The following is a 54,828-nucleotide window of genomic DNA, read 5'->3' on the forward strand; positions in this document are numbered from 1 at the left end:
GGTCACCGGGACACCGGCGGGAAGACCCTCCAGCGTCGCGACCAGCGCGGGACCGTGCGACTCTCCGGCTGTCAGCCAGCGCAACCTGCTCAACGATGCTCCTCATGCTCGCGCCTGGAACTGCTGTGGCGCGGCCGGGTGCGCGGCCCTGGCCCGCCACCCCCGATCCTCCCACGTCCGGGGGCCGAACCCGGCCGTCGGTCCAGCCATCGGACGCGAAGAACGTCAGATCGCTTGGGTCACAGGTTCAGGCCGGGGAGCGCGAGGTGCGAACGGCGCGCCACAGCCGACGCCCGCCCTCCACCACGAGGAAGGTCAGTCCGAGGGCGGCGACGGTGTTCTCCGCCCACTCGGGCAGCAGGTTCACGATCAGCTTGAACAGCGAACCGGCCCAGTCGGCGGCAAGCGTCTGCGGGCCGTTCACGAGGCGGCCAGGGCCCTCTCACCGGCGGCACGCATGGCGGCCAGCGGGGCCTCGGGGACGCCCGTCATCTGCTCGACCTGGAGGACGGCTTGGTGGACGAGGAGGTCGAGGCCGCCGAGGACCGCGCCCCCGCCCTTCGACCACGCGGCGGCGAGGGGCGTCGGCCAGGGGTGGTACAGCACGTCGAAGAGGGTGCCGGGTGCGCCGGGGACCTCCGCCGCGAGCGCGTCGGTGGTGCCGGCCGGGGTGGTCGCGACGACGAGCGGGGCGGCGAAGGCCCGGTCCGCGTTCGCCCAGTCGGCGGTGCGCACGTCCACACCCAGCCGCTCGCCCCAGCCGCGCATCTCCTCGGCCCTGGCCTCGCTCCGTACGTACGCCGTGACCGGGCCGGTGCAGATCCGCGCGAGGGCCGCGAGGGCGGAGGAGGCTGTGGCACCGGCCCCGAGGATCGCCGCGGACTCGACCTTGTCGACGCCCCGCTCCCGCAGGGCGGCGATCAGGCCGGGGATGTCCGTGTTGTCGCCGACCCGGCGGCCGTCCTCGGTGAAGACGACCGTGTTGACGGCCTCGACCGAGGCGGCCGTGTCGCTGATCTCGTCGAGCAGCGGGATGATCGCCCGCTTCAGCGGCATGGTCAGGGAGAGACCGGCCCAGGACTCGTCCAGTCCGGCGACGAAGCCGGGAAGCCCGGCCTCGTCCATCTCGAACCGGTCGTACGACCAGGCGTCGAGGCCCAGCGCGGCGTAGGCCGCCCGGTGCAGGACCGGGGAGAGCGAGTGCGCGATCGGCGAACCCAGGACGGCCGCGCGCCGCGGTGACGGCATCAGTTCTTCCTCGACTTGTTGAACTCGTTGACGAGCTTCTGGTGGTCGGCGTTCGTCTTGGTGAACTGGGACGTCTTGCCGTCGAGGGAGATGAAGTAGTACCAGCCCTCGTCCGTCGGGTTCACCACGCCCTTCAGCGCCTCGTTGCCCGGGTTCCCGATCGGACCGGGCGGCAGGCCCTTGTAGAAGTACGTGTTGTAGACGTTGTCGTACTTTCGCAGCTCTTCGAGGCTGAGGTCGATCTTGCTCTGGTTCTTGATGTAGTTGTACGTCGAGTCGAACTCGAGCTTGCCGTAGGTCTGCGGGTTGCTGGGCTTGAGCCGGTTGTAGACGACCTCGGCCATCTTGCGGAAGTCGTCGTGCGACGTGCCCTCGGCCTGGACGAGGCTCGCGATGGTGATGAGCTGCCAGGGGCTCTCGACCCCGAGCTGCTTCGCCTTGGCCTCCAGGTCGTACTTCGCGTACTCCGCGTTGGAGCGGGCGACCATCTTGCGCAGCACGTCCTCGGGCTTGTTGCCCTTGGCCACCGGGTAGCTCGCCGGGAAGAGGAAGCCTTCCAGCGGATCCTTCAGGTCCTCGTGGTTCTTCGCCCACTCCGGAAGGCCCAGGTCCTCCGCCTTCGCCTTGGCGACACCCTGGGTGGTGCCCGCCTTGAGCTCGAGCTTCTTGTCGATCTGCTCGTAGACCCAGACGTTCCGCCGGCCTTCGGGGATCACGAAGTTCGCCTGGCTCGCCGGGTCGAGCATCATCGTGACGGCGCTCTCCGCCGACATCTCCTTCTTCAGCGTGTAGACGCCCGCCTGGATGGAGAGGCCCTTGGGGTTCTTCCCCTGCGCGGCGACGAAGGCGTCCACGCTCTTGACGACGCCGGCCTTCTTGAGGATGTTGCCGATCTCGTAGCCGCCGGAGTCCTTGGGGATCTCGACCTGGACCGAGCCGCTGCCGGCGCCCGTGAAGTCGGGTGCCTCTCCGAACTGGCCCTGCCAGAACTGGTAGCCGAAGTAGCCGATGCCACCGACGCCGCCCGCGAGGACGAGCGCGACGACCAGGCACGCGACGCCGTTCCTGCTCTTCTTGCCCTTGCCGCCCCTGCGGTCGCGCCCGCCCCGCGACGACCGCCTGTCGCCGGGCTCGTCGTCGTACTCGTCGTCATCGGTGCCGTCCTCACCGGTGAAGAAGGGGTGCCGCTCCTCTTCCTCGGCCTCGGCCGCCGCCTCCGCCTCCCATTCGGTGACGGGCTCCGGCGGCGCCTGCCGCCGGCCCGGGGGCTGCGGCGGCGGGTAGGCCTCGGGGGTGCCGTAGAGGTCGGGGTTCTGACCGCCGTAGGGGTCGGCGGGCGTCGCGCCGTACGGCATGGCCGCCTGGCCCGTCTCCCACGTGGGGTCGTACTGCTGTACGGGATACCCGGACGTGTCGTAGCCCTGGGCCTGCTGGCCCTGGTATCCGCCGTACGTCGCGGGATCCACGTACTGCTGGGGGTGCTGCGCCTGCTGCTGGTACTGCCCCTGCTGCTGAGCATGCTGCTGCTGGTACTGCTGAGCGTGCTCGTGCTGCTGAGGGTGGTGCGGCTGCTGATAGTGGGGGTCGTAGCCCTGCCCCTGGCCCTGGCCGTACGCGTCCTGGTGACCGTACTGCTGCTGCGCCTGCTGCGGGTACTGCGGCTGGCCTCCCCATCCCTGGTCCCCGTACAACGGGTCCTCGGGATGCCACGGTTCGGAGCCGGGGCCCCGGCCATACTCAGTCATCGATCCCCAAACAGCCGCGAGGCTTCCGGACGGTCCGCCTCTACGTAGTGCGGCAGCTGTTCGAACACGCCGCATCGCGCGGAACGTTACCGTATCGCGATCAGATGACCACTTCGACGCCCTCGCCGGGAGGATTACCCGATACCCGTTCGGACTCAAGAGCATTCTGAAGGATGATCACAGCGGCGGCCTGATCGATGACGGACCGCCCCTTCTTCGACTTCACTCCCGAGGCCCTGAGCCCCTGGGTCGCCGTCACGGTCGTCATCCGCTCGTCGACCAGGCGGACCGGCACCGGGGCGATGCCCTTCGCCAGCTCACCCGCGAAGCGCCGGACCTTGGCCGCGGCCGGGCCCTCGCCCCCGGAGAGGGAGCGAGGGAGCCCGACCACGACCTCGATCGGCTCGTACTCCTCGACGATGCTCCGGAGCCGCCGGTGGGCGGCCGGGACGTCACGTCCCGGCACGGTCTCCACCGGGGTGGCGAGGACCCCGTCGGGGTCGCACGAGGCGACCCCGATCCGGGCGTCCCCGACGTCGATCGCGAGACGACGACCACGACGCATCGTCACGCGGTCTCCACCACGAGACGCTCGACGGCGTCGATGGCCTCGGCGACGGCCTCCGGGTTCTGGCCGCCGCCCTGGGCGACGTCCGGCTTGCCGCCACCGCCGCCACCGAGGGTCTTGGCGGCGGTACGGACCAGCTCACCGGCCTTGAGACCGCGCTCGCGGGCGGCCTCGTTGGTGGCGATGACCGTCAGCGGGCGGCCGTTGGCCGTGGTGAACAGGGCCACGACGGCCGGGCGGTCCGACGGGATGCGGCCGCGGACGTCGAGGACCAGCTTGCGCAGGTCGTCGGCGGACGTGCCGTCCTGGACCTGGCCGGTGACGAGCGCGACACCACGGACGTCCTTGGCGGTCTCGACCAGGCCGGCGGCGGCCTGGAGGACCTTCTCGGCGCGGAACTTCTCGATCTCCTTCTCGGCGTCCTTCAGCTTGCCGAGCATGGAGGAGATCTTCTCCGGAAGCTCCTCGGGGCGGCCCTTGACCAGCTCCTGGAGCTGGGCGACGACCGTGTGCTCACGGGCGAGGAAGTTGTAGGCGTCGACGCCGACGAGGGCCTCGACACGGCGCACGCCACTGCCGATCGACGACTCGCCGAGCAGCTTGACCAGGCCGAGCGCGGCGGTGTTCTTGACGTGCGTACCGCCGCACAGCTCCTTGGAGAAGTCGCCGATGGTGACGACGCGCACCTTCTCGCCGTACTTCTCGCCGAACTCGGCGATGGCGCCCTGCCGCTTGGCCTCGTCGATCGGCATGACCTCGGCGTGGACGTCGAGCTCGCGGGAGAGGACCTCGTTGATCTTCTGCTCGACGTCCATGAGGACCGTGCCGGGAACGGCGTTCGGCGAACCGAAGTCGAAGCGGAAGCGGCCGGGCGAGTTCTCGGAACCGGCCTGGGCGGCGGTGGGGCCGAGAGCGTCACGCAGGGCCTGGTGCGTCAGGTGCGTGGCGGAGTGGGCACGGGCGATGGACCGGCGGCGGCGGACGTCGATGGCGGCGTAGGCGGTGGAGCCGACCGTCACCTCACCGACCTGGACCGAGCCCTTGTGCACCGAGACACCGGGGACCGGCTGCTGGACGTCACGGATCTCGATGACGGCACCGCTGTGGAGGCGGATCCGGCCCTGGTCGGCGAGCTGGCCGCCGCCCTCGGCGTAGAACGGGGTGCGGTCGAGGACGACCTCGACCTCGTCGCCCTCGGAGGCGGCCGGCGACGGGACGCCGTTGACCAGCAGACCGACGACCGTGGACTCGCCCTCGGTGTTGGTGTAGCCGGTGAACTCGGTGGCGCCGTTGCCGTCGGCGATCTCACGGTAGGCGGCGACGTCGGCATGGCCGGTCTTCTTGGCCTTGGCGTCGGCCTTGGCCTTGTCCCGCTGCTCCTGCATGAGGCGGCGGAAGCCGGCCTCGTCCACGGAGAGCCCCTGCTCGGCGGCGATCTCCAGGGTGAGGTCGATCGGGAAGCCCCAGGTGTCGTGGAGCAGGAAGGCCTTGTCGCCGGAGAGGACGGTGCCGCCGGCGGCCCTGGTCTCGGTCACGGCGCCGTCGAGGACGTTCGAGCCGGCGTTGAGCGTCTTGAGGAAGCGGGCCTCTTCGGCGAGGGCGACGGTCTCGATCCGCTTGCGGTCGGTGATCAGCTCGGGGTACTGCTCGCCCATGGTGTCGATGACCACGTCGACGAGGTCCTGGACGACGACGCCCGTGGCGCCGAGCAGACGCATGTTGCGGATGGCACGGCGCATGATGCGGCGCAGCACGTAGCCGCGGCCCTCGTTGCCGGGGGTGACACCGTCGCCGATGAGCATGACGGACGTACGCATGTGGTCGGCGACGACGCGGAGCGAGACGTCGCTCTCGTGGGCCTTGCCGTAGGCGACGCCGGTGAGTTCGGTGGCCTTGTCGATGACGACCTGGAGGGTGTCGGTCTCGTACATGTTCTGTACGCCCTGCAGGATCATCGCGAGGCGCTCGAGGCCGAGGCCCGTGTCGATGTTCTTCGACGGCAGCTCGCCGAGGATCGGGAAGTCCTCCTTGCCGGAGCCCTCACCGCGCTCGTACTGCATGAAGACCAGGTTCCAGATCTCCACGTACCGCTCGTCGTTGACGGCCGGGCCGCCCTCGACGCCGAACTCGGGGCCGCGGTCGTAGTTGATCTCGGAGCACGGGCCGCAGGGACCGGGGACGCCCATCGACCAGTAGTTGTCCTTCTTGCCGAGGCGCTGGATGCGCTCGGCGGGGACACCGACGACGTCGCGCCAGATCTGCTCGGCCTCGTCGTCCTCCTGGTAGACGGTGATCCAGAGTTTCTCCGGCTCCAGCCCGTAGCCACCATGCTCCACCGAGCTGGTCAGCAGCTCCCAGGCGAGCTTGATGGCGCCTTCCTTGAAGTAGTCGCCGAAGGAGAAGTTGCCGCACATCTGGAAGAACGTGCCGTGGCGGGTGGTCTTGCCGACCTCTTCGATGTCGGGCGTACGCACGCACTTCTGCACGCTGGAGGCGCGCGCGAACGGCGGCTTGACCTCACCGAGGAAGTACGGCTTGAAGGGAACCATGCCGGCGGGGACCAGAAGCAGAGTCGGGTCGTCCGCGATGAGCGACGCCGAAGGCACGACGGTGTGCCCGCGCTCCTCGAAGAAGCTCAGCCAGCGGCGGCGGATTTCAGCCGACTCCATCAGTGGTCCTCATTCCGGTTGTACGAGATCGTTCGGTACGAATGCGTGGTGGTCGTGTTCGGGGTGGCATCGAGCGATGCCCTGCGGCGCGGCCCGGGGAGCTCGCGCTCGGCCGATGCGTCCGGGGAGGCCTCGATACCGAGCGCCTCGCCCAGTTCGGCTTCGCGCTGGACCATGCCCGCCCTGACGTCGAGGGCGAAGTCCTTGAGCCGGTGGCCGGTCTCGATCGCCTTGTTCGCCGCCTGCGCGGCGAGGCTCTCCGGGGTCAACTGCCTGAGCTTGCGGTTGACCTTGGTGGTGGCCCACACGCCGGCGGCTGCGCCTGCGGTGAACCAGAAGGTACGGCGGAACATCGCGGGTCAGCCTTTCTGCTTCCGGCGCCGCGCGGAGGGCACGGTGCGACCGACGACGGTGCGGGGGGCGGGCGCGGGCGGTGCCTGGTCCCGGCCGCGGCCGAGGGCCCTGCGCACTCCGTAGCCGAAGGCCGCGACCTTGACCAGCGGTCCGCCGAAGGTGGAGGCGACGGTCGTGGAGAGCGCCGAGGCGTTGGAGGTGACCTCCTGGACGTCCGAGGCGATGGCGTCCACGCGGTCGAGCTGGGTCTGCGCCGACCGCACGGTGGCGGAGGCGTCGCTGAGCAGCGGGACCGCCTGTTCGGTCACGTCCGCCACGAGCTTGGTGGTCGCCTTGAGCGTCTGCGCCAGTCTCACCAGAACCACGGCGAGGAAGGAGACGAGAATCGCCCAGAACACGGCCACCAGGATCCCGGCAACCTCTCCACCGGTCACTCCGCACCGCTCTCTGCTGTCGTTGGGCCCTTGCGAAAAGTCGTCCTCCGACCCTATCGCGCCCGGGGTCTTTCCCCGTACCGCATTACGGGCGGTACGAGGGCTCCCGAGAAGGGAATCGGCCGACCCGATTGTACGGAGTGCGCGTGGATGAGTACGCTCCGTGTCCCATGCGAAGGACCAACCTCCCGGCAGAGCTGAACGTCTTCGTCGGACGGGCCGCGGAAGAGGACCGGCTGACCCGGCTCCTGGTGGCGTCGCGCCTGGTCACCGTCGTCGGGGTGGGCGGCGTCGGGAAGACCCGGCTCGCCCTGACGGCCGCCAGGGCGGTGGAGAAACGCTACGCCGACGGCGTGTGGCTCGCCGACCTGGCGGTGCTGCCCGACCCGGAGCTCGTCGCCTTCGCCCTCGCCGAGGCGCTGGGGCTGACCGATCACACGCTGCGCACCCCGGTCGAGTCGCTGATCGACCATCTCGCGGAGCGCCGGCTGCTGCTCGTGGTGGACGGTTTCGAGCATCTCGTCGAGGAGTGCGCACCCTTGGTGCGGCAGCTTCTCGCGCATGCCCCGGGTCTCACCGTCCTCGCGGTGGGCCGCCGTCCGCTGCGCGTCGACGGGGAGGCCGTGTTCACGCTGCCGCCGATGGACGAGGACGACGCGGAGGCGCTGTTCGTCGAGCGGGCGACCGCCTCGGCCGGATCGCGCCCGGCGGCCGGGTCCGTGCGCGAACTGTGCCGCCGGCTCGACGGGATTCCGCTGGCGCTGGAGCTGGCGGCCGCCCGGATGCCGCTCCTCACGGTGGAGCAGATGCTGCGGCGGCTCGGCGACCGGTTCCGGCTGCTGACGGACGGGGCGCGGGGCGCGCTCCCCCGGCACCAGACGCTGCGGACCGCGATCGGCTGGAGCCACGAGCTGTGCACGCCGGAGGAGCGGTTGCTGTGGGCGCGCCTCTCGGTCTTCGCCGGGCCGTTCGACCTGGAGGCGGTGGAGTACGTCTGCGCCGGCCGTGAGCTTCCGCCGGAGCGGGTGATGGACGTGCTCGGCGGTCTGCTCGCGCAGTCCCTGGTCGTACGCGAGGACACGGTCGCCGGTCCGAGATATCGGATATTGGATACGGTCTCCGATTACGGCGCTGAGTGGCTGGCGGCGCTCGGCGACACCGAGCGCATGCGCCGCCGGCACCGCGACTGGTACATGGGCCTGGCCACCTGGTGCGAGCTGGAGTGGTTCAGCCCGCGTCAGGCCGAGGTCGCGGCCTGCCTGGAGGCCTCGCTCCCCAATCTGCGGGCGGCCCTCGAACTCTGCCTGGAGCAGCCGGACGAGGCGCACCTGGCGCAGCATCTCGCGGGGACGCTCTGGTTCGCCTGGGTCGGGTGCGGGCGCCTGGCCGAGGGCCGGCACTGGCTGGACCGGGCGCTCGCGCTCGACTCGGAGCACGACGACGCCCGGCTGAAGGCCCTGTGGGTGGTGGGGTACGTGACGATCCTGCAGGGCGACGCGACGGCCGCGGTGGCCGCGCTGCACGAGTGCGGGGAGCGGGCCCGCTCCGTCGGCAACCCCCTGGCGGAGGCGTACGCGACGCACCGGATGGGCTGTCTGGCGCTGCTCTCGGACGACATGCCGCGCGCGGAGGAGCTGATCGGCCGGGCTCTGGCGACGTACCGGGAACTGGGCGAGCTCAACAGCAACGTGCTGATGGGCCAGGTCGAGCTGGCGATGGCCCGGGTCTTCCAGGGCGATTTGGAGGGCGGGGTCGCGCTCTGCGCGGAGGTGCGCGAGATCTGCGAGGAGCGCGGCGAGCGCTGGACCAAGGCGTACGCGCTCTACGTCCTGGCGTACGCGGCGTGGGCCGGGGGCGATCACCGCGAGGCACGGAAGCTGCTCACGGAGTGCGTCGGCATCAACCACATGTTCCACGATCTGGTGGGGCTGGTGCTGGCCATCGAGCTGCTCGCCCTGGTGACGGCGAGCGAGGGCGACCCGACCGAGGCGGCCGTGCTGCAGGGCGCCGCACTGCCGGTCTGGGACTCGGTGGGTCTGCAGCTCTTCGGCTCGGGCCACTTCAACGGCGCGCGGGCGCTCTGCGCGGCGGAGGCCGGGGAGCTGCTGGGCGCGGAGCGCTACCGGGCGTCGGTGCGGGAGGGCCAGGGCCTGTCCCTGGACGCGGCGGTGGACCGGGCGCTCAGCGTGCGCCGGGACCCGGCCGCGCGCGGCGCGGGCCCGCGGGCGCCGCGCCCGTTCCGTACGGCGTTCCCCGAGAACGCGGAAGCCCGCCGGCTCCCCCACTGGTGAGAGTGGGGAAGCGGCGGGCCGAGCACCGCGGGGGTGGTACGACGCCTTGATCAGCGGGCGTAGTACTCGACGACCAGCTGCTCGTCGCAGATGACCGGGATCTCCTTGCGGTTCGGGTCGCGGTCGAGGCGGAAGGCCAGGGCCTTCAGGTTGACCTGCAGGTAGCGCGGGGTCTCGCCGTCGGCGGCGAAGCCACCCTCACGGGCCACCTGGAACAGGGGCTTCTCGCGGGAGCGCTCGCGGACCATCACGACGTCGTCGGGACGGACGCGGAACGACGGCTTGTCGACCTTGCCACCGTTGACCTGGATGTGACCGTGCACGACCATCTGACGGGCCTGGTAGATGGTGCGGGCGATGCCCGAACGCAGGACCAGGGCGTCGAGGCGACGCTCGAGCTCGACGACCAGCGCCTCGCCCGTCTTGCCCTCGGCCTTCTTGGCGCGGTCGTAGGCGCGCGCCATCTGGCGCTCGCTGATGTCGTACTGCGCGCGCAGACGCTGCTTCTCGAGCAGACGGACCTTGTAGTCCGAGTTCTGCTTGCGGCCACGGCCGTGCTCGCCCGGCGGGTAGGGGCGGGCCTCGAAGTACTTGACGGCCTTCGGGGTCAGCGCGATGCCGAGGGCACGCGACTTCTTGACCTTGGGACGGGACTGGTTCGGCATGAACCAACCTCTCTATCTGTACGAATACGGCTTCACCAGGGTTAGAGGAGGTCGCATCCGCAGCCGGGGAAACCCGCAAGGTCGTCGAGGACCTGACGGGCAGCCGCTCCCTGGTCTGGGCACATACGTGCAGCACGCGAACGGCCCATCGCCTGGTCCCGGGGGTCCGGGGAGGTGATGGGTTGCCCGCGACACCTTCGAAGGTGCGCGACACTCCTGGAGATCCCGCGCGAGGCGGGTCTCCGGCTGCCTGTCCCGTTCTGGTGGCGCCGGCCGAAGCCGGACACGGGACGCAGCACTCCGCACGAGTGTACCGGGTCGGCGGAGGCCCCGTGCACGCGCCCGGGTCCGCCTCAGCCGTCGCCGCGCAGCCGCTCCCGTACCTTCTCCACCACGTCCGCGTACCGCGCCTCCGCGCCGTACCGGGTCGGCTCGTAGTAGCGCCTGCCGTGGACCTCGTCCGGCGCGTACTGCTGTGCCGCGATCCCGCCCGGGACGTCGTGCGGGTACACGTACCCCTGGGCGTGGCCCAGCTTGGCCGCGCCCTTGTAGTGACCGTCGCGCAGATGCGGCGGGACCGCGCCCGCGAGGCCGTTCCGTACGTCCGCCTGGGCCGCGAAGATCGCCGTGGTCGCCGCGTTGGACTTGGGGGCCAGGGCCAGTGCGATCGTGGCGTGGCTCAGGGTCAGCGCCGCCTCGGGGAAGCCGATCATGGCGACGGCCTGCGCGGCGGCCACGGCCGTCGGCAGAGCGGTCGGGTCGGCCAGGCCGATGTCCTCGCTGGCCGAGATCATCAGCCGGCGGGCGATGAACCGGGGGTCCTCCCCCGCCTCGATCATCCGGGCCAGGTAGTGCAGCGCCGCGTCCACGTCCGAGCCGCGGATCGACTTGATGAGCGCGCTGGCCACGTCGTAGTGCTGGTCGCCGTCCCGGTCGTACGTCACCGCCGCCCGGTCGACGGTCTCCTCGACCGTCTGGAGGGTGATCTCCGGCTCGCCCTTCGCGAGGGCCGAGCCCGCGGCCGCCTCCAGAGCGGTCAGCGCACGCCGGGCGTCGCCGCCGGCGATCCGCAGCAGATGTGCCTCGGCGTCCTCGGGCAGGCTGACCGCGCCCCCGAGCCCCCGGTCCTCGGTGAGGGCCCGCTTGAGGAGATCGCGAAGGTCGTCGTCGGTGAGCGGTTCGAGCGTGAGCAGCAGGGAGCGGGAGAGCAGCGGCGAGATGACGGAGAAGTACGGGTTCTCGGTCGTCGCGGCGATGAGCGTCACCCAGCGGTTCTCCACCGCCGGCAGCAGCGAGTCCTGCTGGGCCTTGGAGAAGCGGTGGATCTCGTCGAGGAAGAGGACGGTCTCCTTGCCGAAGCCGCCGGCCGCGCGCCGTGCGCCCTCGATGACGGCCCGGACCTCCTTGACGCCCGCGGTGATGGCGGAGAGCTCGACGAAGCGCTTGTTGGTCGCCTTCGAGACCACGTACGCCAGGGTCGTCTTCCCGATGCCGGGCGGCCCCCAGAGGATCACGGACGAGGCGCCCGCCGGGCCTCCGTCGCCCTCTCCGACGAGCCTCCGCAGCGGCGAGCCCCGCTTGAGCAGATGCTGCTGGCCGAGGACCTCGTCCAGGGTGCGCGGACGCATCCGTACAGCCAGCGGGCTGCTGGACGGGTCCTTCTCCTGGCGTTCTTCGGCGGCTGCGGTAAAGAGGTCGGGCTCCACGTCATGAAGCCTAAGTCAGAGCACTGACAGCGGGGCCCGCGCCCGGTGAGCCCGCGAGCCCGCGGCTCGTCAACCCGCCGGCCCGTGAGCCCGGCAGCCCGTCAGCTGGTCCAGAAGTCCCACCAGCGCGTGAGGATCAGCATGCCGATGATCCCGATGTGCAGCACGGGGAGCACCCAGGTGAACTCGTCGAAGAAGGTCCGCAGGCCCTGGGGCGCCGGGATGACCCCCTTGCGGACGTTGTGCGAGGTCACGTACCAGAACATGACGATCGTGGCGGCCCAGGCCAGGCAGCACCACAGGCAGAGCGCGTTGATCTCGTAGAGCGACTGCTGCATCAGCCAGGTGCAGAAGCCGACGCCGAAGAGCGTGCCCGCGTTCAGGCCGAGCCAGTACCAGCGGCGGTAGCGGGCGCCCGCGAGGAGGCCGACGCCGATGGCGATCACCATGGCGTAGGTGACGAGGCCGAGCATCGGGTTCGGGAAGCCGAAGACCGAGGCCTGGTCGCTCTTCATGATGTTGCCGCACGAGACGATCGGGTTGAGGCTGCAGCCCGGCGTGAAGTTCGGGTCCTCGAGGAGCTTGAACTTGTCGATCGTGATGACCCACGCGGCGAGCAGACCGGCGGCACCGGTGATCACCAGCAGCCAGGCCAGGGCCCGGCTCGCGCCGATGGTGCCGCGTGCCGACTCGTCAACCGCCGTGTCTGTCATATCCCCGATCCATCACTCGCGGGCTTGTGGCCACGGTCATTGTGCCGTACGGGGCACACTCTCCACCGTTCGACGGACATAAGGACGACCGGGGCCCGTCCGCGTGAAGCGGTCCGGTCCCCGGTCGTCCTCGTGCCGTGTGCCGTGCGTCTTCCGCCCTCGTCAGGCCAGCTTCGCCCGGACGGTGTCGACCAGCGCGTCCAGGGCCACCGGCTCCTGCTCTCCGGACTCCATGTCCTTGAGCTGGACCACGCCCTCGGCCAGGTCCCGCTCGCCCGCGACGACGGCGAACCGGGCGCCCGAGCGGTTGGCGTCCTTCATGGCGCCCTTGAGGCCCTTGCCTCCGAACGCGAAGTCGGCCGCCACGCCCGCCTTGCGGAGTGCGGTGACCTTCCCGAACAGGACGCGGCGCGCCTCGTCCCCGAGCGCGACCGCGAAGACGCTGGTCGCCGCCGGGATGTCCAGCTCGACGCCCTCGGCCTCCAGGGCCAGCACCGTACGGTCCACGCCGAGCGCCCAGCCGACCGACGGGAGCACCGGTCCGCCGATCATCTCGGAGAGGCCGTCGTACCGGCCGCCGCCGCCGACCGCGGACTGCGAGCCGAGACCGTCGTGGACGAACTCGAAGGTCGTCCGCGTGTAGTAGTCCAGGCCGCGCACCAGCTTGGCGTCGTCCTCGAAGGCGACGCCCGCCGCGGTGATCAGGGCGCGCACCTCCTCGTGGTACGCCTTGCACGCGTCGCACAGGTAGTCGCGCAGCAGCGGCGCGCCGACGAGCTGCTTCTGCACGGACTCGCGCTTGTCGTCGAGGACGCGGAGCGGGTTGATCTCGGCCCGGCGGAGCGTCTCCTCGTCGAGGTCGAGACCGCGCAGGAAGGTCTGCAGCGCCTCCCGGTAGACGGGGCGGCACTCCTTGTCGCCGAGCGAGTTCAGCAGGATGCGGAAGTTCCGCAGGCCCAGCGAGCGGTACGCGTCGTCGGCCAGGATGATCAGCTCGGCGTCGAGCGCCGGGTCCTCCGCGCCGATCGCCTCGGCGCCGACCTGGGAGAAGTGCCTGTAGCGGCCCTTCTGCGGGCGCTCGTAGCGGTAGTACGAGCCGGAGTACCAGAGCTTCACCGGCAGGTTGCCCTGCTTGTGCAGGCTGGCCTCCAGGGCCGCGCGCAGCACGGAGGCGGTGCCTTCGGGCCGCAGCGCCAGCTCGGAGCCGCCCTTGGTCGTGAGGGTGTACATCTCCTTGGTGACGATGTCGGTGGACTCGCCGACACCGCGCGCGAAGAGGTTGACGTCCTCGAAGCCGGGCGTCTCGATGTAGCCGTAGCCGGACTTGCGCAGGGGTCCGGAGATGGCGTCCCGGACCGCCAGGTACTTCGCGGAGTACGGCGGAATCAGGTCGTACGTGCCCTTGGGGGCCTTGAAGGTGCTCAACGTCGTCTCGTCACATTCCTCGTCGGGGAGCCTTCGTGCTCCCGAGGCCGGCGGCCACATCCCGCAGGTACGGGTTCGTGGCGCGCTCCTGGCCGATGGTCGTCTGGGGACCGTGTCCCGACAGCACCACGGTCGAGTTGTCGAGCGGCAGGCACACGCGGGCCAGCGATTCGAACATCTCGTCCATGTCACCGCCGGGCAGGTCGGTGCGTCCGATGGAGCCGGCGAAGAGCAGATCGCCCGAGAAGAACACGGAGGGGATCTCCGTGGTCTGCGGCATCTGGAAGGTCACCGACCCCTTGGTATGACCGGGCGCATGGGCGACGGAGAACTCCATGCCGGCGAGGTCCAGCGTGGCGCCGTCGGTGAGCTCGTGCACGTCGTCCGGCTCGCCCACGGTCAGCTCGCCCATGAGAGGCATCCCGATGGAGCGGCCGAGGGCCTTCTCCGGGTCGCTCATCATGTACCGGTCGGCGGGGTGGATCCACGCGGGTACGTCATGGGCGCCGCAGACCGGGACGACGGAGGCGACGTGGTCGATGTGTCCATGGGTGAGGACCACGGCGACGGGCTTGAGCCGATGCTTCTTCAGCGTCTCCTCGACACCCTGGGCGGCCTGGTGGCCCGGGTCGATGATGACGCACTCCTCGCCTGCGGCGGGGGCGACCAGGTAGCAGTTGGTCCCCCAGGCCCCGGCGGGGAACCCGGCAATCAGCACGATCGTCCTTAAATGTCGTCCGGCACGGGGTGCGGCGGAGCGGAAGCGGCAGATCAGAGCCTACCGGCGCTGCGTATTCCACAGCCAACCCGTATACGGTACGGGCACACCCGGCCAGGACAGGAACAGACGAGCGACAAGGAGCAGACCCGGTGGTCAGCAGCGATCAGCGGCGGCGGCAGCTCGCCAGGGAGAAGTACGAGCGTCAGCAGCAGCGGCGGCAGGAGGCGCGGCAGAAGGCCAGGCGCCGGAACACCGTGATCGCGGCCTCGCTCGCCGTCGTGCTGGCCGCGGGCGGAGCGGTGTACGCGTCCGTCGCGCTGACCGACGACGGCAGCACCGCGGCGGCCGACGACGCGACGCCGAGCGACGCCGCGACGCCGACCCCCTCGGCGACCGAGTCGAAGGCGCCGGAGCCGGCGATGGCCGTCGACAAGAAGGCCACGTACACGATGTCCCTCAAGACGAACCGGGGCGACATCGGGATCACCATGGATGCGGCGAAGACCCCGCACACGGTGAACTCCTTCAAGCACCTGGCGGACAAGAAGTACTTCGACGGGACGAAGTGCCACCGGCTCACCACCGAGGGCATCTTCGTCCTCCAGTGCGGTGACCCGAAGGGCGACGGCACGGGCGGTCCCGGCTACACCATCCCGGACGAGAACCTGGACGCGCTGGGCAAGGCCGGCGCGGACGGCTCGGTGACCTTCCCCGCCGGGACGGTCGCGATGGCCAACACGATGCAGCCGAACACCGGCGGCAGCCAGTTCTTCCTCGTCTACAAGGACACGAAGCTGCCGCCTCAGTTCACCCCCTTCGGGAAGATCGACGCGGCCGGTCTGAAGGTCGTCGAGGAGGTCGCCGGGGGCGGGGTCGAGGGCGGCGCGAAGGACGGCGCGCCCAAGACGGCCGTGACGATCGAGAAGGCCACGGTCGCCAAGAAGTGACACACGGCGTGACCGTTGAATTTCGGTCGCGCGGAGAGCGGACAGCCGGGCGGCCGGTCGCCTAGATTGGCGTTGTGCAGCGCGGTCCTGTATCCGCGTTGTTGAGGGCGGGCGAGGCCCGCCGGGAACCTGTGGACGATGCCCAGGGGGCACAACCCCCTCGTCGGCATCATGTGGAGGAGGCGCTGTGAGCAGCGACCCGTGGGGCCGCGTCGACGAGACGGGCACCGTGTACGTGCGTACAGCCGAGGGCGAGAAGGTCGTCGGATCGTGGCAGGCCGGCACTCCCGAGGAGGCACTGGCCTACTTCGAGCGCAAGTACGAGGGCCTGGTTGTCGAGATCGGCCTCCTCGAGAAGAGGGTGAAGACCACCGACCTCTCGGCGAAGGACGCCACGGTCGCGATCGACCACATCCGGCAGCAGGTCGACGAGCATCACGCCGTGGGTGACCTCGCCGCGCTGACCGCTCGCCTCGACAAGCTGGTCGAGACGGTCGAGTCGCGCCGTGAGGAGCGCAAGGTCCAGAAGGCCAAGCAGGCCGACGAGGCGCGCGGCGCCAAGGAGGCTCTGGTCAAGGAGGCCGAGGAGCTGGCGCAGAGCGAGCAGTGGCGGGCGGCCGGCGAACGGCTGCGCGCGCTCGTGGACACCTGGAAGGGCCTGCCGCGGCTCGACCGGAAGTCCGACGACGAGCTGTGGCACCGCTTCTCGCACGCCCGCTCGGCGTTCTCCAAGCGCCGCAAGGCGCACTTCGCCTCGCTGGACGCGCAGCGCGAGGAGGCCCGCAAGGCCAAGGAGAAGCTGGTCGCCGAGGCCGAGTCGCTGTCGAACTCCACGGACTGGGGTGGCACGGCCGCCCGCTACCGCGAGCTGATGGCGGAGTGGAAGGCCGTGGGCCGTGCGCAGCGCGAGCACGAGGACGACCTGTGGAACCGCTTCCGCGGCGCCCAGGACATCTTCTTCGCGGCGCGCGGTGAGATCTTCGCCGAGCGGGACGCGGAGCAGACCGAGAACCTCAAGCTGAAGGAGGAGCTCGCGACCGAGGCCGAGAAGCTGGTGCCGGTGACGGATCTGAAGGCGGCGCGCGCGGCCTTCCGCTCCATCAACGAGCGCTGGGAGGCCATCGGTCATGTGCCGCGCGACGCCCGGCCGAAGGTCGAGGGCCGGATGCACGCGGTCGAGCGTGCGCTCCAGGAGTCCGAGGAGTCGGAGTGGCGCCGGACGAACCCGGAGGCACGCGCGCGTGCCGCGGGTCTGACGGGCCAGCTGCAGGACGCCGTCGACAAGCTGCAGAAGCAGATCGATGCGGCCCGTGCGGCGGGCAACGACGCGAAGGCCGACAAGCTGGCGCGTGAGCTGGAGGGCCGTCAGGCACTCCTGGACCAGGCTCTGAAGGGCCTGCAGGAGTTCGGCGGCTGATCCCGCGTACGCAGGAGAAGGGCCCCGGTACCTGTGCGAGGTACCGGGGCCCTTCTCGTACGCGCTGTTAGGGGCGTCGCGCCGAGGTGACGCGGTAGACGTCGTAGACGCCCTCCACGCCGCGGACGGCCTTCAGGACGTGGCCGAGGTGCTTCGGGTCGCCCATCTCGAAGGTGAAGCGCGAGGTGGCCACCCGGTCGCGGGAGGTCTGGACGGCCGCCGACAGGATGTTGACGTGCTGGTCCGACAGGACGCGGGTGACGTCCGAGAGCAGTCGGGAGCGGTCCAGTGCCTCGACCTGGATGGCGACCAGGAAGACCGAGGACTGGGTGGGCGCCCATTCGACCTCGAGGATGCGCTCCGGCTCGCGAGAGAGCGAGTCGACGTTGACGCAGTCGCTGCGGTGCACCGAGACGCCGCTGCCGCGGGTGACGAAGCCGATGATCGGGTCGCCGGGTACGGGGGTGCAGCAGCGGGCCAGCTTGACCCAGACGTCCTCGACGCCCTTGACGACGACACCGGGGTCGGCGCTGGAGCGGCGCTTGGAGCGGCCGCGCGTGGGCGGGGCCGTCTCGGCGATGTCCTCGTTGGCGGCCTCCTCGCCGCCGAGGGCCTGGACGAGCTTCTGGACGATGGACTGGGCCGTGACATGGCCCTCGCCGATCGCCGCGTACAGCGAGGAGATGTCGCTGTAGCGCATCTCGTGGGCGAGCGTGACGAGCGAGTCGCCGGTCAGGATCCGCTGGATCGGCAGGTTCTGCTTGCGCATGGCCCGCGCGATGGCGTCCTTGCCCTGCTCGATCGCCTCGTCGCGGCGCTCCTTGGAGAACCACGCCCGGATCTTGTTGCGGGCGCGCGGGGACTTGACGAAGCCCAGCCAGTCGCGGGACGGGCCGGCGCCCGCGGCCTTGGAGGTGAAGACCTCGACCAGGTCGCCGTTGTCGAGGGTCGACTCCAGCGGCACGAGCCGCCCGTTGACCCGCGCCCCTATGGTGCGGTGGCCGACCTCGGTGTGGACGGCGTACGAGAAGTCGACGGGGGTGGCCCCGGCGGGCAGCGCTATGACGTCGCCCTTGGGGGTGAAGACGAAGACCTCGTTGCGCGAGAGGTCGAAGCGCAGGGACTCCAGGAACTCTCCGGGGTCCTCGGTCTCCTTCTGCCAGTCGAGCAGCTGGCGCAGCCACGCCATGTCGTTGAGGTGGTCGTCCTTGCCGACGCTCTTCGGTACGTCGGTGCGCACCTTGGAGGCTCCGGCGACGGCCTCCTGCTTGTACTTCCAGTGCGCGGCGATGCCGTACTCGGCCCGGCGGTGCATGTCGAAGGTGCGGATCTGCAGCTCGACGGGCTTGCCGTTGGGGCCGATGACCGTGGTGTGCAGCGACTGGTACATGTTGAACTTCGGCATCGCGATGTAGTCCTTGAACCGGCCGGGGACCGGGTTCCATCGCGCGTGGACGGTGCCGAGGGCCGCGTAGCAGTCGCGGACGGTGTCCACGAGGACGCGGATGCCGACCAGGTCGTAGATCTCCGCGAAGTCACGGCCGCGGACGATCATCTTCTGGTAGACGCTGTAGTAGTGCTTCGGCCGGCCGGTGACGGTGGCCTTGATGCGGGCGGCGCGCAGGTCGGACTGGACCTCGTCGGTCACTATGGCGAGGTACTCGTCGCGCTTGGGGGCGCGCTCGGCGACGAGCCGGACGATCTCGTCGTACATCTTGGGGTAGAGGATCGCGAAGGCGAGGTCCTCCAGCTCCCACTTGATGGTGTTCATGCCCAGGCGGTGGGCCAGGGGCGCGTAGATCTCGAGGGTCTCGCGGGCCTTCTTCTCCTGCTTCTCCCGCTTGAGGTAACGCATGGTGCGCATGTTGTGCAGCCGGTCGGCGAGCTTGATGACCAGGACACGCGGGTCCTTGGCCATGGCGACGACCATCTTGCGCACGGTCTCGGCCTGCGCGGCCTCGCCGAACTTGACCTTGTCGAGCTTGGTGACGCCGTCGACGAGGAGGGCCACCTGGTCGCCGAAGTCGCGGCGCAGCGTGTCCAGGCCGTACTCGGTGTCCTCGACGGTGTCGTGCAGCAGGCCGGCCATGAGCGTGGCCGGGTCCATGCCGAGCTCGGCGAGGATCGTGGTGACGGCGAGCGGGTGCGTGATGTAGGGGTCGCCGCTCTTGCGCTTCTGGCCGCGGTGCCAGCGCTCGGCGACCTGGTAGGCCCGTTCGACCTGGCGGAGGGTCGCCGTCTCGATCTTGGGGTCGTTGGAGCGGACGATCCGCAGCAGCGGTTCGAGGACCGGGTTGTACGGGGAGGAGCGCTGGACGCCGAGCCGGGCGAGCCGGGCGCGGACCCGGTTGGACGAGCCGCCGGAGCGGGTCGCGGGGGCGGGGGCGGGCTTGGGCGTCGAGGCGGGTGCCGGGGCGGGGGCCACGGGCGTGGGCCGGCTCTCCGCGGGCTTGTTCTCGGGCGGCGCGGGCTCCGCCGCAAGGGCCTTGTCGGCCTGCGGGTCGGGCTGCGCGGCGGAGAGTGGCTGGGCCTCGTCTGGCAAGAGCGCTCCTCGTGCTGTACCGGGTCCCCCGGTCAGGCCCGGAAAGGCCATCGTATCGAGCCGGGGGCCGCCGTGCTCCCGCGTGCGGAGGGTGAGACGGGCACCACGCGCGCGAAGGACCCGTTCCGGGTCATACACCGGAGAACGGACGAGGCGCCCCGGGGATTCCCCGGGGCGCCTCTCACCGCACGCGCGCGTGTGGTCTCAGACCGTGATCAGCGCCTCCAGCGGAGCGCCGCGCAGGGCGGGCTCCAGGCGGGCGCGGCCCGGCAGGAAGCCGAGTTCCATGAGGACCGCGACGCCCGCGACCTCGGCCCCGGCCCGCCTGATGAGCTCGATGGAGGCTTCGGCGGTGCCGCCGGTGGCGAGGACGTCGTCGATGACCATGACGCGGTCACCGTCGACCAGGTCCTCGGCGTGCACCTCGATCTCGGCGGTGCCGTACTCCAGCTCGTACGCCTGCTTCAGCGTCGCACCGGGCAGCTTGCCGGCCTTGCGGACCGGGACGAATCCCAGGCCCGCGCGGACGGCGACCGGTGCGGCGAGGATGAAGCCGCGCGCCTCCAGGCCGACGATCTTCGTCGCGCCGTGCGTGACGCACAGCGCGGCGAGGGTGTCGGTCAGCGCCGTGAACGCCACCGGGTCCGCGAGCAGCGGGGTGATGTCCTTGAACAGCACGCCCGGCTTCGGGTAGTCGGGGACGTCCCGGATCCGGCCGAGGAGCAGGGCCGTGGTGTCCTGTGCCTCGGCGGTCATCCTCGGTTCTCCGACGGGCGGCCGCGACGGCCGCGCTGACCGACGACCGCGGTCTCGGCCTCGTCGTGGAAGCCGTCCACGTCCTCGTCGGCACCGTCCAGGGGCTCGCCCTTGGCGGCCGCGGAGGCGCGCTTGGCGAGCACCCGCTTCCTGAGGGCCTTCATCGCCGGCTCGCGCTCCTTGAGGTCGGCGACGAGCGGGGTGGCGATGAAGATCGAGGAGTACGCACCGGCGGCGAGGCCGACGAACAGCGACAGCGAGATGTCGTTCAGCATGCCGGCGCCGAGGACACCGCCACCGATGAAGAGCAGACCGGCGACCGGCAGCAGGGCCACGACGGTGGTGTTGATCGAACGGATCAGGGTGCCGTTGATCGACCGGTTGGCCAGGTCGCTGTAGGTGTAGCGGGTCTGCTTGGTGATGTCCTTCGTTCCCTCCTTGAGGGAGTCGAAGACCACGACCGTGTCGTACAGCGAGTAACCGAGGATCGTCAGCAGACCGATGACCGTACCGACCGTGACCTCGAACCCGACGAGCGAGTAGATGCCGACGGTGATGGTCAGGTCGTGGATCAGGGCGATGAGCGCCGCTACCGCCATTCTCCATTCGAAGGCGATGGCCAGGTAGATCACCACGAGGATCATGAAGACCGCGAGACCGGTCCATGCCTTGTTGGCGATCTGCTCACCCCAGCTGGGGCCGACCAGCTCCGCCGCGATCTTGTTCTCGGCGATGTTCAGGTCCTTGGCGAGCTCGGCGCGGACCTGGTCGGACTTCTCGGTGTCGAGGCCGCCGACCTGGATGCGCAGCGCGCCGCTGCCGAGCTTCTGGACCACGGCGGGGTGGCCGGAGGCCTCCTCGGCGTACTCCTGGGCCTGGGAGACCGAGACCTCGGACTTCGGGGTGGTGAAGACGGCACCGCCCTGGAACTCGATGCCCATGTTCAGGCCTCGGACGGCCAGTGCCACGATCGCCGTGATGGTGATCAGGATGGACAGGCCGTACCAGAGCTTGCGGTTGCCGATGAAGTCGTAGGCGACCTCACCGCGGTTGAGCCGGGCGCCGAGGCTGTCGCGCTTCTTCGCCATCTCACGCCTCCTTCGGGGAGTCGACGGGGGCGGAGACACGACGGGAGCGGCGCAGCGGCGGCTTGGCGCCGAGGCGCTTGGGATCCAGTCCGGACCAGGCGTGGCCCTCGCCGTAGAACTTGGTCCGCGCGAGCAGCGTCATCAGCGGCTTGGTGAAGAGGAACACCACGACCACGTCGAGCAGGGTGGTCAGGCCGAGGGTGAACGCGAAGCCCTGGACCTTGCCGACGGTGACGACGAAGAGCACCGCGGCGGCGAGGAACGACACGAAGTCGGAGACGAGGATCGTACGACGGGCGCGCGGCCAGGCACGCTCGACGGCCGGGCGCAGGGTCCGGCCCTCGCGGACCTCGTCGCGGATGCGTTCGAAGTAGACGATGAACGAGTCCGCGGTGATACCGATGGCCACGATGGCGCCACAGACGGCCGGCAGGTTCAGCGCGAAGCCGATGGCCGGGCCGAGCAGTGACATGATCACGTACGTGAGGAGAGCCGAGACGCCGAGGCTGAGCAGGGCGATCAGCGACAGGCCGCGGTAGTAGACGATCAGGTACAGGACGACCAGGGCGAGGCCGATGGCGCCGGCGATCAGACCGGCCTCCAGCTGCTCACCACCGAGCGCGGCGGTGACGGTGTCGACGCTCTGGGTGTCGAAGGAGAGCGGCAGGGCACCGTAGGACAGGATGTTGCCGAGGTCCTGGGCCGACTGCTGGTTGAAGCTGCCGGAGATCTCCGCGTTGGCGCTCAGCGTGGTCCGCACCGACGGGGCCGAGACGACCGAGCCGTCCAGGACGATCGCGAACTGGTTCTGCGGCTCCTGCTGCTGCGAGAGCTTGCCGGTGATCTGCGAGAACTTCTTGGCACCCGCGTCCGTGAACTCCATGTTCACGATCCACATGCCGCGCTGCTGGTCGAAGACGCCCTTGGCGTCGTCGACGTCACGGCCGTCCACCTCGGCGGGGCCGAGGAGGTACTTGGCGTCGCCCTCGGTGCCGCACGCGAGGGTGGGCTGCTCGGCGGGAACGCCCTGGGCCGGGTTCGGCACGACCTTCTTGTCGCCGGACTTCGGAGCCTTCGGCGTGCAGTCGAGCGCGGCGAACTGCTGCTGCAGCTTCGCCGCGTCGTCGGCAGGAGGCGTGGTACCGGGGGACTTCGAGGCGTCCGGGGACTTCGAGGCGTCCGGCGAGGGGGTGCCCGAGGCGCTCGGGGTGGGCGCCTTCTTCAGGGCCTCGCTGACGGCCCGGCCCTGCGTGGTGGCGCTCGCGGAGGGAGAGGCCTTGCCGTCCGCGGCCGAGGCCGAGGGGCTCGCGGAGGAGCCGGCGGACGGCTTCGTGGACGCGGACGGCGTGGGGCTGCCGGACGGCGTCGGGGTCGCCGGACCGCTCGGGGCCCAGGCCAGCACCGGCCGGAAGTGCAGCTGAGCGGTCGTACCGACCTGCTCACGCGCCTGCTTCTCGTCCACACCCCGCGGGATGTTGACGATGATGTTCTCGCGGCCCTGCGTCTGGACCTCGGCCTCGGAGACACCCAGACCGTTGACACGGCGGTCGATGATGCCGACCGCGGTGTTCATGTTGGTCTCGTTGACGGCGTCTTCCTTGCCGGGCTCGGCCTTCGCCTTGAGCGTGATCGAGGTACCGCCCGCGAGGTCGATGCCCAGCCGCGGAGTGGTGTGCCCCGACCAGAACATCGCGCCCGTGAGCGCGACCATGGCGATCAGGATCAGAGCCAGGGCACGCCCCGGCCTGCTCTGGCCCCCCGCCGGCCTTCGGCCCTTCTTCGGTGCTGCCACCTTGTCGTTTCTCCCTGTCCAACCGCCCGGCGACGGGTGTGCGCGGTGCGGCCACGAAAGTGTGTGTGGGGACCTGCCCCCGCAGACGTGGAACCGTGCCGGGGACCGCGGACGCCGGTGGGCGTTCTCCGCGGTCCCCGGTCGCGACTACTTCGCCTCGGTCCCGCTGTCGCCCTTGCCGTCCTTCTTGACCTCGGCGTCGGCCTCGACGGCCTCGGCCTTCTTGGTCAGGTCGGGTTTGGTGTCTTCGACGACCTCGTCCGCCGCGACGGCGTCGGCCGTCTCGGTCAGGGAGGAGGCGTCGTCCGGGACGACGGCCTCGGCGTCCGGCTCGTCACCGTGGACGATGCGGTTGTACTCGTCGTCCGCGAGGACCGCGCCGATGGCGTTCTTCGCGTAGACGGCGTGCACGCCGGGAGCGACCTCGAGGAGGACGGTCTCGTCGCCGATTTCCTTGACGGTGGCGTACATCCCCCCGATCGTCCGTACGCCGGTGCCGGGCTGCATCTCGTCGCGCATCTGCGCGGCCGCCTGCTGCTTCTTCTTCGCAGAGCGGGTCATCAGGAACATGGCCCCGATGAGGACGATGAAGGGGAGGAGGGTCACGATACTCACGGGACGGGTTTCCTTCGCACGGACGCGGAGAACCCGCGGCCTGATCTTCGGGGGTGGGCGTGCCGACCAGAAAGGTCGGCATCGGCGGAGTCTAGGCGAGTCCGCATCGTTGGAACAACGTCCAGCATCGCACCCTGGTTCCTGCTCCGACGAGTCTCCGCGCCGTCACGGTCCCGTCACGCCCCGAAGAGCCCCTGTTGTCCGCTTCCTGGCGCGCCCGGGGCCGCTGCCTGCGGTGGAACGAGCCCGAGGTGGGCCCATGCCGCCGGAGTGGCGACCCGACCACGGGGTGTGCGCGCCAGGAGCCCTTCCCGTACGAGGAAGGGTTCGGCGACCTCCTCGACGGTCTCCCGCTCCTCCCCCACCGCCACCGCGAGGGTCGACAGCCCGACCGGCCCACCGCCGAAGAGCTTGAGCAGGGCCTCCAGGACGGCGCGGTCGAGCCGATCGAGGCCGCGGGCGTCCACCTCGTACACGCCGAGCGCGGCGGAGGCGATCTCGCGGGTGATCACGCCGTCGGCCCTGACCTGGGCGTAGTCGCGGACGCGGCGCAGGAGGCGGTTGGCGATGCGGGGGGTGCCGCGGGAGCGCCCGGCGATCTCGGCGGCTCCGGCGGTGTCGATCTCGACGTCGAGGAGTCCGGCGGAGCGGTGGATGACGCGCTCCAGTTCGGCGGGGTCGTAGAACTCCATGTGGCCGGTGAAGCCGAAGCGGTCGCGGAGCGGGGGCGGCAGGAGTCCGGCCCGGGTGGTGGCACCGACCAGGGTGAAGGGCGGCAGCTCCAGGGGGATGGCGGTGGCGCCGGGGCCCTTGCCGACGATGACGTCGACGCGGAAGTCCTCCATCGCCATGTAGAGCATCTCCTCGGCGGGGCGGGACATGCGGTGGATCTCGTCGAGGAAGAGGATCTCTCCCTCCTGGAGGGAGGAGAGGATCGCGGCGAGGTCGCCGGCGTGCTGGATGGCGGGGCCGGAGGTGATCCGGATAGGGGCCTTCATCTCGGCGGCGATGATCATCGAGAGGGTGGTCTTGCCGAGACCGGGCGCGCCGGAGAGCAGCACGTGGTCCGCGGTGGCGCCGCGCTGGCGGGCGGCCTTGAGGACCAGGTCGAGCTGCTGCCGGACCTTCTCCTGACCGACGAACTCGGCCAGGTCCTTGGGACGCAGCGCGGCCTCGACGGCCTGGTCGTCGCCGTCGGCCGAGGCGCCGACGAGGCGGTCCTCGGCTGCGGGTGCGGTGTCGTCGTCCCAGTTCACGGTCTCTGCCTTCATGGGTGGTGTCGGTGCGGTGGTGTGTGCGGCGAGCGGGGCGCCTGCGGCGGGTTCTGTCCCTGCCCCGCCCCTTCCGGACCGGGGCTCCGCCTTCCCGGACCGGGGCTCCGCCTCGAACCCCGCCTCACACGCGGGCGAGGCCGAATATCGCGCCCGGAGGCGGGGTGGGGAAGGCGCCCCGCAGGGCTATCTGGCGCGGTTCAGGGTCTGGAGGGCCGCGCGGAGAAGCTGCGGGACCGGGGCCGCCTCGCCCGCGGCGATCGCGGCCTCGGCCTGGGGCGTCACCGCCGCGACCGCCTCCTCCGCCTCTCGGGACGCGTAGCCGAGGCCGACGAGGGCGGCGGCGAGCTGCTCCGTCCAGGGCGCGGGCCCGGTCGCCGCGCGCTGGGCGCCGACGAGGCCGCCGGTGCCCAGCGGCTGCCCCAGCTTGTCCTTCAGTTCGAGGAGGAGTTTCTGCGCCCCCTTCTTGCCGATGCCGGGGACGGCGGTCAGGGTCTTCTCGTCTCCGGTGGAGACGGCGAGGCGGAGCGCGTCGGGGCTGTGCACGCCGAGCATCGCCTGGGCGAGACGGGGTCCGACGCCGCTGGCGGTCTGGAGCAGCTCGAAGACCTGGCGCTCGTCGTCGTCGGCGAAGCCGTAGAGCGTCAGGGAGTCCTCACGGACCACCAGCGACGTGGCGAGCCGGGCCTCCTGACCGATCCTCAGGCCGGCGATGGTGTTCGGCGTGCACTGGACGGCCATGCCGATGCCGCCGACCTCGACGACCGCGGTGGTGGGGGCGAGCGCGGCGACCGGGCCGCTGACGAAGGCGATCATGCGGGTCGGCCTTTCGAGGCGTGGGTTGCGTGATGGGCGGCGACGGCCTGCTGGAGACGGTTCTGGGCCGGGGCGCGCCAGATGTGACAGATGGCCAGGGCGAGGGCGTCCGCCGCGTCGGCCGGCTTGGGCGGGGCGGAGAGCCGTAGCAGCCGGGTCACCATGGCTCCGACCTGGTCCTTGTCGGCGCGGCCGCTGCCGGTGACGGCCGCCTTGACCTCGCTGGGGGTGTGCAGTGCGACGGGGATGCCGCGCCGGGACGCGCAGAGCATGGCGACGGCACTGGCCTGGGCGGTGCCCATCACCGTACGGACGTTGTGCTGGCTGAAGACCCGCTCCACGGCGACCATTTCGGGCTGGTACTCCTCGATCCAGGCCTCGATGCCCTGTTCGATGAGGACGAGTCGCGGGCCGATCTGATCGTCCGCGGGGGTGCGCACGACACCGACGCCGAGCATGGTCAGAGGGCGCCCGGCCACGCCGTCGACGACTCCCACGCCACACCGCGTCAGCCCGGGGTCGACACCCAAGACACGCACTGCTCCTCCATCCCTCGGCAAACGCCTGAAGGCTACCGGCTGCCTCTGACACCGCGGCCGACCACGGGGGTCCGACGGGCCGACGACCTGCCGGGGGCGGCGCCCGAGCATCGTGAATTCACCTTGCCGTCATGATCGTTCCTCATTATGATCACTGACATTCGCACGTTTGACCGACGTGTGAACGTTCGAGTGGTCGTCTGTTCTCGGCCACACAACCCAACAAAACAGGGGGAAACATGCGTCGCATGTCCAAGATCGGCGTCACGGGCGCCGCGATCGCGCTCGCCACGGTCGGTCTCAGCTCGCCCGCCCAGGCGGCGTCCTCGGAGATCCACCGCGGCAAGACCGGCTGCTTCAGCTGGTCCTGGGCCGAGGGCTGGACCACCACCACGGTGTACTACCGGAACACCTGCACCTACGAGGCGTCGATGAACGTCTGGTGGCAGGACGGCCGGACCAGCCGGATGAAGAAGGTCACCGCCGCGGGCGGCGCCTCGGGGAGCGTCAAGAACTCGGGCGACTTCAAGCGGATCGACTGAAGGTGATCCCGTACCCGGCTGATTCCTGACACCCACCCGGCCGGGGATGACGAAAGAGCGGCCCGCCGGTTCTCCGGCGGGCCGCTCCTCGTTGTGCGCGGACGATGCCTCGTCAGGCGTCGACCTTCTCCATGACCTCGTCGCTGACGTCGAAGTTGGCGAAGACGTTCTGCACGTCGTCGCTGTCCTCCAGCGCGTCGATCAGTTTGAAGATCTTGCGCGCGCCCTCCTCGTCCAGCTCGACCTGCATGGTCGGGACGAAGTTGGAGTCGGCGGAGTCGTAGTCGATACCGGCCTCCTGGAGGGCGGTACGGACGGCGACCATGTCGGTGGCCTCGCTGATCACCTCGAAGCTCTCACCGAGGTCGTTGACCTCCTCGGCACCTGCGTCGAGGACGGCGCCGAGGACGTCGTCCTCGGTCAGCTCGCCCTTGGGCAGCACGATGACGCCCTTGCGGTTGAACAGGTACGAGACCGAGCCCGGGTCGGCCATCGAGCCGCCGTTGCGGGTCATGGCGACGCGGACGTCGGAGGCGGCACGGTTGCGGTTGTCGGTGAGGCACTCGATGAGCACCGCGACACCGTTCGGACCGTAGCCCTCGTACATGATCGTCTCGTAGTCGACGCCGCCGGCCTCGAGTCCGCCGCCGCGCTTGATCGCCGAGTCGATGTTCTTGTTCGGGACCGAGCTCTTCTTCGCCTTCTGCACGGCGTCGAACAGCGTCGGGTTGCCATCCAGGTCGGCGCCGCCGGTCCGGGCCGCGACCTCGATGTTCTTGATCAGCTTCGCGAAGAGCTTGCCGCGCTTGGCGTCGATCACGGCCTTCTTGTGCTTCGTCGTAGCCCATTTAGAGTGGCCGGACATCTGCCTGTCTCCTTCGCGTAACCCATTTCTGAACGAACCCCAGAGATCTTACCGGGACCTCGTCACCGCGCGGAGCGCACCATGTCGACGAACAGGGCGTGAATGCGGTGATCGCCGGTGAGCTCGGGGTGGAACGAGGTCGCCAGGGCCTGGCCCTGGCGCACGGCCACGATGTGGCCCTCGTGCTCGGCGAGGACCTCGACCTCCGCACCGACCGACTCGACCCAGGGGGCGCGGATGAAGACGCCCTCGACGGGGCCGTCCTCGATGCCGGTGACGGTGACGCCGGCCTCGAAGGACTCGTTCTGACGGCCGAAGGCGTTGCGGCGGACGATCATGTCGATGCCGCCGAAGGTCTCCTGGCCCGAGCGCGGGTCGAGGATCTTGTCGGCGAGCATGATCAGACCGGCGCAGGTGCCGTAGACGGGCAGGCCGGCGGCGATGCGCTCGCGCAGCGGCTCCATCAGGCCGAAGAGCTCGGCCAGCTTGGAGATGGTGGTGGACTCGCCGCCCGGTATGACGAGGCCGTCGACCTCGGCGAGCTCCTCGGGGCGCCGAACCGGCCTGGCCACGGCGTCAGCCGCGGCCAGGGCGATCAGGTGCTCCCGTACGTCGCCCTGGAGTGCCAGGACACCGATCACGGGTGTGCTCATGGGTGCTTACCAGCCGCGGTTGGCGTAGCGCTCGGACTCGGGGAGGGTGTCGCAGTTGATGCCGACCATGGCCTCGCCCAGGTTGCGGGAGGCGTCCGCGATGATCTTCGGGTCGTCGTAGAAGGTGGTGGCCTTCACGATGGCGGCGGCACGCTTGGCCGGGTCGCCCGACTTGAAGATGCCGGAGCCGACGAAGACGCCCTCGGCACCGAGCTGGCGCATCAGCGCGGCGTCGGCGGGGGTGGCGACACCACCGGCGGAGAACAGCACGACCGGCAGCTTGCCGAGCTCGGCGACCTCCTTGACCAGCTCGTACGGGGCGCGCAGGTCCTTGGCGGCGGCGAACAGCTCGTTGTTGTCGAAGCCGCGCAGCTTGGCGATCTCGTTCTTGATCTGGCGCAGGTGGCGGACGGCCTCGACGACGTTGCCGGTGCCGGCCTCGCCCTTGGAGCGGATCATGGCCGCGCCCTCGGCGATGCGGCGAAGGGCTTCGCCCAGGTTGGTGGCGCCACAGACGAAGGGGGTGGTGAACGCCCACTTGTCGGAGTGGTTGATCTCGTCGGCCGGGGTGAGGACCTCGGACTCGTCGATGTAGTCGACACCGAGGGACTGCAGGACCTGGGCCTCGACGAAGTGGCCGATGCGGGACTTGGCCATGACCGGGATGGAGACCGCGCCGATGATCTCCTCGATCATGTTCGGGTCGGACATCCGGGCGACGCCGCCGTCCTTGCGGATGTCGGCGGGGACCCGCTCGAGGGCCATGACGGCCACGGCGCCCGCGTCCTCGGCGATCTTCGCCTGCTCGGCGTTGACCACGTCCATGATCACGCCGCCCTTGAGCTGCTCGGCCATGCCGCGCTTGACGCGCGCGGTGCCGGTCTCGGGAGACTGGGTGCTGTTGGGAAGCGTGGTGGACACGGGGACCTCACTCGTGAAAGCGGTGTTGAGACAAGAATGAGGAAACAGTCCACCAGCAGTCCACATCAAGGGCCAATGTTCAGCCGGTGGATCGTTTTGGTTGATTTCGCAGGCCTGAAAGGTCAGGACGGACGATCAGCAAGGGCCACGGGCGGTTCGTCGTCCATTTCGAAGGCCAGTGGGAACGGTGCGTGGCCTGCGAGCCGGAACCAGCGCACGGTGCGGTGGCGGCGCAGCGCCCGTGCGGCGCGGACGGCGTCGTTGTGGAACCGGCGGGCCATCGGTACGCGACGGACGGCCGCGGCGAGTTCGCCCGCGGCCTCCTCGCCGCCGGGGGCCTCCCGTACGGCCTCGACCTGCTCGGGCTCGCCGAACACCGCCCGCAGCGCCTGGCTCAGTTCGCTCTCGGCGACCTCGCGGTGGTCCTCCTCGGCCTGCCGGGCCGCGTGCGCGGCCTCGTAGAGCACGATCGAGGCGGCCGGGTCGAGCACTCCGGAGGTGGCGAGCTCCTGGGCGACCGAGGCGCGGCGCAGCAGCTGGGCGTCGAGGGCGGCGCGGGCCGCGTCGATCCGCGAGTGCAGCCGGTCGAGCCGGCCGGCGGTCCAGCTGAGGTACAGGCCGATCGCGATCAGCGCGACGACGGTCCAGATCAGGGTTTCGGTCACGGGCGCACAGGCTACCGTCGCGGGGGCAGCGGCCCTTCCCACAGGTCAGGGTCGCGGGCGGAGCGGACCTTCGCCGTCCGCCCGTCCGCGAGCCGGACGGCCGAGTGGACATGCCCGCGACGGACCGTCCCCGGCTCCGCTCAGTCCCTCGACGCCAGGCCGAACCGTGCCCGCAGGCCCACGCGTTCGTCCGTGGCGACCGAGGCCGCGCCGTCCGTCACCGTCTCGTAGACCGCGAGGATGTCCGCGCCCACCGTCGACCAGTCGAAGCGCCGTACGTGCGCGCTCCCGCGCCTGCTCAGCTCCTTGCGCCGCACCTCGTCCCCGAGGAGCCGGATCGCCGTGTCCGCCAGCGCGTCCGCGTCCTCGTTGGCGAAGAGCTCGCCCGCCGCGCCCTGGTCGAGGACCTGGGCGAAGGCGTCCAGGTCGGAGGCGAGGACCGGCGCGCCCGCCGACAGAGCCTCGACGAGGATGATTCCGAAGCTCTCGCCGCCCGTGTTCGGCGCGACGTAGACGTCGACGCTGCGCAGCAGCCGCGCCTTGTCCTCGTCGCTGACCATGCCGAGGAACTCCACGCGCTCCCGCATCTCGCGCGGCAGCGAGGCGACCGCCTCCTCCTCGTCACCGCGCCCGGCGACGAGGAGCCGCGTGTCGGGACGCTCCGCGAGGATCTTCGGCAGCGCCTTCATCAGGACCGGCAGGCCCTTGCGCGGCTCGTCGATGCGCCCGATGAAGCCGAGGGTCTGCCCCTGCCACTCCGCCCTGGGCTCGGCCCGCGCGAAGAAGTCGACGTCGACGCCGTTGGGGATGACGACGGCGTCCCCGCCGAGGTGCTCGACCAGCGTGCGCCGGGCGTACTCGCTCACCGCGATCCGCGCGCTGATCTTCTCCAGCGCCGGCTGCAGGATCGGGTACGCGGCGATCATCGCCCGCGAGCGCGGGTTGGACGTGTGGAAGGTGGCGACGATCGGCCCCTGCGCGGCCCAGCAGCTCAGCAGACCGAGCGAGGGTGAGGCCGGCTCGTGGATGTGGATGACGTCGAAGGTGCCGTCGTGCAGCCAGCGCCGTACCCGGGCCGCCGACAGGAAGCCGAAGTTCAGCCGGGCCACCGAACCGTTGTACGGGACGGGCACGGCGCGGCCCGCCGAGACGACGTACGGCGGCAGCGGCGTCTCGTCGTCGGCGGGGGCGAGCACCGAGACCTCGTGCCCGAGCCTGATGAGGTGCTCGGCGAGGTCACGGATGTGGAACTGGACGCCGCCGGGCACGTCCCACGAGTAGGGGCAGACGATGCCGATCTTCACGGCCTGCGCTCCTCGCCGAGCGGCGGGCGCTCCTCCAGGTCCTTCAGCCACAGTCGCTGCAGCATGTGCCAGTCCTCCGGGTGGTCCGCGATCCCGTCGGCGAAGGCATCGGCCAGCGCCTGTGTCATCAGGGACGTCTTCTCGGCCCGGGTACCTGACTCGGGTACGTCGACGGGCGGGTGGATGCGCCCCTTCATGACCGGGGTCTCGTCGTACCAGAGGGTCACGGGCAGCAGCAGCGCGCCCGTCTGCTGGGCGAGCAGCGCGGGCCCGGCCGGCATCCGGGCCTTCTCCCCGAAGAAGGTGACCTCGGTGCCGGAGGCGGACAGGTCGCGGTCGGCGACCAGGCAGATCAGACCGCCGTCGCGCAGCCGTCGCGCGAGGGTCCCGAACGCCGTGCCGCCGGAGTGCGGGAGCACCTCCATGCCCAGCGACTCGCGGTAGGCGACGAACCGGTCGTACAGCGTCTCGGGCTTGAGCCGCTCGGCGACCGTGGTGAACGGCACGCCGAGGGAGCGGGTCACCCACACGCCCGCGAGGTCCCAGTTGGCCAGGTGCGGCAGGGCGAGTATCACTCCGCGGCCGGAGGCGAGACCGTCCTTCAGGTAGTGGACGTCCTTCACGTCGAAGCCGCGGTCGACCCGCTCCTTGCTCCAGGTCGGCAGCCGGAAGGACTCCATCCAGTACCGCATGTAGGAGCGCATGCCGGCCTGCGAGAGCGCGCGGAGCCGCTCGGGGCCCGCGTCGGGCACCACACGGGCGAGGTTGGACTCCAGCCGCAGCACGCTCTTGCCGCGGCGCTTCCAGGCGGTGTCGGCGATCCGCCGGCCGAGGCCCGCCGCCACCGGCTCCGGCAGCTTCTTCACGGTCGCCCAGCCGAGCCCGTAGAGGGTGTCGGTCAGCCGGTCCTGCAGCCCGCTCATGACGTCGCCTCGTTCCCCCGCGCACCGGACGCGTCCGCGGCCGCGTCGGCCTCCGCCGATTCCCGTCGTACCGTGACCACCCGCTGGCCGAGGGTCACCGCGCTGCCCACCGCCACGATCCAGAGCGCGATCGGCAGCAGGACGTCCACGCCCGGCACGCCGAAGGCGTGCAGTCCGGCGAGGCCCGCGGCGACCAGCGAGATCACGAGCCGCTCTGCCCTCTCGACCAGGCCGTTGACCGCGACCGGCAGGCCAATCGATTCGCCTCGTGCCTTGGTGTACGAGACGACCTGACCGCTGGCCAGGCAGAAGATCGATACGGCGCACATCACGTTGTCGTCGCCGCTGCCCGCGTACCAGAGCGCGAAGCCACCGAAGATGGCGCCGTCGGCGACCCGGTCGAGGGTCGAGTCGAGGAACGCTCCCCAACGGCTGGAAATCCCCGCCTGCCGGGCCATGTTCCCGTCGACGAGGTCGGAGAAGACGAAGAGGGTGATGACGATCGTGCCCCAGAAGAACTCTCCCCGGGGGAAGAAGACCAGGGCTCCCGCCATCACTCCGGCCGTGCCGATGAGCGTGACCGCGTCGGGGCTGACGCCCCGCCGGAGCAGAAACGCGGCGAACGGTGTGAGGACACGCGTGAAGAATGCACGCGCGTACTTGTTCAGCATGGCCTTCCCGAGGTTCGGTGGGCCGCGGCCCCTACGACCACCGGCCCGCCCATCGTAGCCAGCGACGCTGCCGCCGAACCGACGGGCACCCGCCCGCCGCGTCGCGTACGACGTATGGACGCACCATGACGTCGGTGCAAAGCTCGAAGGACAACCGCGGGCACCGCCGGAGCTGCCCAGTGTCTCCCCCTGCGCCCGCGTCCCGCCTCACCGCGCGAGCGAGCGGTGCAAGCGATCGGGAGGACCCCATCATGGGCGACAAGGCGAACGCACACTCCGGAGCCGCCGGCAGGGCCCCAACGGCCGACCGGCCCTCGGCCGTACGGAACGTGGTGCTGGTCGGCCACAGCGGATCGGGTAAGACGACACTCGTCGAGGCGCTCGCGCTGACGGCGGGGGCGGTCAACCGGGCGGGGCGCGTCGAGGACGGCGGAACGCTCTCCGACCACGACGAGATCGAGCACCGCCAGCAACGTTCCGTACAGCTCTCCCTCGTCCCCCTCGAATGGGACGGGGTCAAGATCAATCTCCTCGACACCCCCGGGTACGCCGACTTCGTCGGGGAGCTGAGGGCCGGTCTGCGCGCGGCGGACGCGGCCCTCTTCGTCGTCTCGGCCGCCCAGGAGGCCGACGCGATCGCCGGGTCGACCCGCATGGTGTGGGAGGAGTGCGCGGCCGTCGGCATGCCCCGCGCCATCGTGGTCACCCATCTCGACACCGCCCGCACCGGCTTCGACGAGCTGACCTCGGTCTGCTCCGCCATCTTCGGCGGCGACGACCCCGATGCCGTGCTCCCCCTGTACCTGCCGCTGTCCGGCCCGGAGGCACCGGACGGACACGCGCCGACGACGGGCCTGGTGGGGCTCCTCTCGGAGCGGATATTCGACTACTCCACGGGCGCCCGGCAGGAGAACCCGCCGGACGAGAGCCAGCGGCCGCTGCTCGCGGAGGCCCGCAACAGGCTGATCGAGGGGATCATCGCCGAGAGCGAGGACGAGACCCTCATGGACCGCTACCTCGGCGGTGAGGCGATCGACATCAAGTCGCTGATCGACGATCTGGAGAAGGCCGTCGCCCGGGGCACCTTCCATCCGGTGCTGGCCGCCGCTCCCGCCTCCGCCGGCGGCAAGCAGGGACTCGGCACCGTCGAGCTGCTCGAACTGATCACCCGCGGCTTCCCCACCCCGCTGGAGCGCGAGGCGCCCGCGGTGACCACGCCCGACGGCGTCCCGCGGCCCCCGGTCACCTGTGATCCCGAGGGGCCGCTCGTCGCCGAGGTCGTCAAGACCGCCTCCGACCCCTATGTCGGCCGGATCTCTCTCGTCCGGGTCTTCTCCGGCACCCTGCGTCCCGACGCGACGGTCCATGTCTCCGGACACGGACTGACCGACCGCGGCCACGAGGACCACGACGTCGACGAGCGGGTCGGCGCACTGACCTCCCCCTTCGGCAAGCAGCAGCGCCAGCTGAGCCAGTGCGTGGCGGGCGACCTGGCGTGCGTGGCCAAGCTCGCCCGGGCGGAGACCGGCGACACCCTCTCCAGCAAGGACGATCCGCTCCTGATGGAGCCGTGGACGATGCCCGACCCGCTGCTCCCCCTGGCGATCGAGGCCCACAGCAAGGCCGACGAGGACAAGCTCTCGCAGGGTCTGGCGCGGCTGGTCGCCGAGGACCCGACCATGCGTCTGGAGCAGAACCAGGACACCCACCAGGTCGTTCTGTGGTGCCTGGGCGAGGCGCACATGGACGTGGCCCTCGAGCGGCTTCGCAGCCGGTACGGGGTGCAGGTCGACGCGGTCCCGCACAAGGTGGCGCTCCGCGAGACCTTCGGCGGGCCGTCGGCCGGGCGGGGCCGGCACGTCAAACAGTCCGGCGGCCACGGGCAGTACGCGATCTGCGAGATCGACGTCGAGCCGCTGCCTCCCGGGAGCGGGATCGAGTTCGTCGACAAGGTGGTGGGCGGGGCGGTTCCGCGCCAGTTCATCCCCTCCGTCGAGAAGGGCGTACGCGCGCAGGCCGCGCGCGGGGTGGCCGCCGGGCACCCGCTGGTCGACGTGCGGATCACCCTGCGCGACGGCAAGGCCCATTCGGTCGACTCCTCCGACGCCGCGTTCCAGACCGCGGGCGCCCTGGCCCTGCGCGAGGCGGCGGCCGAGGCGAGCATCCGGCTCCTGGAGCCGGTCGCCGAGGTCCAGGTCCTCGTCCCCGACGAGTACGTGGGGCCGGTGATGAGCGACCTCTCCGGGCGCCGCGGCCGGGTCGTCGGCACCGAACAGGCCGGTACCGGGCGGACGTTGGTGCGCGCCGAGGTCCCCGAGATCGAGATCGGACGGTACGCGGTCGACCTCCGTTCCATCTCGCACGGCACCGGCCGCTTCGACCGTTCGTACGCACGTCACGAGCCGATGCCCCATCAACTCGCCGAGAAGCTCCGCGAGCAGGCGGGGAAGGGTTCCTAGCCGCCCGCACACGGCCGGATGCCGTCCGTCCAACTCCCCTCCGACGTACGGCATCCGGCCGACCCGTGACGCATCCGCCGGTACCCGGTTACGCTGTGGTGCCCAGCTCAGCAGGTGTGCGGGGCGCGGCAGTCGGGAACAGGCCGCAGTGGGACACGCGGTGAACCACGCGGGCGCGCGGCGATGGGGGCATCAGTGACGATCGGCAGTTTCGGACCCGGGGCGCAGGTTCCTCTGCAGGGCTCGGACGGACAGACGGCGGCGACGCATGCCCTGGCCTCCGCCGCGTACCGCGACAGCCCGGTGGAAGCGATCCTGGACGCCAACAACGACTGGCACCAGTCCAAGGTCACCGACGGCAGATGGGCCCGGCTCTTCCGGCCCGACCTCGGTGAGGCCTTCTCGCGCGCGGTCCAGGTGCGGATGCTCGGTGGCGCCCGCAAGGCGCTCATCCAGTCCTTCGGCACCGACCCGCAGCCCGTGGTCGAGCACTGTCTGGCCGCCACCGGCATCCGCAAGCAGCGTGACGTCAGGCTGACCCTGGTCACCTTCGTCTTCGGCGTCCTGTTCCTGCCCGGACTGCTGCTCTGGCTCGGCGTGATCCAGCTCCGCCGCATGGTCGCAGGCTCGGAGAACAGGCGCACCAGCGCGGTGGGCACGGCGATCCTGCTGGTGGCCGCGCTGATCGCGGTGGGCTTCATGATCAAGCTGCCGTTCGGCGGCTTCCTGGGGATCTACCTCCGGGCGATGATCGTCGCCCCCGTCCTCGGCTGGTTCCTGGCCAAACGGATCTGCGAGTCCACGGCCAGGGACCTGCGCGAACGCTGGACCGCGCTGCTGAGCGGCGGCGGCATCGGCGCCAAGATCCCCGAGGCGGTCCCCGGAGACCCCGCCGAGAAGTCCGCGGAGGAGCTCCGCCAGAACCTGGAGAAGCTCTCCGCCGAGCAGCAGTCCAACATCGTCTTCTACGCGGGCCCCAAGGGAATACTGGGCATGGGCACGCGCTGGGGCAGCTGGACGCTCGCCGAGGAGCTGATCCCCAAGGACGGACGCGAGATCCACGACTTCCGCGCCTGGGACGTCGTACGGAAGATCCACGACCAGCTCACGATGCTGGAGCGGGGCTCCCTGAAGACCGGCTTCCCCAAGCCGACCGTCAAGCACTGGATCGTCTCGCCGGTGGGCGAGGGGGCCGACGAGGTCGCCAGGCCCGACGGTGACAACATCGTCCACTTCCAGGTCAAGCCGCACGAGATACAGCGCATCTGCAACGACCAGCAGTTCGGCGCCGGCAACCGGCACTACCTCGGTGTGCAGTTCACGCTCTGGGACGGCCAGCTCGTCCTGACGATGATGATCACGGTGACCTCGCTCCACCGCACGCTGCGCGTGGAGGTCACGGGACACGCGCTCGGCCCGGTCCACTCGCTCTTCACCACCAAGCCCAAGGCGAAGACGAAGGAGGTCTCCAAGACGGTCCGCTTCTGGGAGACCAGGGAGGTCCAGCTGCCGCTCCTGGCGACGGACGAGATCGTCCGCAAGGCGGTCCGCGCCCCGCTGACCTGGTTCCCGGCGATCCTGGACTTCCTCGGCGGCAAGCTCGTCCTGCCGGAGCCCTTCGGACTGCGCCACGCGTGGGCCGCCCAGCCGTGGCGGCACCGCTTCATGGCCGACGACGCGATCCGCGCCGCGACACCGGTGATGCGCGCGGTCCACGCGGCGACCATCGAGGTGCTCGACGATCACGGCGTGGACACCGAGCGCTTCACCAACCGCTCGCTGATCCTGAGCGGCGCCGTCCAGGACCCGGGCCCGAAGAAGGCGGACGCGTACGACGCGTAGGGGTCAGGCGAGTTCCGACGTGGCCGGCCAGGCGGCGGCCAGCATCGCGCGGGTGTCGGCGAGGAGCTGCGGCAGCACCTTCGTGTGACCGACGACCGGCATGAAGTTGGTGTCGCCGCCCCAGCGGGGCACGATGTGCTGGTGCAGGTGGGCGGCGATACCGGCGCCCGCGACCGCGCCCTGGTTCATGCCGATGTTGAAGCCGTGCGCTCCCGAGGCGGTACGCAGGGCGATCATGGCCCGCTTGGTGAACTCGCCGAGTTCGGCGGTCTCCGGCGCGTCCAGATCCGTGTAGTCGGCGACGTGCCGGTACGGGACCACCATCAGGTGTCCGCCGTTGTACGGGTAGAGATTGAGCACGGCGTAGACGTTCTCGCCCCGTGCTATCACAAGGCCGTCCTCGTCCGACTTCGACGGGATCACGCAGAACGGACAGCCGTCCTCGGCCCCCGGCCCGGTCGGCTTGTTCTCGCCCTGGATGTACGCCATCCGGTGAGGCGTCCACAGGCGCTGGAACGCGTCCTGCGTCCCGACTCCGATCTGCTGCTCCGGCTCAATCGTCATGCTGTGCAGCATATTGCTTCGCCCGTTCGGAACGTGTCGCCGGGGCGCTCGTCCCCGACTCCCGGAGATGCTGATCCGATGGACGAGAGGCCGGAGAACCAACAACGCTGGGACCGCCGCATGGAGACCCCGCTCGCCGTGGCGTCCCTGCTCTACCTCGCCGGGTACACGGTGCGGGTGCTGGCCCACGGCATGGACCAGATCTGGCTCGACCTCTGTCTCGCGATCACGCTCGCGGCCTGGTCCGTCTTCATCCTCGACTACGTGGTGCGGGTCCGCCTGAGCGGCCTCAGGCCGCTGCGCTTCGTCCGCACGCACCTGCTGGGCACGGTGGTCCTGATCCTTCCGCTGCTGCGGCCGCTGCAGATGGTGAAGATCTACGAGCAGATCCAGCGCCGCCGGGACCAGCCGCGGCTGACCCTGTACGCCAGGGTCATGGCGTACTCCAGTCTCACGGTCGCCCTGCTGGGCTTCGCCGGCGCGCTCGCGGTCTTCCAGCATGAGCGAGGGGCGCCGGGCGCCACGATCCGTACCTTCGGCGACTCCCTGTGGTGGGCGGCGGAGACCCTGACGACGGTCGGGTACGGGGACGTGACCCCGGTGACGACGACCGGGAGGGTCATCGCGGTGGGCATGATGGCGTGCGGAGTCGCCCTGATCGGGGCCGTCACCGGCTCGTTCTCGTCCTGGCTGATCCAGACGTTCACGCGGGAGGACGAGAAGAGGCCCCCGGGAGACTTCCCGGGGGCCCCTTGAGCACCTGCGCCGCCCGGGTCAGACCTGGACGCGCTCCTCGACGACCTTGGCGATCTTGGCGATGGCCTCGTCGACGGGGATGCCGTTCTCCTGCGAGCCGTCGCGGTAACGGAAGGAGACGGCGCCGTTGGCCATGTCCTCGTCACCCGCGATGATCATGAACGGGACCTTCTGCTTCTGCGCGTTGCGGATCTTCTTCTGCATCCGGTCCGAGGAGGCGTCGACCTCGACCCGCAGCCCCTGCCTCTTCGCCTTGGCGGCGAACTCCTGGAGGTACGGGATGTGCGCGTCGCCGATCGGGATGCCGGTCGCCTGGACGGGGGCCAGCCACGGCGGCATGGCGCCCGCGTAGTGCTCCAGGAGCACGGCGAAGAAGCGCTCGATCGAGCCGAACAGCGCGCGGTGGATCATGACCGGACGCTGCTTGGTGCCGTCGGGACCGGTGTACTCCAGGTCGAAGCGCTCCGGCAGGTTGAAGTCCAGCTGCACGGTCGACATCTGCCAGGTACGGCCGATGGCGTCACGCGCCTGCACGGAGATCTTCGGGCCGTAGAACGCGGCGCCGCCCGGGTCGGGGGTGAGCGGGAGGCCCTGCTTCTCGGCCACCTGCTGGAGGACCGCGGTGGCCTCCTCCCACGCCTCGTCCGAGCCGACGAACTTCTCCGGGTCCTTGGTGGACAGCTCCAGGTAGAAGTCGGTCAGACCGTAGTCGCGCAGCAGGTTGAGGACGAAGGTGAGCGTCTTGTCGAGCTCCTCCGCCATCTGCTCGCGGGTGCAGTAGATGTGCGCGTCGTCCTGGGTGAAGCCCCGGGCGCGGGTCAGGCCGTGCACGACGCCCGACTTCTCGTACCGGTACACGGTGCCGAACTCGAACAGGCGGAGCGGCAGTTCACGGTAGGAACGTCCGCGCGCGTCGAAGATCAGGTTGTGCATCGGGCAGTTCATGGGCTTGAGGTAGTAGTCCACGCCCTCGTCGAGCTGCATGGGGGGGTACATGCCCTCGGCGTACCAGTCGAGGTGACCCGACTTCTCGAAGAGCTTGCCCTTGGTGGCGTGCGGCGAGTAGACGAACTCGTAGCCCTCCTCCTCGTGGCGCTTGCGCGAGTAGTCCTCCATGACCCGGCGGATGATGCCGCCCTTGGGGTGGAAGACGGCGAGACCGGAACCGATCTCGTCCGGGACGGAGAAGAGGTCGAGCTCGTTGCCGAGCTTGCGGTGGTCGCGCTTCTCGGCCTCGGCGAGGAAGTCGAGGTGGGCCTTCAGCTCGTCCTTCGACGGCCAGGCGGTGCCGTAGATGCGCTGGAGCATCGGGTTCTTCTCGCTGCCGCGCCAGTAGGCGGCGGCGTTCCGCATCAGCTTGAACGCGGGGATGTTCCGGGTGGTGGGCAGGTGCGGGCCTCGGCAGAGGTCCTTCCAGCACAGGTCGCCGGTCTTGGCGTCCAGGTTGTCGTAGATCGTCAGCTCGCCGCCGCCGACCTCGACGCTGGCGCCGTCGTCGGTCGACGCGGAGCCCTTGATGCCGATGAGCTCCAGCTTGTACGGCTCGTCCGCGAGCTCCTCGCGGGCGGCCTCGTCGGTCACGACGCGACGGGAGAAGCGCTGCCCGCGCTTCTGGATCTCCTGCATCTTCTTCTCGATGGCCTTGAGATCCTCGGGCGTGAACGGCTTCTCGACGTCGAAGTCGTAGTAGAAGCCGTCCCGGACCGGCGGGCCGATGCCGAGCTTGGCCTCGGGGAAGAGCTCCTGCACGGCCTGGGCCATGACGTGCGCGGTGGAGTGCCGCAGGATGTCGAGACCGTCCGGGGAGGAGATCTCGACGGGCTCGACGACGTCGCCCTCGGCGACGAGGTAGGTGAGGTCCTTCAGCTCACCGCCGACGCGGGCGGCGATCACGGACCGGTCGTCGGCGAACAGCGCGCCGGCGGTCGTGCCCGCGCTCACCGCCCGATCCTCGGCTCCTGAGGCGGACTGGACGGTCACACGGACATCAGACACGGATGCTCTTTCCATAAGGGCGCAGGCAGACACGATGTGCCGGCGTCGACGGCGCGCGACAGAGACGAGGTGCCGCGCGCTGTAAATTCTAAGGGCTCGCTTCGCCTCCGGGACGCTGGTGCCGGGCTCACAGCACCGACCGTGCTCGCCCCGCTCCTGCCTCACGTGCCTCCGCGCGCTCGGCGCTGTTCCCCCGGCGCGCCCCTTCGGCTCACCCGCCGGGCTCATCGGGATGCCGGATCGGGCGTTCGGGGTGGCCGGGTCCTGCCGGCCGGGCTCACGGGGCTGCCGTTGATGCGCCGGCCCAGGCGGGCCGGCCGTGTCCCTTCGGCGCACTGGCGCACCCGGGAACCGGTCCCGGCAGGCGAGGGGACGAGGTGCCGGTCCCCGCCCCTCGCTCACTCCCCCGGGCCGCAGGCCTCCTCGAAGAAGTCGAGGTTCTCGTGGAGCGACTTCATCAGGCGGTCCCGCTCCGCCTCGTCCACCTGGACCGGGACGACTCCCGAGGCGTCCGTCAGGCGGCGGAAGCCTCCTCGGCTCTCCAGCCGGCCCACCACCCGGATCGGCAGCCCGACCAGATGCGCGTGGCCGGCCGTGCGGTACGACTCCTCGTCCAGGGTCACCCGCACGTGCGGCACCTCGGCGCCGCCGAGGACCCGAAGCCGTACGGTCCCCTCGCCGCGCGGTCCCGAGCGGCGCATACGGACGACGGCGCCCGTGATCCGTACCGGTACGGACGGCTCGTCCGTCATGTAGCGCGCGCTCGCCTCGCGCAGGGCAGGCAGGTCGCCCGCCGAGAACTCGACGGGCTCGGGCCGGGCCGCGCACCCGGTGGGCGTTCCGGCGGCGGGGGCCCACTCCAGCGCGATCCTGGCCCCCTCCGTGCCCCGGACCAGCGCGACGAGCGCCTCGGTCAGCTCACGGCTCACCCCCGCCTCGACCGCCGCGTCGAAGGCCTCCATCCCGCCCGTGGCGCGCTGGTAGTCGGTGGCCTCACGCGCCGCGTACAGCGCGTGGTACAGCCGTACGGCGATGGCCCGGCCCGAGTCGACGGGGACGAACGCGGTCAGGCCCCGGCCGCCCGGCGCCGCGCCGACGACCACCGCCTCCAGGGACGCCTGGGCCTGTCGCCGGTGCCGGGCGCCGTAGTACCCCGCGCGCCCTCGGACGGCCAGCGCCCCGGCGAGCAGCAGCTGACGCGCGGCCGACCTCAGCTGCTCCTGGACGGTCCAGGGCACCGTGCCCGCGGGGCCGGGCGGCACGTCGCGCCACCAGCGGATCTCGTCGCTGGGCACGGTCAGCCCGACCAGGACCTCCCGGGCGGACGGCGCCGCACTGTGCCGGAGAGCGTCGAGCGCCTCCCCGAGCAGGTCCTCGCAGTCGGGGAAGGCCCGGCTCTCGGGTACGAGCAGGCTCGTACCCGAGACGGTCCCGGACCCCGGCGGGGTCCAGCGGCTGTAGCGGCCCGCGGCCCCGCCGCGCCGTCGCCAGCCGTGGCGGGCGAGCAGCGCGCCGAGGACCAGCGGGTCGACGCGTCCGGGGTCGGGTGAACCCGCCGCGTCGGCCCAGGGGCCGCCGGGGAGGTCGCCGGGCGGGGGATGGGGGCGGAACGGTGGCAGGACGGGGCCGTAGCCGGCCCCGTCCCCCTGTTCGCCGATCGGCCGGTGCATCAAGGTCTCCCTCCCACGCCGACCCGGGTCATGATCTCGCACAGAGCCCGGTCGTCGAAGATCCGCGCCGTCGGTATGCGCACGGTCGTCCGCCGCCGCCCCGTCACCGGGTGGCCGGCCAGGTTGATCCAGTAACAGCAGTGCCGCAGGTCCAGTCGGTCGTGCCCGGCCCGCAGCCAGTCCTCCTGGTCGCGCGGCACGATCATCACGACCAGGATCTTGTGCACCGAGACCGGGGTCCGCGCCAGCTTCACCAGATGGTCGTTGTCCAGGGTGAAGGAGAACGCGGGACCGGGCGGCCTCGGCGGCAGCTGGTAGGTGCACTTCAGCTGCACCTTGATGGTCACCTCGTCGTCGACGGTGTGGCCGGGAGCGCTGTGGCTCACGTGCCAGTCGATGCCGTTGTCCGGAAACGGCTGCGACAGCGAGCAGCCCGCCGCCGCCGCGACCGCGTGGAGATACCCCACCTGGAGCGTCTCCATGCAGGCGGTGGTGGCGAGTGAGCCGCGCAACGGTGCTGCCCGCTGAGGCGGCAGCCCTCCCGATTCGGGCTGGGCGAGCGCCATGTCAATTCCCTTCCCCGTCATCTGTGTTGTCACCGGTCCGCGTACGGGGCAAACAGCCCGGGTATCACCGGTTCGGGCAGGGGGATCGCCATCTGCCGCAAATGTGCGAGGAGTTCGGGGATGACGCACTGGTATGAAGGACCCCTGGCCGCATTCGACACGGAAACCACGGGAGTTGACGTCGAGCAGGACCGGATCGTCTCGGCCGCGCTCGTCGTCCAGGACACGGCCGGCGGGCGTCCGCGGGTCACTCGCTGGCTGGTCAACCCCGGGATTCCGGTGCCCCCTGCGGCCACGGAGGTCCATGGTCTGACGGACGATCATCTGCAGCGGAACGGGCGCTGGCCCGCACCCGTCATGGAGGAGCTGGGTCGGGCGCTGGCCGAGCAGTGTGCCGCCGGCCGGCCGCTGGTGGTGATGAACGCGCCCTTCGATCTGACGATCCTGGACCGCGAGCTGCGCCGCCACCGCGCCTCCTCGCTGGGCCGCTATCTGGAGAACACGCCGCTGTGCGTGCTGGATCCGCGGGTGCTCGACAAGCACCTGGACCGCTACCGCAAGGGCCGCCGGACGCTGACGGACCTCTGCGCGCAGTACGGCGTGGAGCTGGACGGCGCGCACGACGCGGCGGCGGACGCGACGGCGGCCCTGGATGTCGTACGGGCGGTGGCACGGCGGTTCGCGGCACGGCTCGAGCGGCTGTCGCCCGCCGAGCTGCACACCCTGCAGGCGGTCTGGCACGCGGCGCAGGCGCGCGGGCTGCAGGCGTGGTTCACGCGCAACGGGACGCCGGAGACGGTGGATCCGGCATGGCCGCTCCGCCCGGAGCTGCGGACCGCCGCCTGAGGCCGGGCCCAAGGCCGGGGCGCGGGCCGGGAATGCGGAAGGCCGGTCCGTCTTTCGACGGACCGGCCTCTCCCGGTGGGCGATACTGGGATCGAACCAGTGACCCCTTCGGTGTGAACGAAGTGCTCTCCCGCTGAGCTAATCGCCCGGGAACGGGTTGAACCATACAGGTTTCCGCGGGCTTCCTTCAAACCGCGCGCAGGTGGGCCCTGAGCCCTCGTCGTCCCGCACGCATCATCAGGGCGTGGTTGGCGCGGAAGACGGGCCGCCCGGGGATGGCGAGCCGGCGCATCAGGGGGCTGGTCACCTCGACCTCCTGGTCGTAGACCGCGCGGGTGCGGGAGCCCGCGACCGAGGTGAGGGTCCAGCGCGCCCAGCCCTCCAGGTCTCCGTGGAGCGCGATCTCCAGGACGTGGGCGACGGGGTCACGGTGCCTGGCCTCGGCGGTGACGAGGAGGTCGTACGGGAGGAAGGAACGGAACCGGGCCGTGCCGGTCACCTCGTCGACGGGCACGACCTCACGGACCTGGGGCCACCAGCTCGGGTACTCCTCGGCGCGTTCGAGCACGGCGTAGACGGCGTCGGGCGGGGCGGCGAGCCGCCAGACGCTGCGGAAGCGGTAGCGACACCAGTCCATGACCCCAGTGTGTACGTACTCAGGCCCGGAGATGAGTACCCGCGCGCATGGTTCCGGACTGTGGTCCGGAGCACACTCCGGGCATGGACAACGCACTCCCGCCCGCCGACGAGCTGGTGCTCGTCGACCGCGAGCTGGCCCGACTCGACGCCCGCCGGTCCCAGTTGCTGGCCCGCCGGGCCTGGCTGTTGCACGTACTGGGCGCTCCAGCGGCGTTCCTGGCGCCTCCGCGGGCCGTGGCCGGGCCGGTCGGCGACTCGACGCCGCGCAGCGCGCAGAACGTGCTGCTCACCCTGGGCGGTGTGCTGCTGACGATCGCGGCACTGGCCTTCACCCTGGTCAGCTGGGGTTCGATGGGGATCGGCGGCCGTGCTGCGGTGCTCGCCGCCGTGACGTCCGCGGCGCTGGTGGTGCCGGTGGTGCTGCTGCGGCGGGGGCTCGGTTCGACGGCCGAGGCGGTCGCGGCACTGGGACTGGTGTTCACGGTCCTGGACGCGTACGCGCTGCACCGGGTGGCGCTGCCGGACACGGACGGTCCGGCCTTCGCGGCCGTGGCGTCGGCGGTGCTCGCGGGCGCGTGGACGGCGTACGGAACGGCCCTCGGGCGGCTGCGGCTTCCGCTGCCGGCTGCTGTCGTGGCGGCCCAACTCCCCCTGCCCCTGGCCGTCCTGGCATCGGACGGCGGTCCGCTCGCGCTGGGCTGGGCGGCGCTGGCGACGGCGGCCCTGGATCTGGCCGTGGCGCTCCGGGCGAAGCCGGCGCCGGTACGGGTGACGGCGGGCGTGGGGGCGGGCGTCCTGGGCGGCTGGGCACTGCTCGCGGGCGGCGCGCTGTCGTTCTCCTCGCCGGTGCCGGCGGGTGCGCTGCTGGTCGCCGGTTCGGCCGTGGCCATGGCCGTGGCGTGGAGGGCACCCCGTGCGGCGGTGGCCGCGTCGGTGGTGGCCGGGCTCGCGGTGGTCGCGGCGGCGGGCGGGGTCCTGCGCCTGGTCCTGCCGGGCGACTGGGAGGTCCCGGGGTACGTGCTGTGTGCGGTGGCGCTGACGGGCGCACTGCGGTCGGCGGCCCCGCGCGGCGTACGGACGGGACTGGCCGCGGCGGGCGCCGGGGTGCTGGCCCTGGGCGTGCTCTGGTCCCTCCCGCCGGTCGCGGCGGCGCTGCTCGGCCCCGTGGCGCGGACGGCCCCGGTCTGGTCGGGCGTCCACGCGGACCGCGTTCTGGCCTGGTACCCGTCGACGGCGCCGGCGGTCCTGACCGTCGCGGCCGCGGCTTTCGCCGCCCTGCCGCGCCTCTGGTCCCGCTGCACGGCGCTCTTCCTTGCCTGGGCGGCCCTGACGGCGCTTCCGCTCTCCCTGGAGCTCCCCTACGGGGCCGCTCTGGCCCTCCAGCTGGTGACGACCACGGCAGCCCTCGCCCTGGCGTTCCGCCCGACGCTCCTGACGCGCGGCCTGCCGTCACCGGTCGAGAGCGCCTCGCGACCGCACGGCGAATCCTCCGCGGCCGCCACCCGGAGGAACGACGACGCCGAGACGGCCGCGGAGCGCCCGGACGCAGCCGGCCCCGAGGGCTCGTGGCACGGGTGGGGGCCGGTGCGCCCGGCGGCCGTGACCGTGCCGCCCCGTGAGGTGTTCGGGTGGAGTGCGTTCGGGTGCGGGCTCGTCTCCGCCCTGGGCACGGTCGCCGTGGCCCTGGACACGCGGGGAGCGACCTTCGGGGCGCTCGGCGTCCTCCTCGGACTCTTCGTGGCGGGTGCGTTCCTCTCCGAGGGCGCCCGGCGAGCCGTCGCCGCCTGTGCGGCGGTCGCCGTGGCGACGGGCCTGGTCTCCGCAGGGGCGGCCGCGGCGGCCTTCCGGGCTCCGGGCACCGCCCTGGCCCTGCTCCTGGTCCCTACCGTCACCGCCCTGCTCGGCGCACGTCTCCGGCGCCATCCCGTCGCCCTCCCGGTGGAGGTCACCGGCGCCGCCGTGGCGCTGTTCGCGGTCACGACGGCGGCCACCTCCCGGCCGGCCGTCCTGGCGCTCGCCCTCGCCCTGGCCGGTGTGATCGCCGCCGCCACGGCCGTCAGGCCCGAGCGCCGTCCGCTCGCCTCGTGGACCGCAGGGGCACTGTTCCTCCTGGCGGCCTGGGTGCGGCTGGCCGCCTGGGAGGTGACGACACCGGAGGCGTACACGCTGCCCGTCACCGTGCCCGCCCTCGTGGTCGGCGCGCTCCGGCGGCGCCGCGACCCGCAGGCCTCGTCCTGGGTGGCGTACGGCCCCGGTCTCGCCGCCACGCTGGTGCCCGGTCTCCTCGCCGCCTGGGCGGACCCGGACTGGCCGCGCCCGCTGCTGCTCGGCGTCGCCGCGCTCGTGGTGACCCTGCTGGGGGCACGGTTCCGGCTCCAGGCCCTGCTGGTGCTCGGCGGTACGGTCCTCGCCCTCGACGGGCTGCACGAGCTGGCCCCGTACGTCGTCCAGGCCGTCGGCGCGCTCCCCGCTGGCTGCCGCCCGCGCTCGCCGGTCTGCTGCTCCTGGCCGTCGGGGCGACGTACGAGCAGCGGCTGCGGGACGCCCGCCGGCTCCGGGAGCGGCTCGGCCGCATGCGGTGACCCGGCGGCCACCGTGCCGGGGAACGCCGAAGGCCCGGAGACTGGATCCAGTCTCCGGGCCTTCGGTCCGGGTGGTGGGCGATACTGGGTTCGAACCAGTGACCTCTTCGGTGTGAACGAAGCGCTCTCCCACTGAGCTAATCGCCCGGGCGCACCGCAAACATTACCGCATGTCAGCCGGTGCCCCGACCGTCCCCCGGGTCAGTCGTCGATCTTCCACGGCATGACGAAGCCGTACTTCCAGAGGTAGAAGCCGAGCAGCGCTCCGACGATGACCAGACCGATCGTCGTCAGGATGATGTTGCGCCGCCGGACCTTCGGGTCGAGCGCGCGCTGTGCCGCCTCGGTGACCTTCCGTTTCGTCCAGCGGAGCACGAGCTGCGCCCAGACGAACTCGGTGGCCCAGATCGCCATGCCACCGAAGATCACCAGCCAGCCGGGGCCCGGCAGGGGCAGCATGACGACACCCGCGCCGACCACCGCCAGTCCGACGATGAAGACGCCGACCTGCCAACTCATGTGCAGGGTCCGCCGGGCCTTGATGAACTCGGGGGCCCGGGATCCCAGCTCGGATTCCCCGTCGGCCGCGGACTCCCCGGTGCGCTCGTCACTCTCCGCATTCATGGTCCCAACTTACCGGACCGAGCGACCTCACTCATATGGCGGTATTACCGAAAGTTACACGCGCCCATACGAGCTACCTGAACGATCACAAAACAGACAGAGGGGTTTACAACGGCACCGTAGGTGGCATGTCGATTTCGCCGACGTGCGAATCCCCGAGCGCACACTGAGCGAAAGGCCCTGGCGCTTATGAACACCACGGTCAGCTGCGAGCTGCACCTGCGCCTCGTTGTGTCGAGCGAGTCCTCACTGCCTGTACCCGCGGGCCTGCGGTATGACACGGCCGATCCGTATGCCGTGCACGCCACCTTCCACACCGGAGCCGAAGAGACGGTCGAGTGGGTCTTCGCCCGCGACCTTCTCGCCGAGGGGCTGCACCGGCCCACCGGCACCGGCGACGTCAGAGTCTGGCCGTCCCGCAGTCACGGTCAGGGCGTCGTCTGCATCGCGCTGAGTTCCCCCGAGGGCGAAGCCCTGCTCGAGGCCCCGGCGAGGGCCCTGGAGTCGTTCCTGAAGCGGACCGACGCCGCGGTGCCGCCCGGCACCGAGCACCGCCACTTCGATCTCGACACGGAGCTCTCGCACATCCTGGCCGACAGCTGAGCCAGGCCGAGAGCCGCACGGCGCCGTCCGACTCGGGGCGACGGCGCCGCGCGGACAATCGCATACGGCAGACATCGGCGTCCTCACCGCGCAGCCGGCGCGGAGGAGGGCGCCGACGCCCGTTTCGGGGCCACCGACCGCGGGCCACGATCTCGGGCACGCGGCCGGAGCGGGGTTTCGGCCCCGTACCGGCCCGCTTTCGGACCTCTCCCGGTGCCGCGCGGCGAAGCCGCTAGAGTCAGCGCACATCTGCGGGCACCCGCCCGCAGCAGGCCAGGGAGCGAATCGTGCTGATTCCCCACGACACCCGGATCGCCCTCGACACCGTCGTCGATCTGATGAACACCGCGCCCCAGGGCGACCGCGAGGACGAACTCGTGGACGTCCCGGCGCTGCGCACCTTCGTGCGGGCCCACGACATCAGCGACGTGCGCGAGCTCGACGAGGACGACCTGAAGGCCGTCCAGGGCGTACGGGCCAGGTTCGCGGCGATCTTCGCCGCGCCGGACGCCCGGATCGCGACGACGCTGATCAACCAGCTCGTCGCCGCCGCCGGCACGACGCCGCAGCTCACCAACCACGACGGCTACGACTGGCACGTGCACTACTTCGCACCCGGCGCCTCGGTGGCCGACCACCTCGGTGCCGACTGCGGCATGGCCCTGGCGTTCATCATCGTGGCGGGCGAGCAGGAACGGCTGCGGCGCTGCGAGGCACCCGACTGCGGCCGGGCCTTCGTCGACCTCTCCCGCAACCGTTCACGCCGCTACTGCGACAGTCGGACCTGCGGCAACCGACTGCACGTCGCCGCGTACCGGGCGCGCCGCAAGGAAGCGGCCGGCTGAGCGGCCGCGTGCCGCGTCACAGCAGGAAGAGGTCGTGCACGGCGGCCGTCAGGAGAAGAAAGCCGATCACCGCGAGGAAGATCATCAGCGGTGGCTGGGAGAGCGCGAACAGGCAACCGCGCGGCTCTTCGGTGGGGGCGGGGGCGTGATCCCGCGAGGTATCGAGCATCTCGGGGGGATCATGGCGCAGCGCCCCGCGGGACGGCCCGCAACACGCCCCTCGTAAGGGGGAGTTCATCACATCCCGTGGATGAGGCGCCCTCTCAGATGCCGTGCTTCTTCAGAATCGCCTCGATGTCGCTGAAGTCGTCCGCCGCCGCGGAACTCTGCGGCTTCGGGGTCGCGCCGCGCTGTCCGCGGCCGAGCGAGGGCGCCGAGGCGGCCGGAGCGACGACACCCGGCTCGGCCTTCCCGCCCTTCTCGACCTCCTGGCGCCCCGCCCTGCGCCGCTCGACGGCACGGGTGGAGACGAAGAGCAGCCAGGCCGCGCCGAGCACGCCGAAACCGGCCCAGGCGGTCGGGCTGAAGGCCGTGTCGAAGGCCCACTCCACCGCCCCGGTCATCACCAGACCGATGGGCACCAGGGAGTAGGCGGCGATCCGTGCCGCGGCGAGGAAGCGCTTGCGGTACGCCGTGATCGCGGCGATGCCCAGGCCCGCCACGGACACCGCGGAAAAGATGGTCTCGGCGAGCATGCGATCCTCCAGCGCCTGGTGCGGTACGTCCCTTCCATCCTGCACCGCCGGAGCGGCCCACGGCCATGTCTCCGGGCGGACCTCAGGGAGATCTCCGGGTCACCCCGTCCGGATCTCCTCCCCAGGTCCCGGTTGGGCCGGGCCGGCGGGGGCTGGAAGACTGCCCCCATGAGCGACTCCACCACCCCGTCCGCCTCCCCCGTCACCGTGGAGGCCTGGTTCGACCTCCAGTGCCCCGACTGCTTCCGCGCGCTCGACGACGTGCGCGCGCTGCGCGAGAAGTACGGCGACCGGATCGACGTCCAGCTGCGGCACTTCCCGCTGGAGAAGCACAAGCACGCCTATGCCGCCGCGCAGGCGGCGGAGGAGGCCGCCGAGCAGGGCAAGGGCTGGCCGTACGCGGAGGCGCTGCTGGCCAGGACCGCGGAGCTGGGCGAGCGCGGCGAGCCGCTCCTCATGGACGTGGCGCGCGAACTGGGCCTGGACGCCGAGGAGTTCGACACCGCCCTGATCGACGGACGGCATCTGCTGACCGTCGACGCCGATCAGGCTGAGGGCAAGGCGATCAAGGTCACCGGCACCCCGACCTACGTCGTCGGCGGCGAGCGCCTGGACGGTGGCCAGAGCCAGGACGGTCTGCGCGGGCGCATCGAGGAGATCACCGACCGCCTGCTCGCCGGCTGACGGACCGCGCCGGGGCGGCCAGGGGGTGCCCCGCAGGGGACCCCTAGAGCAACGGCTTGAAGCTGTTGACGTGCGTCGTCCGGTACCCGAGCGAATCGTAGAGCCGGATCGCCGGGGTGTTGCCCGTGAAGACGTGGAGTCCGAGCCGGTCTCCCCCGGCGCCGAGCGTGTCCCGCTCGGCGAGCAGCATCAGGGCGCGGCCGTAGCCGTGGCCCCGATGGCTCTCGGCGACCTCGATGTCGTAGACGTACCTGCCGTGGACACCCGGCTCCAGCTCGCGGGCGCCCGTCCATACATGGCCGACGGTCTCCCCGTCCCGCACCGCCACGCTGATCGCCGCCCCGGGTGAGCGAAGGCCCAGCGGCAGCAGTTCGCGGTGGCTGGCGTCGGCCTTGGCCCGGGCCTGCTCCTCGGGAACACCCCGCTCCATCCAGCTCTGCGCGAAGCCCTCCTGGGCCTCCGCCTTCCACGGCCCGAACTCCGCCTCCGTCATGGGGCGGACCTCGAGACCGGGCGGCAGCGCCGGCGGCTCGGCCGGGAGGTCCTTGACCATGTTCCGGCTGCGTTCGGTGTAGCCGAGGGCCACCGCCATCCGCAGCGCCGCCTCCGCCCGCGCCGGTACGGAGATCTGGACCTCGCGGCAGCCCCAGCCGCGCAGCACCTCCTCGGCGGCGAGCGCGGCGACGGTGCCCCGGCCGCGCCGACGGTCCTTCTCGTCGATGCCGAGGTCCTCGATCACTCCGGCACCGGCTCCGAAGCCGGGTGCGGTGGTGAGGCGCACGGAGCCGACACGGCGGCTGTTCACACAGACGTCGTACGCGCGTGCGCGCCCGCCGTCGGGGGTCTGCTGAAGCGGCTCGGCCGGCCGCAGGGTGGTGGTCATCACCGGTGTTCTACCCACCCTGGCGGCCGTCCGTCATCCCCTTATCGCGCGTGCGGGTCCGTGTTCGCCGCCGCGAGCTCGTCGAAGATCCTCATCGCCTTCGCCGTGACCGGCCCCGGAGCCGGGGACAGTTCACGGTCGTCGACCCGGTGCACGGCCTGGATGTCGCGGAGGGTCGAGGTCAGGAAGATCTCCTGCGCGCTCTCCAGGACGTCCAGGGGCAGGTCGGCCTCCACCGCACCGGTCCACTCGACCGTGAGGGCGCGGGTGATGCCGGCGAGGCAGCCGGACGAGACGGGCGGGGTGTGGATGCGGCCGTCGATCACGACGAACACGTTGGCCCCGGTGCCCTCGCAGAGCTGCCCGACCGTGTTGGCGAACAGCGCCTCGGAGGCACCCTGTTCGCGCGCCCTGGCGAGGGCGACGACGTTCTCGGCGTACGAGGTGGTCTTCAGGCCGGTCAGCGCGCCCCGCTCGTTGCGGGTCCAGGGGACCGTGATGACGGCGGTGGAGTCGGGGCGGCGGCCCGTCTCGCCGAGGCCCACGACGAGGCTGGCACCCTCGTCTCCCCGCTCGGAGCCGAGCGGGGAGAGACCGCCGGTGTACGTGATGCGGAGCCGGCCGAGCTCCATCGGGTTGGCCTCCAGGACCGCGGAGCAGGCGCGGCGGACCTCGTCCAGGTCGGGATCGGGCAGGCCGAGGCCGCGCGCCGAGCGGGTGAGGCGCTCCAGGTGGAGGGTGAGGGCGAAGGTCTCGCCGCGGACGGCCTTGACCGTTTCGAAGACGCCGTCGCCGACCGTCAGCCCGTGGTCCAGGACGGACACCCGGGCTTCCTCGGCGTCGCGCAGTCCTCCGTTGACCCAGAGTTTCATCGAGAAATGGCCTTTCCGCTCGCCTCGTACGCGCCCGACGCTACCGCCAGCAGCCGGGACGCCTTCAACTCGGTCTCCGCCCACTCGCGCTCGGGGTCGGACCCCCAGGTGATGCCGGCGCCGGTGCCGAACCGGAGCACGCCCTCGGGGCGGTCGATCCAGAAGGTCCGTATGCCGACCGCGAGCTCGGCGGTTCGGCGGTCGGCGTCGACCCAGCCGATGCCTCCGCAGTACGGGCCGCGGGGCGCGGTCTCCAGGGCCTCGATGATCCGCAGGGCGCTCGACTTGGGCGCTCCGGTGACCGAGCCGGGCGGGAACGTGGCGGCGAGCAGCTCCGGCCAGCCCGCCTTCTCGTCGAGTTCGCCGCGGACGGTGGAGACGAGGTGGACCAGACCCGGGTGCGGCTCGACGGCGCAGAGCTCGGGAACGGTGACCGAGCCGGTGGCGCAGACCCGGCCCAGGTCGTTCCGCACGAGGTCCACGATCATCACGTTCTCGGCGTGGTCCTTCTCCAGCAGGTCCCCGGCGGTGCGGCCGGTGCCCTTGATGGGGCCGGACTCGACCGTGGCACCCGTGCGGCGCAGATAGAGCTCGGGCGAGGCGGTGGCGATCTCCACCCCGTGGGCGGGCAGCCGAATCGTTCCGGCGTACGGCGCGGGGTTGCCGCGCGCGAGGAGCGCGGTGAGGGCGTCGACGTCGGCCGCGTCGGGGTCGGGCAGCGGCGCGGTCATCACGCGGCAGAGGTTCGCCTGGTAGACCTCGCCGCGCGCGATGTGCTCACGGACACGGCGGACGCCCGCGGTGTACGCGGCGTGGTCGAGGGACGACGTCCAGTCGTCGGCGGCGGGGCCGCGCCAGGCGCCCGGGGTGGGGGCGGGGACCGGGTCGACCCGTACGTCGCCGAAGCGGGCGCAGGTCAGACGGCCCTCGAAGTCCGCGGAGACGGCCCAGAAGCCGGCGGAGTCCAGGGCCGCGGGGTCGCTGGTGACGTCCCGCAGATCGGTCGCGACGAGGCCGCCGAAGCGGGCCAGGGGAGCAAGGTCGTGCACGAATCGAGTCTAGGGCGTGTCCTTTGGATCAGGCCGGATCAGGGAGCGGGGGCATGGGGGTCCCCCTGCTCAAGGGCGGCCGAGAGCTTGGGGGAGCGTGCGGTCGACCGACGACAACGCGGCGGGGGGCACCTCCCGTGCCCGAAGGGCTACGGGGGAGTGCGTGCCGGGCCCCGCGAGCCCGGCATGATCCGAAGGACACGCTCCAGGCGCGCGGGGCGGGGCGGAGGAGCTCACACATGGCCGCGGGCGGCGGACACCCTTGAGGCGCCCCCCCCGAGGCGGCTGCGCGCCACCTGGGGGACACGGGGAGTGAACGTCGCGCGCACGGTCCCGGCCACCCGGCTCCGTGCGCAGCTCAGCACGCTGCGGAAACGCGTTTTTGTGCTGGCCCAGGAATCCGCTAGAGTTCAACACGTCGCCGGGACGCGCAAGCGGAACGGAAACGACAAGCGGACGTGGCTCAGTTGGTAGAGCATCACCTTGCCAAGGTGAGGGTCGCGAGTTCGAATCTCGTCGTCCGCTCGATGTGGGGGATCTTCCCGAACCCCTGTATTCACTCCTGGTGGAGTGGCCGAGAGGCGAGGCAACGGCCTGCAAAGCCGTCTACACGGGTTCAAATCCCGTCTCCACCTCCAAGCGCGATTAGCTCAGCGGGAGAGCGCTTCCCTGACACGGAAGAGGTCACTGGTTCAATCCCAGTATCGCGCACGCAGAACAACCGAAGATCCGGTCCGCATGGACCGTCCCGCGCGATTAGCTCAGCGGGAGAGCGCTTCCCTGACACGGAAGAGGTCACTGGTTCAATCCCAGTATCGCGCACGCAGCAAACCCCTGGTCCTGTATGGTTTGGGACCGTCCCGCGCGATTAGCTCAGCGGGAGAGCGCTTCCCTGACACGGAAGAGGTCACTGGTTCAATCCCAGTATCGCGCACCATACGACGGAGCCCCCGGTCGCCTCTCGCGGCCGGGGGCTCCGTCGTGTCCGCCGTGGCTCAGGAGGAGAAGAGCATCCGGCCGAAGCCACGCTGGTGGTGGTGACCGCCGTGGTGGCCGCCGTGGTGCGGGGCTCCCCACGCGGGGGCGGCGGGGGCGCCGTGCGCCGGGTAGGCCGGCGGGGCGGGCGCGGGCGGAGCCTGCTGCACCCACTGGGACTCGAGCCGGGTCAGGGCCTCCAGCTCGCCGTAGTCCAGGAATATCCCCCGGCATCCGCTGCACTGCTCGATCTGGACGCCGTTGCGGTTGTACGTGTGCATCGCTGCGTGGCACTTGGGACACTGCATGGTCGGCTCAACTCCCTGCCGTTCGAATGGTGCTTTCAGCTTAGGGGGACGCAGGCCGGGCCAACTCGGTTCGGAGTGAGCCGATTCGGGCACACGTGTCGATCATCACGACCTCCACCTCGTCGAGGGGCCGGCGCTCGGCGGTCGACTTGGCAAGGGCGAGCGCCGCCGTCTGGACGGTCAGGGCGCGGGCGGGGACGTCGAGTTGGTCCCAGGGGGCGTGACCGGCGACGGCGGGGCCCCCTGCCCGCACGTACGCGTCGAGGAAACGGGACCAGACGTCCGGGGGCAGGAGGCCGGCGGCGAACCAGGCAGCGGGGCGGGCCAGGTCCCAGGCGGGGTCGCCGAGGCCGAGGTCGTCCACGTCGATGAGGACCCAGGGGCGGCCGGGGGTACGGGGGTCGCGCACGAGCTGGCCGAGGTGGAAGTCGCCGTGGCAGAGGAGGCGGCCCGCCGTCTTCCTCTCGTTCCGCTCGGGGAGGGTGCGCCAGGCGCTCAGGACGGC

General features: G+C 71.1%; 53 protein-coding genes, 7 tRNA genes and 1 pseudogene (1 of these 61 only partly in view). 17 read left to right on the forward strand and 44 right to left on the reverse strand.

Annotated features, from left to right (window positions below):
* From ACZ3IJ_RS33915 to ACZ3IJ_RS33950, 8 genes are all read right to left on the reverse strand, one after another.
* The coding region (locus tag ACZ3IJ_RS33915) for a chorismate synthase (protein ID WP_352102574.1) at window positions 1–93 on the reverse strand (93 nt) is incomplete at its 3' end.
* Window positions 94–247: 154 nt separating this feature from the next.
* Entirely contained in the window at window positions 248–424 is a 177-nt protein-coding gene (locus tag ACZ3IJ_RS33920) for a hypothetical protein (protein WP_391799743.1), read from the reverse strand.
* Complete coding sequence (locus tag ACZ3IJ_RS33925) at window positions 421–1,248, reverse strand: shikimate dehydrogenase (protein ID WP_467474719.1); 828 nt, start codon at window positions 1,246–1,248, stop codon at window positions 421–423. Before ACZ3IJ_RS33925 ends, ACZ3IJ_RS33920 begins: the two co-directional genes overlap by 4 nt.
* On the reverse strand, window positions 1,248–2,993 hold the full coding sequence (gene mltG / locus ACZ3IJ_RS33930) for an endolytic transglycosylase MltG (RefSeq protein ID WP_467474721.1): 1,746 nt from the start codon (window positions 2,991–2,993) through the stop codon (window positions 1,248–1,250). Before mltG ends, ACZ3IJ_RS33925 begins: the two co-directional genes overlap by 1 nt.
* A 100-nt stretch (window positions 2,994–3,093) precedes the next feature.
* Window positions 3,094–3,558: a Holliday junction resolvase RuvX gene (gene ruvX / locus ACZ3IJ_RS33935; RefSeq protein ID WP_467474811.1), complete on the reverse strand. Its 465-nt coding sequence runs from the start codon at window positions 3,556–3,558 to the stop codon at window positions 3,094–3,096.
* Between the two features lie 2 nt (window positions 3,559–3,560).
* Window positions 3,561–6,230, reverse strand: coding sequence for an alanine--tRNA ligase (alaS, locus tag ACZ3IJ_RS33940; RefSeq protein WP_467474723.1), 2,670 nt, complete (start codon window positions 6,228–6,230; stop codon window positions 3,561–3,563).
* A complete protein-coding gene (locus ACZ3IJ_RS33945) occupies window positions 6,230–6,583 on the reverse strand; it encodes a DUF6167 family protein (protein WP_467474725.1) in 354 nt (117 codons plus the stop codon). Before ACZ3IJ_RS33945 ends, alaS begins: the two co-directional genes overlap by 1 nt.
* 6 nt (window positions 6,584–6,589) lie before the next feature.
* Window positions 6,590–7,018, reverse strand: coding sequence for a DUF948 domain-containing protein (locus ACZ3IJ_RS33950; RefSeq protein ID WP_352186545.1), 429 nt, complete (start codon window positions 7,016–7,018; stop codon window positions 6,590–6,592).
* Window positions 7,019–7,188: 170 nt separating this feature from the next.
* On the opposite strand from ACZ3IJ_RS33950, the gene ACZ3IJ_RS33955 reads away from it, so the two are divergent.
* Window positions 7,189–9,309 (forward strand): ATP-binding protein, encoded by a 2,121-nt coding sequence (locus ACZ3IJ_RS33955; protein WP_467474727.1) that lies wholly within the window; start codon window positions 7,189–7,191, stop codon window positions 9,307–9,309.
* 50 nt (window positions 9,310–9,359) lie between these two features.
* Here the strand turns inward: ACZ3IJ_RS33955 and rpsD are convergent, their stop codons facing one another.
* The 5 genes from rpsD to ACZ3IJ_RS33980 all read right to left on the reverse strand — a co-directional run bounded on the left by rpsD (window position 9,360) and on the right by ACZ3IJ_RS33980 (window position 14,536).
* The gene (rpsD, locus tag ACZ3IJ_RS33960; RefSeq protein ID WP_158985446.1) at window positions 9,360–9,974 is read right to left on the reverse strand and encodes a 30S ribosomal protein S4; all 615 of its coding nucleotides are present in this window, start codon (window positions 9,972–9,974) and stop codon (window positions 9,360–9,362) included.
* Between the two features lie 353 nt (window positions 9,975–10,327).
* Window positions 10,328–11,680 (reverse strand): replication-associated recombination protein A, encoded by a 1,353-nt coding sequence (locus ACZ3IJ_RS33965; RefSeq protein ID WP_391799736.1) that lies wholly within the window; start codon window positions 11,678–11,680, stop codon window positions 10,328–10,330.
* Between the two features lie 101 nt (window positions 11,681–11,781).
* On the reverse strand, window positions 11,782–12,393 hold the full coding sequence (locus ACZ3IJ_RS33970) for a vitamin K epoxide reductase family protein (protein WP_467474730.1): 612 nt from the start codon (window positions 12,391–12,393) through the stop codon (window positions 11,782–11,784).
* A 162-nt stretch (window positions 12,394–12,555) separates the two neighbouring features.
* On the reverse strand, window positions 12,556–13,818 hold the full coding sequence (gene hisS, locus ACZ3IJ_RS33975) for a histidine--tRNA ligase (protein WP_467474732.1): 1,263 nt from the start codon (window positions 13,816–13,818) through the stop codon (window positions 12,556–12,558).
* Window positions 13,819–13,828: 10 nt separating this feature from the next.
* Complete coding sequence (locus ACZ3IJ_RS33980; RefSeq protein ID WP_467474734.1) at window positions 13,829–14,536, reverse strand: MBL fold metallo-hydrolase; 708 nt, start codon at window positions 14,534–14,536, stop codon at window positions 13,829–13,831.
* A gap of 152 nt (window positions 14,537–14,688) precedes the next feature.
* On the opposite strand from ACZ3IJ_RS33980, the gene ACZ3IJ_RS33985 reads away from it, so the two are divergent.
* Window positions 14,689–15,486, forward strand: a complete 798-nt coding sequence (locus ACZ3IJ_RS33985; RefSeq protein ID WP_467474736.1) for a peptidylprolyl isomerase — start codon at window positions 14,689–14,691, stop codon at window positions 15,484–15,486.
* Between the two features lie 187 nt (window positions 15,487–15,673).
* Window positions 15,674–16,903 carry a DUF349 domain-containing protein gene (locus ACZ3IJ_RS33990; RefSeq protein ID WP_391799731.1) on the forward strand — a complete coding sequence of 410 codons (1,230 nt, stop codon included), beginning with the start codon at window positions 15,674–15,676 and terminating at the stop codon, window positions 16,901–16,903.
* Window positions 16,904–16,970: 67 nt separating this feature from the next.
* Here the strand turns inward: ACZ3IJ_RS33990 and ACZ3IJ_RS33995 are convergent, their stop codons facing one another.
* From ACZ3IJ_RS33995 to ruvC, 8 genes are all read right to left on the reverse strand, one after another.
* Entirely contained in the window at window positions 16,971–19,445 is a 2,475-nt protein-coding gene (locus ACZ3IJ_RS33995) for a RelA/SpoT family protein (RefSeq protein ID WP_467474739.1), read from the reverse strand.
* A gap of 204 nt (window positions 19,446–19,649) precedes the next feature.
* Window positions 19,650–20,201 carry an adenine phosphoribosyltransferase gene (locus tag ACZ3IJ_RS34000; protein WP_467474741.1) on the reverse strand — a complete coding sequence of 184 codons (552 nt, stop codon included), beginning with the start codon at window positions 20,199–20,201 and terminating at the stop codon, window positions 19,650–19,652.
* Entirely contained in the window at window positions 20,198–21,289 is a 1,092-nt protein-coding gene (gene secF / locus ACZ3IJ_RS34005; protein WP_467474743.1) for a protein translocase subunit SecF, read from the reverse strand. The genes ACZ3IJ_RS34000 and secF overlap by 4 nt, the downstream gene beginning before the upstream one ends.
* A gap of 1 nt (window position 21,290) precedes the next feature.
* Window positions 21,291–23,081, reverse strand: coding sequence for a protein translocase subunit SecD (gene secD, locus ACZ3IJ_RS34010; protein WP_467474745.1), 1,791 nt, complete (start codon window positions 23,079–23,081; stop codon window positions 21,291–21,293).
* A gap of 147 nt (window positions 23,082–23,228) precedes the next feature.
* Entirely contained in the window at window positions 23,229–23,696 is a 468-nt protein-coding gene (yajC, locus tag ACZ3IJ_RS34015) for a preprotein translocase subunit YajC (protein WP_467474747.1), read from the reverse strand.
* 176 nt (window positions 23,697–23,872) lie between these two features.
* Window positions 23,873–24,952 carry a Holliday junction branch migration DNA helicase RuvB gene (gene ruvB, locus ACZ3IJ_RS34020; RefSeq protein ID WP_391799725.1) on the reverse strand — a complete coding sequence of 360 codons (1,080 nt, stop codon included), beginning with the start codon at window positions 24,950–24,952 and terminating at the stop codon, window positions 23,873–23,875.
* 201 nt (window positions 24,953–25,153) lie between these two features.
* Window positions 25,154–25,783, reverse strand: a complete 630-nt coding sequence (ruvA, locus tag ACZ3IJ_RS34025) for a Holliday junction branch migration protein RuvA (protein WP_467474749.1) — start codon at window positions 25,781–25,783, stop codon at window positions 25,154–25,156.
* Window positions 25,780–26,322, reverse strand: coding sequence for a crossover junction endodeoxyribonuclease RuvC (gene ruvC / locus ACZ3IJ_RS34030; protein WP_467474751.1), 543 nt, complete (start codon window positions 26,320–26,322; stop codon window positions 25,780–25,782). The genes ruvA and ruvC overlap by 4 nt, the downstream gene beginning before the upstream one ends.
* Before the next feature lie 248 nt (window positions 26,323–26,570).
* On the opposite strand from ruvC, the gene ACZ3IJ_RS34035 reads away from it, so the two are divergent.
* The gene (locus ACZ3IJ_RS34035; RefSeq protein WP_352186529.1) at window positions 26,571–26,864 is read left to right on the forward strand and encodes a hypothetical protein; all 294 of its coding nucleotides are present in this window, start codon (window positions 26,571–26,573) and stop codon (window positions 26,862–26,864) included.
* A 112-nt stretch (window positions 26,865–26,976) separates the two neighbouring features.
* On the opposite strand, the gene ACZ3IJ_RS34040 is transcribed toward ACZ3IJ_RS34035, so the two are convergent.
* The 7 genes from ACZ3IJ_RS34040 to pgsA all read right to left on the reverse strand — a co-directional run bounded on the left by ACZ3IJ_RS34040 (window position 26,977) and on the right by pgsA (window position 32,866).
* A complete protein-coding gene (locus tag ACZ3IJ_RS34040) occupies window positions 26,977–27,729 on the reverse strand; it encodes a YebC/PmpR family DNA-binding transcriptional regulator (protein WP_158985482.1) in 753 nt (250 codons plus the stop codon).
* Between the two features lie 62 nt (window positions 27,730–27,791).
* Window positions 27,792–28,382 carry a pyridoxal 5'-phosphate synthase glutaminase subunit PdxT gene (pdxT, locus tag ACZ3IJ_RS34045; protein ID WP_467474753.1) on the reverse strand — a complete coding sequence of 197 codons (591 nt, stop codon included), beginning with the start codon at window positions 28,380–28,382 and terminating at the stop codon, window positions 27,792–27,794.
* 6 nt (window positions 28,383–28,388) lie between these two features.
* Window positions 28,389–29,237 (reverse strand): pyridoxal 5'-phosphate synthase lyase subunit PdxS, encoded by an 849-nt coding sequence (pdxS, locus tag ACZ3IJ_RS34050; protein WP_391799849.1) that lies wholly within the window; start codon window positions 29,235–29,237, stop codon window positions 28,389–28,391.
* A gap of 188 nt (window positions 29,238–29,425) precedes the next feature.
* A complete protein-coding gene (locus tag ACZ3IJ_RS34055; protein WP_391799721.1) occupies window positions 29,426–29,968 on the reverse strand; it encodes a LemA family protein in 543 nt (180 codons plus the stop codon).
* A gap of 140 nt (window positions 29,969–30,108) precedes the next feature.
* Window positions 30,109–31,272, reverse strand: a complete 1,164-nt coding sequence (locus ACZ3IJ_RS34060) for a glycosyltransferase family 4 protein (protein WP_467474755.1) — start codon at window positions 31,270–31,272, stop codon at window positions 30,109–30,111.
* Window positions 31,269–32,195, reverse strand: a complete 927-nt coding sequence (locus ACZ3IJ_RS34065) for a phosphatidylinositol mannoside acyltransferase (RefSeq protein WP_467474757.1) — start codon at window positions 32,193–32,195, stop codon at window positions 31,269–31,271. Before ACZ3IJ_RS34065 ends, ACZ3IJ_RS34060 begins: the two co-directional genes overlap by 4 nt.
* Window positions 32,192–32,866, reverse strand: coding sequence for a phosphatidylinositol phosphate synthase (gene pgsA / locus ACZ3IJ_RS34070; RefSeq protein ID WP_391799718.1), 675 nt, complete (start codon window positions 32,864–32,866; stop codon window positions 32,192–32,194). Before pgsA ends, ACZ3IJ_RS34065 begins: the two co-directional genes overlap by 4 nt.
* Window positions 32,867–33,117: 251 nt before the next feature.
* Here pgsA and ACZ3IJ_RS34075 point away from each other — a divergent pair, with 251 nt between their 5' ends.
* Window positions 33,118–35,325 (forward strand): elongation factor G-like protein EF-G2, encoded by a 2,208-nt coding sequence (locus tag ACZ3IJ_RS34075; RefSeq protein WP_467474759.1) that lies wholly within the window; start codon window positions 33,118–33,120, stop codon window positions 35,323–35,325.
* 183 nt (window positions 35,326–35,508) lie between these two features.
* Window positions 35,509–37,167, forward strand: a complete 1,659-nt coding sequence (locus ACZ3IJ_RS34080; protein ID WP_391799716.1) for a hypothetical protein — start codon at window positions 35,509–35,511, stop codon at window positions 37,165–37,167.
* Window positions 37,168–37,170: 3 nt separating this feature from the next.
* Here ACZ3IJ_RS34080 and ACZ3IJ_RS34085 read toward each other — a convergent pair whose 3' ends face one another.
* Window positions 37,171–37,743 carry an HIT family protein gene (locus tag ACZ3IJ_RS34085; RefSeq protein ID WP_352186519.1) on the reverse strand — a complete coding sequence of 191 codons (573 nt, stop codon included), beginning with the start codon at window positions 37,741–37,743 and terminating at the stop codon, window positions 37,171–37,173.
* Between the two features lie 66 nt (window positions 37,744–37,809).
* Between ACZ3IJ_RS34085 and ACZ3IJ_RS34090 the strand changes: the two genes are divergently transcribed.
* Complete coding sequence (locus ACZ3IJ_RS34090; protein ID WP_467474761.1) at window positions 37,810–38,487, forward strand: potassium channel family protein; 678 nt, start codon at window positions 37,810–37,812, stop codon at window positions 38,485–38,487.
* A gap of 18 nt (window positions 38,488–38,505) precedes the next feature.
* Here ACZ3IJ_RS34090 and thrS read toward each other — a convergent pair whose 3' ends face one another.
* The 3 genes from thrS to ACZ3IJ_RS34105 form a co-directional block, all read right to left on the reverse strand.
* Window positions 38,506–40,482 (reverse strand): threonine--tRNA ligase, encoded by a 1,977-nt coding sequence (thrS, locus tag ACZ3IJ_RS34095; RefSeq protein WP_391799714.1) that lies wholly within the window; start codon window positions 40,480–40,482, stop codon window positions 38,506–38,508.
* 398 nt (window positions 40,483–40,880) lie between these two features.
* The gene (locus ACZ3IJ_RS34100; RefSeq protein ID WP_467474763.1) at window positions 40,881–42,152 is read right to left on the reverse strand and encodes a hypothetical protein; all 1,272 of its coding nucleotides are present in this window, start codon (window positions 42,150–42,152) and stop codon (window positions 40,881–40,883) included.
* Window positions 42,152–42,718, reverse strand: coding sequence for a DUF4365 domain-containing protein (locus ACZ3IJ_RS34105; RefSeq protein WP_352186515.1), 567 nt, complete (start codon window positions 42,716–42,718; stop codon window positions 42,152–42,154). The genes ACZ3IJ_RS34100 and ACZ3IJ_RS34105 overlap by 1 nt, the downstream gene beginning before the upstream one ends.
* Window positions 42,719–42,838: 120 nt before the next feature.
* Between ACZ3IJ_RS34105 and ACZ3IJ_RS34110 the strand changes: the two genes are divergently transcribed.
* Window positions 42,839–43,564, forward strand: coding sequence for an exonuclease domain-containing protein (locus ACZ3IJ_RS34110; protein ID WP_467474765.1), 726 nt, complete (start codon window positions 42,839–42,841; stop codon window positions 43,562–43,564).
* Between the two features lie 76 nt (window positions 43,565–43,640).
* On the opposite strand, the gene ACZ3IJ_RS34115 is transcribed toward ACZ3IJ_RS34110, so the two are convergent.
* The 3 genes from ACZ3IJ_RS34115 to ACZ3IJ_RS34125 all read right to left on the reverse strand — a co-directional run bounded on the left by ACZ3IJ_RS34115 (window position 43,641) and on the right by ACZ3IJ_RS34125 (window position 45,504).
* A tRNA-Val gene (locus tag ACZ3IJ_RS34115) sits at window positions 43,641–43,712 on the reverse strand.
* A gap of 39 nt (window positions 43,713–43,751) precedes the next feature.
* Entirely contained in the window at window positions 43,752–44,201 is a 450-nt protein-coding gene (locus ACZ3IJ_RS34120) for an SRPBCC family protein (RefSeq protein ID WP_467474767.1), read from the reverse strand.
* 19 nt (window positions 44,202–44,220) lie between these two features.
* Complete coding sequence (locus ACZ3IJ_RS34125; protein ID WP_467474816.1) at window positions 44,221–45,504, reverse strand: hypothetical protein; 1,284 nt, start codon at window positions 45,502–45,504, stop codon at window positions 44,221–44,223.
* A 733-nt stretch (window positions 45,505–46,237) separates the two neighbouring features.
* On the opposite strand from ACZ3IJ_RS34125, the pseudogene ACZ3IJ_RS34130 reads away from it, so the two are divergent.
* A pseudogene (locus ACZ3IJ_RS34130) lies at window positions 46,238–46,785 on the forward strand (SCO7613 C-terminal domain-containing membrane protein).
* Window positions 46,786–46,857: 72 nt separating this feature from the next.
* Here ACZ3IJ_RS34130 and ACZ3IJ_RS34135 read toward each other — a convergent pair.
* Window positions 46,858–46,932, reverse strand: a tRNA-Val gene (locus ACZ3IJ_RS34135).
* Window positions 46,933–46,986: 54 nt separating this feature from the next.
* Window positions 46,987–47,409 carry a TIGR02611 family protein gene (locus ACZ3IJ_RS34140; RefSeq protein ID WP_391799709.1) on the reverse strand — a complete coding sequence of 141 codons (423 nt, stop codon included), beginning with the start codon at window positions 47,407–47,409 and terminating at the stop codon, window positions 46,987–46,989.
* 189 nt (window positions 47,410–47,598) lie between these two features.
* On the opposite strand from ACZ3IJ_RS34140, the gene ACZ3IJ_RS34145 reads away from it, so the two are divergent.
* Window positions 47,599–48,012 (forward strand): SsgA family sporulation/cell division regulator, encoded by a 414-nt coding sequence (locus ACZ3IJ_RS34145; protein ID WP_015032345.1) that lies wholly within the window; start codon window positions 47,599–47,601, stop codon window positions 48,010–48,012.
* Between the two features lie 287 nt (window positions 48,013–48,299).
* Window positions 48,300–48,857, forward strand: coding sequence for a CGNR zinc finger domain-containing protein (locus tag ACZ3IJ_RS34150; RefSeq protein WP_391799708.1), 558 nt, complete (start codon window positions 48,300–48,302; stop codon window positions 48,855–48,857).
* Window positions 48,858–48,873: 16 nt separating this feature from the next.
* On the opposite strand, the gene ACZ3IJ_RS34155 is transcribed toward ACZ3IJ_RS34150, so the two are convergent.
* The gene (locus tag ACZ3IJ_RS34155; protein WP_467474770.1) at window positions 48,874–49,026 is read right to left on the reverse strand and encodes a hypothetical protein; all 153 of its coding nucleotides are present in this window, start codon (window positions 49,024–49,026) and stop codon (window positions 48,874–48,876) included.
* A 94-nt stretch (window positions 49,027–49,120) separates the two neighbouring features.
* Window positions 49,121–49,552: a hypothetical protein gene (locus tag ACZ3IJ_RS34160; protein WP_467474772.1), complete on the reverse strand. Its 432-nt coding sequence runs from the start codon at window positions 49,550–49,552 to the stop codon at window positions 49,121–49,123.
* 168 nt (window positions 49,553–49,720) lie between these two features.
* Here ACZ3IJ_RS34160 and ACZ3IJ_RS34165 point away from each other — a divergent pair, with 168 nt between their 5' ends.
* Window positions 49,721–50,236 (forward strand): DsbA family protein, encoded by a 516-nt coding sequence (locus ACZ3IJ_RS34165; protein WP_467474774.1) that lies wholly within the window; start codon window positions 49,721–49,723, stop codon window positions 50,234–50,236.
* 43 nt (window positions 50,237–50,279) lie between these two features.
* Here the strand turns inward: ACZ3IJ_RS34165 and ACZ3IJ_RS34170 are convergent, their stop codons facing one another.
* Genes ACZ3IJ_RS34170 through ACZ3IJ_RS34180 form a run of 3 tightly spaced genes read right to left on the reverse strand, consistent with a single transcriptional unit; the run spans window position 50,280 to window position 53,040 of the window.
* Window positions 50,280–51,119, reverse strand: coding sequence for a GNAT family N-acetyltransferase (locus ACZ3IJ_RS34170; protein ID WP_467474776.1), 840 nt, complete (start codon window positions 51,117–51,119; stop codon window positions 50,280–50,282).
* Window positions 51,120–51,160: 41 nt separating this feature from the next.
* On the reverse strand, window positions 51,161–51,991 hold the full coding sequence (locus ACZ3IJ_RS34175; RefSeq protein ID WP_467474778.1) for an aminotransferase class IV: 831 nt from the start codon (window positions 51,989–51,991) through the stop codon (window positions 51,161–51,163).
* Entirely contained in the window at window positions 51,988–53,040 is a 1,053-nt protein-coding gene (locus tag ACZ3IJ_RS34180) for a chorismate-binding protein (RefSeq protein ID WP_467474780.1), read from the reverse strand. Before ACZ3IJ_RS34180 ends, ACZ3IJ_RS34175 begins: the two co-directional genes overlap by 4 nt.
* Before the next feature lie 452 nt (window positions 53,041–53,492).
* Here ACZ3IJ_RS34180 and ACZ3IJ_RS34185 point away from each other — a divergent pair.
* The 5 genes from ACZ3IJ_RS34185 (at window position 53,493) to ACZ3IJ_RS34205 (ending at window position 53,977) form a co-directional block, all read left to right on the forward strand.
* Window positions 53,493–53,565, forward strand: a tRNA-Gly gene (locus tag ACZ3IJ_RS34185).
* Between the two features lie 39 nt (window positions 53,566–53,604).
* A tRNA-Cys gene (locus tag ACZ3IJ_RS34190) sits at window positions 53,605–53,678 on the forward strand.
* A 1-nt stretch (window position 53,679) separates the two neighbouring features.
* Window positions 53,680–53,751: transfer RNA gene (locus ACZ3IJ_RS34195), tRNA-Val, on the forward strand.
* A 39-nt stretch (window positions 53,752–53,790) separates the two neighbouring features.
* A tRNA-Val gene (locus ACZ3IJ_RS34200) sits at window positions 53,791–53,862 on the forward strand.
* 40 nt (window positions 53,863–53,902) lie between these two features.
* Window positions 53,903–53,977 (forward strand) — tRNA-Val (locus ACZ3IJ_RS34205).
* A 58-nt stretch (window positions 53,978–54,035) separates the two neighbouring features.
* Here the strand turns inward: ACZ3IJ_RS34205 and ACZ3IJ_RS34210 are convergent.
* Entirely contained in the window at window positions 54,036–54,323 is a 288-nt protein-coding gene (locus ACZ3IJ_RS34210; RefSeq protein ID WP_361438827.1) for a TFIIB-type zinc ribbon-containing protein, read from the reverse strand.
* A 40-nt stretch (window positions 54,324–54,363) separates the two neighbouring features.
* Window positions 54,364–54,828, reverse strand: partial view of a phosphotransferase family protein gene (locus ACZ3IJ_RS34215; protein ID WP_467474782.1) — the final stretch only. It continues 480 nt past the right edge of the window; 465 of the gene's 945 nt are visible here — the last part of the coding sequence; its start codon lies beyond the right edge, outside the window — the gene reads right to left on this strand; the stop codon is at window positions 54,364–54,366.

The sequence above is a fragment of the Streptomyces sp. NPDC013317 genome (assembly GCF_055563155.1).

What these genes read in the sequence shown, in the direction of transcription:
- ruvX (WP_467474811.1), bottom strand. Translation starts at nt 3,558, where the DNA reads ATGCGTCGTGGTCGTCGTCTCGCGATCGACGTCGGGGACGCCCGGATC.
- ACZ3IJ_RS34090 (WP_467474761.1), top strand. Translation starts at nt 37,810, where the DNA reads ATGGACGAGAGGCCGGAGAACCAACAACGCTGGGACCGCCGCATGGAG.
- pdxS (WP_391799849.1), bottom strand. Translation starts at nt 29,237, where the DNA reads ATGGCCGAGCAGCTCAAGGGCGGCGTGATCATGGACGTGGTCAACGCC.
- ACZ3IJ_RS34000 (WP_467474741.1), bottom strand. Translation starts at nt 20,201, where the DNA reads ATGACCGCCGAGGCACAGGACACCACGGCCCTGCTCCTCGGCCGGATC.
- ACZ3IJ_RS34100 (WP_467474763.1), bottom strand. Translation starts at nt 42,152, where the DNA reads ATGCACCGGCCGATCGGCGAACAGGGGGACGGGGCCGGCTACGGCCCC.
- ACZ3IJ_RS34140 (WP_391799709.1), bottom strand. Translation starts at nt 47,409, where the DNA reads ATGAATGCGGAGAGTGACGAGCGCACCGGGGAGTCCGCGGCCGACGGG.
- ACZ3IJ_RS34160 (WP_467474772.1), bottom strand. Translation starts at nt 49,552, where the DNA reads ATGCTCGCCGAGACCATCTTTTCCGCGGTGTCCGTGGCGGGCCTGGGC.
- ACZ3IJ_RS34065 (WP_467474757.1), bottom strand. Translation starts at nt 32,195, where the DNA reads ATGAGCGGGCTGCAGGACCGGCTGACCGACACCCTCTACGGGCTCGGC.
- ACZ3IJ_RS34120 (WP_467474767.1), bottom strand. Translation starts at nt 44,201, where the DNA reads ATGGACTGGTGTCGCTACCGCTTCCGCAGCGTCTGGCGGCTCGCCGCC.
- ruvA (WP_467474749.1), bottom strand. Translation starts at nt 25,783, where the DNA reads ATGATCGCCTTCGTCAGCGGCCCGGTCGCCGCGCTCGCCCCCACCACC.
- ACZ3IJ_RS34105 (WP_352186515.1), bottom strand. Translation starts at nt 42,718, where the DNA reads ATGGCGCTCGCCCAGCCCGAATCGGGAGGGCTGCCGCCTCAGCGGGCA.
- ACZ3IJ_RS34210 (WP_361438827.1), bottom strand. Translation starts at nt 54,323, where the DNA reads ATGCAGTGTCCCAAGTGCCACGCAGCGATGCACACGTACAACCGCAAC.
- ACZ3IJ_RS34145 (WP_015032345.1), top strand. Translation starts at nt 47,599, where the DNA reads ATGAACACCACGGTCAGCTGCGAGCTGCACCTGCGCCTCGTTGTGTCG.
- ACZ3IJ_RS34085 (WP_352186519.1), bottom strand. Translation starts at nt 37,743, where the DNA reads ATGCTGCACAGCATGACGATTGAGCCGGAGCAGCAGATCGGAGTCGGG.
- pgsA (WP_391799718.1), bottom strand. Translation starts at nt 32,866, where the DNA reads ATGCTGAACAAGTACGCGCGTGCATTCTTCACGCGTGTCCTCACACCG.
- ACZ3IJ_RS34170 (WP_467474776.1), bottom strand. Translation starts at nt 51,119, where the DNA reads ATGACCACCACCCTGCGGCCGGCCGAGCCGCTTCAGCAGACCCCCGAC.
- mltG (WP_467474721.1), bottom strand. Translation starts at nt 2,993, where the DNA reads ATGACTGAGTATGGCCGGGGCCCCGGCTCCGAACCGTGGCATCCCGAG.
- ACZ3IJ_RS34175 (WP_467474778.1), bottom strand. Translation starts at nt 51,991, where the DNA reads ATGAAACTCTGGGTCAACGGAGGACTGCGCGACGCCGAGGAAGCCCGG.
- ACZ3IJ_RS33970 (WP_467474730.1), bottom strand. Translation starts at nt 12,393, where the DNA reads ATGACAGACACGGCGGTTGACGAGTCGGCACGCGGCACCATCGGCGCG.
- alaS (WP_467474723.1), bottom strand. Translation starts at nt 6,230, where the DNA reads ATGGAGTCGGCTGAAATCCGCCGCCGCTGGCTGAGCTTCTTCGAGGAG.
- ACZ3IJ_RS33925 (WP_467474719.1), bottom strand. Translation starts at nt 1,248, where the DNA reads ATGCCGTCACCGCGGCGCGCGGCCGTCCTGGGTTCGCCGATCGCGCAC.
- ACZ3IJ_RS33945 (WP_467474725.1), bottom strand. Translation starts at nt 6,583, where the DNA reads ATGTTCCGCCGTACCTTCTGGTTCACCGCAGGCGCAGCCGCCGGCGTG.
- ACZ3IJ_RS34035 (WP_352186529.1), top strand. Translation starts at nt 26,571, where the DNA reads ATGTCCAAGATCGGCGTCACGGGCGCCGCGATCGCGCTCGCCACGGTC.
- secF (WP_467474743.1), bottom strand. Translation starts at nt 21,289, where the DNA reads ATGGCGAAGAAGCGCGACAGCCTCGGCGCCCGGCTCAACCGCGGTGAG.
- ACZ3IJ_RS34040 (WP_158985482.1), bottom strand. Translation starts at nt 27,729, where the DNA reads ATGTCCGGCCACTCTAAATGGGCTACGACGAAGCACAAGAAGGCCGTG.
- ACZ3IJ_RS33955 (WP_467474727.1), top strand. Translation starts at nt 7,189, where the DNA reads ATGCGAAGGACCAACCTCCCGGCAGAGCTGAACGTCTTCGTCGGACGG.
- ACZ3IJ_RS34110 (WP_467474765.1), top strand. Translation starts at nt 42,839, where the DNA reads ATGACGCACTGGTATGAAGGACCCCTGGCCGCATTCGACACGGAAACC.
- ACZ3IJ_RS34075 (WP_467474759.1), top strand. Translation starts at nt 33,118, where the DNA reads ATGGGCGACAAGGCGAACGCACACTCCGGAGCCGCCGGCAGGGCCCCA.
- ACZ3IJ_RS34165 (WP_467474774.1), top strand. Translation starts at nt 49,721, where the DNA reads ATGAGCGACTCCACCACCCCGTCCGCCTCCCCCGTCACCGTGGAGGCC.
- ACZ3IJ_RS34080 (WP_391799716.1), top strand. Translation starts at nt 35,509, where the DNA reads ATGGGGGCATCAGTGACGATCGGCAGTTTCGGACCCGGGGCGCAGGTT.
- rpsD (WP_158985446.1), bottom strand. Translation starts at nt 9,974, where the DNA reads ATGCCGAACCAGTCCCGTCCCAAGGTCAAGAAGTCGCGTGCCCTCGGC.
- ACZ3IJ_RS34155 (WP_467474770.1), bottom strand. Translation starts at nt 49,026, where the DNA reads ATGCTCGATACCTCGCGGGATCACGCCCCCGCCCCCACCGAAGAGCCG.
- pdxT (WP_467474753.1), bottom strand. Translation starts at nt 28,382, where the DNA reads ATGAGCACACCCGTGATCGGTGTCCTGGCACTCCAGGGCGACGTACGG.